The organism is Yersinia similis (assembly GCF_001053095.1).
GTDB lineage: Bacteria > Pseudomonadota > Gammaproteobacteria > Enterobacterales > Enterobacteriaceae > Yersinia > Yersinia similis.
Genome location: NZ_CGBP01000029.1, coordinates 1 through 56864, shown reverse-complemented (window position 1 = coordinate 56864; position 56864 = coordinate 1). Strand labels below are relative to the sequence as shown.

The window sequence follows — 56864 nt, the reverse complement described above, 5'->3', positions numbered from 1 at the left end:
AAGGCGGATTAAATCCGTACCAGTTTGCGGTGAATACACTGGGATGGGTGGATCCGCTGGGGTTGTGGAAAAAACGTAGAAATAATGGTCAGTTTGCGAAGAAACCGGGGCGTAAAAAAAACAAATCTTGTAATTCAGCACATGGAAATAGCCATGATACTGATAAACCAGCAGAAGGGTATACTTTGCGTGATCGTGATTCCGGTGATGTTACGAAATATGGTGAAACAACTCAAGGTGAGAAGAGATACTCTCAGAAGTATTTAGATGAAAATAATGTTGATATGTTCTTCGAAGCCAGTGGTTCTAAGAAAGATATGCATGCTTGGCAACATGATAATATATTAGAATATAAAGATAATAATGGTGGTCTACGTCCATCATTGAATAAATCGGATTATTAAATTATGAAATTATGGGTATCGTCAGAGGCTGATATAGATGTTGCTGAGTTATATAGAGAGACTAGGATTTTCATAGAGAAGCAAGTTAATAGCAATCTTGATGAAATTACGTTCGATCATGATTATGACAAATGGGCTTTTATTGTCATGATTCGTGATAGTAAAAACTGGGCAGATGAAGTTGCTAAACGTCATATTAAGCGTAAAGTTTTAGAGTTTAGATTGAAGATAGACCACAATGAATTTTTAAATGGTAATTTCTCTCAACGAGCCAATTTATTTTTGGATGCCTTACAGCGTTCTATTGATAAGATGGAGGATTTAGGTATTTCACTTGAAGATAGAAATAAACTATATGGTATTTTAGCAAGTATAAAAAATGAATTGTGATTGATTTTGTTAACCAATTAGAACTATTTAAATTAAATTTTCCAGTTGGTTAACATCAGTTTTCGTTGATTTTTTATATTTCACAGTGTGAAAACTGATTTATTAAAAGTGTGATTGTTTAATTGGTGGAGGCAGGAAAATCGCTATCGCGGTTTATACCCTCACGGAGGATGATGCAGTATTAACGATTGAAGCCTGGCGGATGACGGCCTATTTTGAGCAAAAATGTAAAGAATCGGTGCTGGGTTGGCAGCAGCCTGGACGTCACACATTAAAAACCGAATTAGATGAAGCTCACGTTTATTTCTACCAGAATGACCCGAACGGTATGCCGATCCGCCTGCAGGATAGCGAAGGCGAAGTGGTATGGGAAGCACAGTTCACCCCGTTCGGGCAACTGAGTGTCACGGGTACCAGCCAACTGCGCCAGCCGCTGCGCATGCAGGGCCAATATTACGACACGGAAAGCGGTTTACATTATAACCGCTACCGTTATTATGATCCGGCCTGCGGTGTCTTTATCAGCCAGGACCCAATAGGGCTAAAAGGCGGATTAAATCCGTACCAGTTTGCGGTGAATACACTGGGATGGGTGGATCCACTGGGGTTGAATGGATGGAATATTGATGGAGTTCGGACAACTTCAATCCTTCAAGGAGGGCCTTTTAATGAAAAATATTATAAAGATAGTAAGACAGGTCTTTGGTGGTCAAAAGATACCCATGGGCATGGTGGCTCAGCGTTTAAAGTATATGAAGAGACGTCAACATCTTTAGAATGGATTGCAGATGCTGATCAAAATGGTGATTATCTAAATAGCTTTTCAAAATAGTAGATCACCAAAAGGGAACTCAGTCCGAGTTGAGCGATCTGAGCAATCGCCAAACCAATCAAAAAAACCTACTGGACTGAGTTATGTCGATCATAGCACCTATCCCGCGTCCTGAACGACGTTTGATGCAGAAAGCTATTCATAAAACGCGTGATAAAGATTACGCAAGAAGACTCACTGCCATGCTAATGCTTCATCGGGGCGATACTGTCTCTCATACCGCCAGAACGCTTTGTGCTGCTCGCTCTTCTGTCGGACGATGGATTAACTGGTTTACTTTATTCGGTTCCGAAGGACTACAAAGCCTTCCTCCCGGACGCCCCAGACAATGGCCCGTTGAACAGATTATCCCGACACTCATTCTGTTGGTGCAACAACCCCCACAACACTTTGGATGGTTACGTTCACGCCGGAGCACAACACTTTTATTCATTGAAATTAAAAATCTTTTTAGTATTAGCATATCAATCAGCACTGTATATCGTTGTTTATGTCAGGCCGGTATTGTCTGGCGCAGAGCGGCACCAACGTTAAAATTTAAGGATCCACACTATGCTGAAAAAGTCGCTGCAATACAGACTGCACTGGAGAAAAACGATGTGGCAAATCCGGTATTTTATGAAGATGAAGTGGATATCGATCTCAACCCTAAAATCGGTACTGACTGGTGTATGAAAGGCCAGCCAAAACGGATCGCCACACCGGGGCAGAATCAAAAACACTATCTTTCAGGAACAGTCAATGCGATGACAGGTAAGGTCGATTACGTTAGTGGGGCAAGCAAAAACTCTATCTTATTTATCAATATGTTGGAAAAGCTGAGGCAAACCTATCGGCGAGCTGAAACCATTACATTAATCCTGGATAATTATGTCATACACAAAAGCCGTAAAGTAGAAGACTGGTTACAGGAAAACCCGAAGTTTAAGCTGTTGTTTTTACCGACATATTCACCATGGTTAAATAAAATAGAGTTGCTTTGGTTATCACTGCACGAAACCCTTACTCGCAACCATCAATGTCGTTATATGTGGCAATTACTAATAAAAGTGAAGCAATTTATGGCGGTGGCTTCACCTTTCCCCGGAAACCAGCCTGGCGAAGCCAGGGTGTAGCGGTATTATGAAAAGCTATTTAGGAAGTTGAGGCGTGAAAATAGTATTGTCTATAATAAACTATATCAGGAAAAAATAGAAATGCTTTACTTTCTAATAGAAAAAAAGGTGGGTGTTTTAATGGATTCGATAAAAAGAAAATCAACTGATGAAATAATTCAAGCGCTAAAGTTTATTTTATGACAGAGGTTTTTTTATGAAACTATTATATCGCGTATTTATAGATTTATTGTTTGTTGCTTTAGCTATGCTGTTTTTCGCGTTCTTCATATATATGTCTGGTAAAGTACCTGAATTTTTCATGATGTACGTAGTCTATGGTGGTTTTTGTTTGTCATTTTATTTTTCATATCGTTTGAGAAAAATTTTCATGACTTAATTTTAACGTTGCCCATACATAAATGATATTTACTTGAATGCATGGGCGCGAAAATTGATTGGTTTAATAAACTCTGTCACTCCATATACTATAACCTGATGTGCCTGCTATTTTATGTTGCCAGGATATTGACTCATATATAAACGAGATTTTTTCAAACGGTATTGCACCATGATTATTTATTACATGAGGGTAATTTGAACTGATATCTATTATCGTAGCTTTAGTTAATTTTATCTCATAAAATATTTCCAAAGCACCAGATTGATTTAATCTATAAATTGAAAATGATGGGGTTAATATTTCATTGTTGGATATGGCTATAGCCATTAGTGGTGATGATTTGTCAATTGGTTTGATAAATTCAACAGGATGATGTGTACAATGTTGCTCTCTTGTTATGGCGTGATTTAAGGATAGTATCTGAATTTCATCGTCATGACCATTCTGATGTCGATTTCCAATCGAGTCAAATGAACTGCATCCAGCAGAGATTAATCCTTGTTCACTTCCTGTTAATTTTAAATAGGTATTAAAACTCATAAAATATCCTTATAGACTCAGTTGTTTGGCTTAATTTTATAAAGAGTGGTGTTCTTTTTTATAAAATACGAATTCAGTATTTTATATTAACTTGATATGTTTATTTTTTTTAATGTAAACAACTCAAAAATGAAATTTTAAGATATTTCTTGCTTGCATGGCTGTCATACTACATGTGCGTTGGTTGGGGCCAATAACCCGAATCACTTACTACAATCATCTCGCTTACCGCTTTCCTGAAAATCGAATTATCTAAATAGCTTTTCAAAATAGTAGATCACCAAAAGGGAACTCAGTCCGAGTTGAGCGATCTGAGCAATCGCCAAACCAATCAAAAAAACCTACTGGACTGAGTTATGTCGATCATAGCACCTATCCCGCGTCCTGAACGACGTTTGATGCAGAAAGCTATTCATAAAACGCGTGATAAAGATTACGCAAGAAGACTCACTGCCATGCTAATGCTTCATCGGGGCGATACTGTCTCTCATACCGCCAGAACGCTTTGTGCTGCTCGCTCTTCTGTCAGTCGATGGATTAATTGGTTCACATTATTTTGCATCGAAGGTCTGAAAAGCCTTCCAGCCGGACGCCCCAGACAATGGCCCGTTGAACAGATTATCCCGACACTCATTCTGTTGGTGCAACAACCCCCACAACACTTTTATCCATTGAAATTAAAAACTTTTTAGTATTAGCATATCAATTAGCACTGTATATCGTTGTTTATGTCAGGCCGGTATTGTCTGGCGCAGAGCGGCACCAACGTTAAAATTTAAGGATCCACACTATGCTGAAAAAGTCGCTGCAATACAGACTGCACTGGAGAAAAACGATGTGGCAAATCCGGTATTTTATGAAGATGAAGTGGATATCGATCTCAACCCTAAAATCGGTACTGACTGGTGTATGAAAGGCCAGCCAAAACGGATCGCCACACCGGGGCAGAATCAAAAAACCATCAATGTCGTTATATGTGGTAATTACGAATAAAAGTGAAGCAATTTATGGCGGTGGCTTCACATTTCCTCGGAAGCCAGGGTGTAGCGGTATTATGAAAAGCTATTTAGTGTAAATATAATCATTTCACGCTAACACTGGCGAGTAACTCTATAACCTTCTTAATATATCAGATGAAAATAATGGCGCTATCAAGTTGTTTATTTTTAATAATAGTAGCGAGGGAGTGGGGGGTTATAAGCTAAGTGATGGTTTATATTGAGAGTCATCATCTAATGATTATTAGCTTAGTAAGCTTAACAGTTTTCGCTAATTTTCTATAGAAGACTGAATGGATTTTATTATTTTTAGGTTGATGTGATATTAGTTATTTACTGACTTAGCGTGCCTGAAAATATAACTCCCCCGCTTATCAGACATTCCGTTTGAGACTATTCTCAACAGAGCCTTATAGATTGCACTCCGCAAACAATTACGCAATACTTAGGTTCCAAATAATGGATATTCAAAAATATTGAGCACATGCCTCAAATATTAGGATATCAGTACCATGAGTGACAAGGGAACATGCCGTTTTTCTACCTGCAAATACGCAAAAATCATCTTACTTTGAAAAATCTGGATAGCCAGAAAGTTGTCTCCGGCATAGCTAATTTTAGTACCGAGCGGCTGCTGATTGGCGAGTTCTTTATTGCTGAGGCCTGCCTATATCCTCTGGTGTCACAAGTCTTACCTGGGTTTATTAACCAGTTAAAGCGGCGCTATTTACGCACTCATATTCTGATTCATGCACAAGAGATGCTGGAAGGAGGGGTCAGCCAGGTAGAGCAGCGGATTATGCGGGAGTTTACCGTTCCGAGCTTCCCCAAGGGATACCATTCTTTATATGCGGGTCCACAGGCACTGAGTGATGATGCCGTGAAGCGTATCATTTTGATGGGTTCAGAAGACCTTATTACCGCTGCTGACCTCAAAGTCTGACCGATTCATGGCCGCGATTTAACGGGTCACCCGATAGGCGGAACATTAAATCGTTGGCGGGTAATCCCCTCTTGCCAGACATGGTCTGCGATAAGCGCGCCCTTTGTCATCGCCCCGTAAATTAGGCCCATGCAGGGGTTTAATCCCCTGACGGCGCAATGTACCGTCAGGTTCAGCGCCTTAATACCAGAGATACCAGGCTAATAGCGAGACAACGATGATGCAGATGATATTTAACCAAAAACCAACCTTCACCATCTCTGGTTGCCTGATAAAACCCGTGCCATAAACAATAGCATTTGGTGGCGTGGCGACCGGCAGCATAAATGCGCAGGAAGCACCGATACCAATAATCATGGTCAGCAGAAGCGGTGGCATACCTAAAGCCTCAGAGACGGTGGCAAACACCGGTACTAGCAAAGCCGCGCTGGCTGTATTACTGGTAAGTTCGGTTAGGAAGATGATAAAAGCCGCTACTGCCAGAATAATAATAAACCAGTGATAGGCACCAAAAATGGAGACAATGCCTTGTGCCATAACGGCACTGGCACCGGAATCGCGCAGAATAACACTTAGCGTCAAGCCCCCACCAAACAGCAGCAATACCCCCCATCCGGTGTTTTGCTGAATTTGACGCCAACTGGCGACGCCGCTAATGCCAATCAGGACGACTGCACTCAGTGCGACCAGCGTATCAAACTGTTTCACCCCACCGAGCATTTGGCTCAATTGACTACTGAAAATCCAGCCAATGACCGTCATACCGAAAATACCTATCGTGATTCTACGTGCGGCCGTCCAGGGTAGTTGCTCCAGTTCGATATCAAAATGATGCTTAAGATTAGGCCGCAGAATGACGTACAGCGTCACCACCATTAGCGGCATCAGAATGATCATCGCGGGAGTGCCATATTTCATCCAACCGACAAAATCTAGCCCCAACTGTGCCGCTGCAATGGCATTAGGCGGGCTCCCCACCAAGGTACCCAATCCACCGATACTGGCGCTATAGGCAATACCCAGCAGAATAAAGACATAGGTATTACGTTCTCGTTCCAGGTTCAGGTTACCGATGACACCTAATGCCAGCGGCAGCATCATTGCCGTCGTCGCGGTATTACTAATCCACATGGATACTAATGCCGTGGCACCAAACAGCATCAGCACCGCAACCATCAATTGCCCTTTTGCTGCAAGTAGCAGGCGGTTAGCAATCAGTTTATCCAGGCCTTGAATATGCAGTGCCGTTGCCAGAGCAAAGCCACCAAAGAATAGAAAGATGATAGGGTTAGCGAAGGATCTCAACCCCGTGTTAACGTCCATTAGCCCCGTACCCACGGCGATCAGGGGAACCAACAGTGCGGTGATCGTGACGTGAAGTGCTTCGGTCAGCCAGAGGATGCCAATAAAGGCCAAGATGGCCAGGCCGCGATTGGCGTTAGCGTCGAAAGGTAGAACATTAAGTAGAAGAATAAATAGCAGAATATCAGTAATCAGAATCGCTAAATTGCGCCTGGAGATTGAGGGCGGTGCAGCAGTCGATAAAGGTGCGTCAGCCATAACAAAGTATCCTCATTTTTTATCGTTAGATCACGTGAACCTCATGGGGTTATATCGTTGCGCATGTTATCTTTTGGTATGATAAGTGAGCAATTCGTTATGGCTTAGTAAAAAATGTTAATTTTGAGAGTTGTACCCAATTAAGAGTTGTTATTAATTAAGAATTGCTCTCAATTAAGTCTCATTAAATGGAGGTTGGTGTGGGATAGGCTATTTCTCTGGTCTTATCGAAGACTGTCGGATAACCAGCTCGCCTTCAACCTTCATTTTCAACGACAGCAAGGGTTGTTGCTGAGTGATGTTGAGTAAGGTATGCAGCGCCATTTCGCCCATTTCACCGTAAGGTAAGTCTACTGAGCTTAATTCTGGCGACAGTTCAGAGGAAATACTTTGATTATCATAGCCCACGACCGCGATATCATCGGGAATACGCAACCCTTGTGACAAAATCGCCTGATAACACCCGAGTGCTATATAGTCACTACTGCAGAAAATCGCTTCTGGTTTGGCAGTGAGTGCCAGCAATTCCAGTGTTTTTTTATACGCTTCCTTCAATGACCAGTTTGTCACCTGGATATAGCCTTCATCAGGGCAGATATCATGGTTGATGAGCGCTTGCCGGTAACCGCTAATACGGTCGTTGGCGGCATCCATCCACAGTTCGCCAGCCAGAATGGCAATCCGTTTATATCCCTGCTGCAATAAATGGCTGGTGGCCTTATAAGCGCCAATTTTATCTGCGGGTAAAATACAGGGAACATCGGGTAGCTCAGGGCAATAACCATTCAGCATCACCATTGGAATGGACAGATTATGAAACATCGGTGCTAACTGGCTGGTCATGCAAGAGGCGTAAATTACCCCCTGATAACCTCCCCGACGGATTTCCTCTTCAAGTGCTGCACAGTGCTCTGGTTCATTTTCCTGATCAAAAATCGCCAACAGTTTATTGTGTTGCCAGGCTGCCTGTTGAACAGCACTGATCGCTTCAATAAAAGGATCGTGGTTTATTAGCCCATTGATAATTAATGCTATTTTATCTCTGGCAATGGGCCGTTCCACGGCTTTATGGACATAGCCCATCTCCTGAGCAATACGCAGTACTTTTTCTCTGGTGTCATCTGCCAGTTTGATGCTGTAAGAACCGTTTAACACCAATGAAACTGTTGATTGTGATACTCCCGCTTTAGCCGCAATGTGGCTCATGGTCACTTTAGTTTTTTTATTCATATTTTACTCATACTGGCTATATTTCATCTTTTTTTATACTAACAGATTTTAGCTAGCAGGGCTGTGCATCAGGGCCTTGCCGGGCTGATATCTCCATTCATTCGATCCGTCTTCGGATGCCTCAGCCATGCTTTATAAAACAATTATAATATAACGTATTGATATTTATTAATTTGTATTTCTTGCTGAAAATAATTTCGTGATGTGTATCACTTTTGATGAGATGACTGTTTGAGATTAGTTTATTAGCTAATATATTAGCTAAAGATGCAGCCACTTATTAGATGAGAATAATTATGAGCAAATGGTCTGAAGAAAAATCATGGGAATGGCATAAACAGCAGGGATGGTTGCGTGGTTTTAACTATTTACCGCGTACCGCCGTCAACTGGACTGAAATGTGGCAACAGGATACGTTCGCTCCGGCCTGTATAACTCAAGAGCTGCAATGGGCTGCTGAGGCTGGCTACAACACACTGCGGACCAATTTGCCCTTTGTTGTTTGGCAGCACGATCCTGATGGATTAATGACTAGAATTGAACATTTTCTCGATATTTGCCAACGTGTTGGCATCAAAGTGATGTTAACCCTAATGGATGATTGTGGCTTTTCTGGTGACCATCCTTTTATCGGGCAACAAAAGCAACCTATTCCCGGTTTGCATAATAGTCAGGCTGCCGCCAGCCCTGGCCGCAATGTGGTCATGCAGCCTTATTTATGGGGACAGGTTGAACGGTATCTCAAAGATATTATTGGTCATTTCGCTCACGATGAACGGATCGTGATATGGGATCTCTACAACGAGCCAACCAACCGCATGATTTTCACCTTAGCGGGTGAAGACGCTTTTGATCCGGCGCTGGAAGAATATAGCCACCAGTTAATGGAAAAAGCATTTATATGGGCGCGGGAGGTCAACCCGACACAGCCACTCACGGTGGGTGCCTGGCATATTGCTAATATTCTGGATCTCAATGCGCCTATTTATCAGCATCCGACGGATCTACGCGCCTTGGAATTATCGGATATCATCTCCTTCCATGCCTATGTACCGTTAGATTTAATGAACAAAGCTATTGGCCTTTTGAAAGAATATAAGCGCCCAATGCTGTGTACCGAATGGTTGGCACGTCATGCCGAATCGAAAATGCATGAACAGTTACCTTTGTTTAACGCTGAAGGTATTGGCTGTTATCAATGGGGGTTAGTCAAAGGCGCGACTCAAACTCATATTCCATGGCCTGAAATTAAACGTACCGATAATGATTATGCGTCCCGCTGGTTCCATGATGTTTTTAATGAGGAGGGTACCGCTTATGACCCCTCTGAAATGGAACTGCTAAAGGCGTTAGCTCTGAAAAATACATAAATATAGCCTGCTCTGCCATAGCAACCTCAGTGACATATCGGGCTGTGGCGGGCATTAAAAATTTATCTGTACCTTACATAATATATACCCAAGTGACTTCGAGATGCAGGTAGGCGGCAACCGAGTAAATTCCCAGGAGCTTAGAGAACTAAGTGACTGGGATGAGCCTGGACAGCCAGCACCTCTGTAGCTTGAAGGACGAAGGGGATAAAAGGCTAAAAATAAATATGAACAATTCAGGCATGAAAATCCCAATGAAAGAGCTGGCGTCTTATTTTGGGTATGGGATGGGGCAGTGTTTCAGTTTTGGGTTGGTTGGGACTTTTATTCTCTTTTTCTATACTGACATTATGGGGATTTCGCCGGTAGCGGCCAGTATGATCTTTTTAATTGCCAGGGTATGGGATGCTATACATGACCCATTAATTGCCGGTGTAATGGATACTATTAATATGCGGCGCGGGAAATTCCGTCCATATTTGTTGTTTACTCCCTTCTTGATTTTCCTCGTTACTGTCGCTGCATTTTATAATATCGAAGCCAGCTTGATGACTAAAACGATATACGCAGGTGTGACTTGTATCCTGTGGGGGACGCTGTATGCCCTTTCTGATATCCCATTTTGGTCAATGAGCACTGTGATGACGGATGAACCGCAAGAGCGAGCTAAAACAGCGACCTGCGCGATGTTGGGTGTGAATGCGGGTATCGGTGCTACGATGATTTTATTCCCTTATATCAGCGGGTTATTTGCTGAGAATAGTGCTGATCGTGGTTATTTTGCGGGTGTTGTTATCCTCATGATTTTGGGGGTGATACTCATGTTGAATGGGTTCTTTAATACAAAAGAACGCGTCAACGTCACGGTGACGGAAAAGGTCACCCTAAAGCAGACATTTATTGTGGTCTGGCAAAATAAGCCGCTATTTTTTATTCTTAGCGCCTTTTTCATGAATGTGTTTTCTAACATCGTGAATACTTTTTATATTTTCTTTTTCACTTATAACATGGGGGATGCTGAGCTGGTTTCTGTTATCGGCTTAATTACGTTCACCTGTGCTTTAGCTTGTCTGGGAACGCCACTTTTAACCCGACGTTTTAAGAAGCGAGATTTATTCATTGCATTATGTGTGTTGGAAATAATCGCTCGCATTGGTTTTTGGTTCACCGGTTATAATAATGTCGTGTCAGTCATGGTATGGCTAACCGTGATCACTGCCATCTTCATGATGACGAATCCACTTATTTCCGCGATGATTGCCGATACCGTAGAGTATTCCTACTATCACACCGGTAAGCGTTGCGCGGCCATCACGTTTTCTGGGCAGACTTTTGTCGGTAAATTGTCGGTCGCTGTTGCTGGCGGTGTCTCTGGCCTGATCCTGTCAATATTGGGATATATGCCTAATGTGGCCCAATCGACATGGACATTGAATGGCCTATTTTTCTGTATTTCTCTGTTGCCCGCCGTGGGTGCCGTGGTGCGTATCCTCATTATGCGTAAATATAAATTTACCGAAGATGAACATGCAATTCTTCGTGAAGAACTGAAACAAGGGAAATTTCACTCTTCAGTGGGCAAATAAAGCGATTCTTAGCAGGGCGTGAACGGATAAAGCCTGCCAGAACAGATTGCTATGGTGTGGGATGGCCTTAACATAATCGGGTTATAGGGGCTTGCGCAATGTCTTAATTTTGCGCAAAGCTCCTTAATTATGGATGGGTGATGAACGGGCGGAATATGAGATAACGCCGTACTATCAGAACAACACTGAGTAGTTCACGCCAAAAGTACGGCCTCGGCCTTTGTAGCTGTATAAGTTGGGTGAACCGTAGGTTGGGCTATACAGAATCGGTGCGCGCTGGCCCCAAACGGTGGTGTACTCTTTGTCCAGCAGGTTTTCGATACTGAAGCTGAGTTTTCCCACGGGTAGGGCGTAGCTACTGAGAAAATCGATGGTGTTGTAACCGTCTATTTTGTTTCCCTTGCTGTCGGAAACATCGAATGTCTGTTGGGATTGCACCCGCAGATTCCAATCGCCCGGTGCCCAGCCAACGTAGGCGGTGGCTTTTGAAGGGCTGGCAGCATCAATAGCCAGTTTCTGCCACTTACCGCTAACCTTGGTTTCAGATTTGATTAGGTTAAAGGTTGCACCGGCACTCCATTCGCTATTATCGAAGAAGTAATCTACTGCGCCTTCTACCCCATAGATTCGGCGCTGATCCGGCAATACATTGATGGTCATGTCTGTTTTGTTGATCGAGATAGTCTGATCCGAAAGCGAGTAATAACCCGCCATTTGGGTACGCAGGTTATCACCGGTATAACGCCAGCCCAGCTCATAGGAATCAACCTTGATGCCCTCTAGTTTGGAGTCATTCACGTTGACGCTGTTTTGCAACTGATAGTGGCCGTTAACCAGCGTGTAGGAGCCAGAACCGTAATATTTCGCCAGATCTGGGATCTCAAATCCTTGTGAGAAGTTGAACCAGGTCTGCTGACTTTCTGTCAGGTGCGCCAGTAAACCGGCATTGAATAGGAAGTTGTTGTAATCCGTTTTCCCGCCAGGCACGGGATCTGCAGAGGTCGCGGAGCCGCTGGCAATCGCTTGTTGCTGTACGTAACCCACGAAATCATCAACCTTGTTCTCTGTGTACTGGTAACGCACACCGCCGCTCAGAGTGAAAATCGGGTTGATGTCATAGCGGGTTTGTAAGAAGGGAGCCAGGTTGGTGGTGGTATAACTTGGGTAACGGCCAACGTTGTAGGCATTTTCTAACGTCATGCCGCCGGATTGCTGTGCCTTCGCCAGATTAAAGAACTGTTGATTGGCATTGAAACTTTCATGTTCCAAATCGATACCGTAAGTCAGTGTTAGGCTATCGATAGGTTCACTGTTCAATGTCAGTTTACTGCCGTAGAAATCGGTTTTTTGCTGTGATGCACCGATAGTGCTCACCTTGCCATCTTTCAGTGTTGGGAATGGGTAGAAGGTTAGTGATTCATCACGGTAATACACTTGCGCCACTAAATCCTGCCCCCAGAAATCCGTGTTGGAGTATTGCAAGTTGATGAGATGGCGTTCGGTACCCGGAATACGGTCTGAATTTAGCGCTGCGCTGTTGGAGGCCTGCCCGGTACCCGTTACTGCTGAGAAGTTTTGCCCCAGATACAAGCCGTGTTTGCCATCGGATTCGCTGTTGAAATACTGAGTGGTTAGCTGCAATTGCTGGTTTTCGTCGATATTGAGGGTTCCCGTGCCCATCACGTCCAGACGGTTAGAATATTGCAAGCCGGTCTGGGTGTTGTCGATCAAAACCTCATTGCCTTTGCCGTCGTACCACCCCCCATAACGTTGATAAGAGACAGAGAATCGGCCGAATGCGCGCTCAGTCCCCCCACTCATGGCGGCCGAGATGTTCTCATCGTGGTCGTTATGGCTGTTAAAGCCGGTTTTGCCGCCAATTTGCAACTCAACCTGTTTTCCTTCCTGGCCTTTTTTGGTCACGATATTGATCAAGCCCCCCGTGCTACCCCCGCCATAAAGTGACGTCGCACCGGAGATGACTTCAATGTGTGCAATATTAAACGGATCGATCGAATCGAGTTGGCGGCTGTCGCTACGTGAAGAGTTCAGCCGCACGCCGTCGATCATCACCATGATTGAGCGGCCACGCATGTTCATGCCGTAGTTGGTGCGGCCTTGGCTGCTGACGTCGATACCTGGGATTAATTGAGCCAAGATATCTTTTATTTCCTTACCACCCTGAACTTGCTGCTCAAGTTCCTGGCCTTCAATCACCCAAGTTGTTTGCGCCATTTCTGCCACGCTGCGGTGTGAGCGGTTGGCTGAAACCACAAGTTGATCCTCTGCCCATGCCGCTGGTGTGAGCATGACCAGCAGACACGGATTTAATACCCAGAGGTGTTTGCGTTTCATTGTGACTTTCTCCCATATTGGTCTATGGCGTTAAATTTCGCCTGTTATATTTTGACGCTTGGTGCCGTATTTAAATGTCGATGCAGTTGAGCACGGGATGTTCCGGGTGGGCAGGGACACCAGACTGTTGGCTGCGCCATTGGATCACCGCCGGGGTGGAGGTTAAATCGAACTGAGTACGCCCTAAAGCCCGGTTGAGAATATGTGCTGATCGCCAAGCCATCAGGCTGAGCTGAGGTTCGGCAATGCCGTGGCTATGCATACCGGCATTCACGGCGAACAAGCAGTTTTCACGCGGGCCTTGCCAGTCGAGGACAAAATCTGGAGCCACTTGGTACTGGCAATCGGCGGTGGTTTGCAGGCGATCAGCCAGTGGATCGAGAAACGCTGGGCGATCCTGCTGGTAACCGGTGGCGAAGATTACCACATCGGTATCAAAAGTCTCTGTGCCTTGATCGAGATGGTGATGGGTGAGTAATTGATAACTGTTGCCTCGTGTATGCATATTGGTCAGTGAGCGGCTGGGGAGCAGGCGCGCCCACGGTTTTTCACGTAACACTTCAAATTGGTGGTACATAGCACGGTAAATAGCCAGTAGCGATTCACTGGTAATGCCGTCAGAGGTCATTCGCTGTTCTGCCAGCATATGCTGTTTGGCGCTGTCGTTCAGGGTGTAGAAACTCTCAACGTATTCCGGCATGAAGTACTCATTGGCAAAAGCGGCTTCATCCAGTGCGTTGTAGTTGTTACGGCGTGAAATCCAGTTCAGTTGCTTTGGCTGCCCCCATGCAGCGAGAAAGATGTTCAGGAACAGGTCAGCCCCGCTCTGGCCGCCGCCCACAATGGTGACGCGTTTACCGGTCAGATCTGGATTACGCAGTGCCATTTCGCTGGCATGGAAGCAGCGGTCATTTTGCTCGGTCACACAGTCTGGCAGTTTGATGCGTTTGCCAATCCCCAGGCAAACGTGGCGCGCGTGGTAGACATTACTTGGGGTGGTCACGACAAAATGGCGCTGCTGGTCGTCAAAATCTACGCTCTGAATATCTTGGCTAAACTCGAGCGAACTCATGCCACTGGCGGCCCAGCTAAGGTAGTCCGCAAACTCCTCACGGGAAACGGTCCGGTGCTCGGTGGTCAGAAAACGGTAGAATTTCTTATGCTGCACCAGATAGTTAAGAAAGCTGTAAGTGTTAGTCGGGGAGACCGCGCTGACCAAGTCTTTCAGGAAGCAGGTCTGCATATGGCAGTCCGGCACCATCATGCCAGGGTGCCAGGAAAAGTGTGGTTTACGTTCGAGAAATTTACTGTTAAAGCCAGAAACTTCACTGCCAAGTGCGGCAATACTGAGGTTAAATGGGCCGATGCCAATGCCGATGAAATCCAGAGGCTGATTCATTGGGCTAGCTCCTTGGTGACCAAATAAAGAGGGTTATCCAGATCCTGCAAATAATCAGGCAACATGCGGCTGCCGCCGTCCTGTTCTGAGTAGGTGAGTTTTACTGGGTTGAGGACCACACGGATAATCTGTGGTTTAAATAAATTGAATAAGGTAAAGCGGTCTGCCAGGTCTGGATGCTGCGCCATGTAGTGCCCCAGCACCTGTGCCAACAGTTGATAGAAGCGATATTCGCTCAGGTTGCAAGCCTGCATCAACGGTGAAATAAAGCGTAATACGGTGACAAAATGGCCGGTTTGCAGATCGTGGATGAGGTAGTCGGCAGATAAGCGCACAGTCACGTCTTTAACCACGTTAGGCAGTGAGGCTGCTTGCGGAAAATCTTTATCGACCAGACGCATATCGCCCTGGAAATCTTTCAATAGGATGCGCTGTGGTACATGGTCTTTCATTACCAGAGTGATGTTCTGGCCGTGGGCAATTAGCGCCACGCCGTAGCAACACATCAGGTGGTACATTGGCACCACTACCACGCGGAACATCTGCTCCAGCCAGGCTTCAGCATTTAACCCCGAACGTGCAATATAGGCCGCGATCAGCGGATGACCCTGATTGTTGGTTTCCATCAGCGTCGCCATCAAAATGGCATGTTCACCCTCTCGCAAATAGCAGGACGGATTCTCTCGCCAAATCACACCGAACATTTCCTGGCAGCGATAAGGCGCATTGGCGAGTGTGGCGTAGGTCTGGTGCAGCATATAACCTGCGGCGGGTTCACCGAGGATCTCAGCCCCGCTTTCATGCAGTGTGCGGTCTTGTGCGAAGACTTGCTGCAACCAGCGCGAAGCCGCCGGGCCTGCGCTGATGTATTTGCCTGGGATGCCACGATAACAAGAGGTATTGTAAATGGTGAGTGGCAGTTTGATATCAAATGGCACACGGCGGCTGACATTGGTTAATGTGCGTAACGATTGTTGCGCCAGATAGTGATCGCCAAATTCACCCAGTTCGATCAGTTCACCTTCGGCCAGTTGTGGCAGGAAGTGCAAGGCAATTTTTTGCTGCCATTGCCACGGATGTAAAGGCACCGGGACCCAATCATCATTCAATTGGCACTCGCGCCAGCGGCGATCAAAGCGTTGACGTTCGGCGGGGTCCATGGCGCTGTTGAGCAAGTTTTCTAACGGGTATTCGGCATCCACGCACCAGATAAAGCTGCCACGTTTGGCTGCGACCCAATGCAGACGAAATTGGCCCTGATATTCGGGGGCATATTGCTGCAGGGCGGTTAGACCCCAGCCGCGGCGGCCTTTGTTGAAGATAAATTTCGGGTGACCAGCCAGCAGGCATTGCAGGGCATCATCATTAAGGGCGATCAACGCTTCCGCACTCATACCGTGGCGAGCAGAGAGTAACTGCATGTCACCACGCAGTGTGGCGTACAAGTCTTCAAGGTGCTCCGCGACCTGCGAATCGTCCATCTTCAGCACCAGCGCCAGTTGGCGCAGCATATGGTCAGCGGCGAGCGGTACACCCTCACAGCGCAGCGTGGCAGGATCAATATGTAACCAACCCCAGATACCCCGCTTGCCGTTAAAGGTGTAAACCGCGCCGGGCAAGGTGATGCGCCATGTTTCACCGTGTAATTCAGCACGCAGAGTGCGCTCATATTCGAGTTCGCTAAGGATTTTAGCGATCATGTGGCGATTAACCTGCTGCCAGTTAGCATAATCGGTGGTGATCATCGTGTACCCTCCCGGAAGAAATCGGCGCGTTGATTCATGATCAGACGCGAACGTTTATGCGGGAAATCAAACTCTTTTAAGGTGTGGTAGCCAGCGGCGGGTAGGTGGTGGAACAAACGCTGGTTATCAATACGCGGTTCTGCCACTACGCGCGTGGTGCGCGATTCGTCCAGATACAGATAATGCGTTAGACCACGTAACCAACTGTGTATATATTGCGCACCGCGCCAGTTCTCTTCACCGACCAGCATATGCAACCCGCGGTCAAAAGGTTGCCAACGGTAGTGGCGGCCAATGCGGTCTTCCGCCGCCCAGTACACTTCGAAATAACCGAATGGTTGATCATCGAAACATCCCAGCAGCGGGTAGCAATAGGGGGAGTCTAATTGGCGTTGCAGATAAGCTGCCTGCACGTCAAGTGGGCCGCTCATTTCCCAAAAAGCATCCACGCGCGGTGCGTTCATCCAACGGGTGAACTGGGGGGCATCGTGATCGACTTCCGGTAACCGGAAACTCAGGGTACGTTTGATGTTGGGATCGAAGCGGCGATAGACTTCTCCGTCTGGGCGGGGCGGGCGTTGCGGATACCAGAGATGTCGCTCGGTATCATATTGCATCTGGCCCGCAGCCCGGTTGCGTTCTGCACCCAGCCACAGTGGTAACTGATAAAATATCTCCCGTGCCACATAGTCGCTGCTGGTCAAGGCAAACAGAGCCAGCGCCTGCGGTGCATCGCGCCACTCGACATATGGCAAGGCGATACCCGTCAACAGCGGTGCGGCGATGAACAGTTGATCCAGTGCTTGCACCAACCAACCTTGCGGTAACGGCCCAGGCAAGTGCAGTACGGCACTGCCGTCAAGCCCGAGAGCAAGAGGCAGCGCCTTTCCCAGATGTTCACAGTAAAAACTGCCACCGGAGTGTATTAACTTAGCGTGTGGCTCCATTGATCACCCCCTGGTGCAGAGGGTTAACGAAATCGAAGTAGATCACTGCCGGATCAACGATGGTGTTTTCGTTGTGATCGTGTAGATAGCAGAAGAAATTACCTTTGCAGTTCCAATGTGGGCTATCAAGTACGTAATCCAAACATAAGGTGTTTTTGGCGCAAGCCCGCAGGGCGCTGAGTGCGTCACGAACACGAACCATCAAATTTTCCTCGTTGTCGAAACCTGCGGCAGCCAAAGCAGCCGTTACCGCCAGGCTGGAGTTCACCAGCAGGTAATACGGGAAATAACGTAATAATTGCTGTTCGCTAAAGCTATTTTCCGCTTCGGCTTCGCCAATCTCCGCCAACCATGGCATCGCGCTCTGGGTAAAGCCGCTCCCTTGGCAGTCGCGGTACAACATACCGACTGGCAGGTCTTGCTGCATCTCCACCAGAATATTTTGCTGATGCGCTAACAACACCAGCCCGTAGTCAGCTTCGGTGCTGAACAGTGGCAATAATATGTGCTGGCAGTAAGCATCCAGCCAGCAGAAAGCGGCCTGTTGCAATGGCAGATTCAGACGGGCAGCCAAACGACGCACAGCACTGGCCAGCAGGCTGTCCCCCCCATCGGGCGCGGCTTGTGTCAAGGTGACCAACACATTGGTCTGGCTATCGGGTTGGCTGAATAGCAGGTTGTCGCGTAGTACTAACAGACTCTCTTCTTGAAGAGTGAAATCGGCTGAACGCAAACCGGCCCAACCGTCCTCCTGCATCACACGGAAAGCCGGGTAGCGCGCTTGCAGCTCTTGCCAGCGGGGCGTTTGAGCCAAACGTGCCAAGCGCATACCGCGTTTGGCTTCTTTTACCGACAGTGTTCGTACTGAGTTGGTCAGGCGCACACTGAGTGAGAACTTGACCATGTCGTGGTTTGACGGGCTGTACAGTGAACGTGAAGAACTGGTGGGTAGCCAGCGTTCACCGGCTTCGCCCAGATCATGCAACGCGTTTTGTTGTAATAATTGCTGGCACCAGTCTTGTTTCAATAGGTGATCGGCTTGCCAGGGGTGCATGGGGAGCAGCCAAACGTCATCGGTAAAATGCGCGAGTAATTGTGGGGCGCTTTCGCTGGCAAAGCGTTGCAGCCGTTGTTGTAGCGTTAGCTTGAGGCTATCGCCGCACAGGTAGCGTTTATCGACCGCAAACCAGCGTAGTGGAAAGCGGGAGGCAAAATCGGGCAGATAACGCTGGGCCTGTTTTTTATCAAAGGGTTGATGGGATTTCGGTGCCGGGTGAAAGGCATGGCCGGCCAGTAATCCTTGTTCTGCCTGGGCAAAATTAAGTGGTTTATCGCGTAATGACGGCCAGTCCAGACGAATATTAATCGCCTGCTGGGTATTATCATGACTTTCCCGCACCCTTTGGTGGAAACGTGCTACCACATCATCAGACAGCTCACCTTTTACCGTTGGTTTCTCCAGCAGAAGCGTCACCAACTGTTCGAACCCGAGTTTTACCGGGGTATCATCATCCTGCCTATCATTATCCTGCTGATGTAGATAGGCAGGGAATAGATAGTGATGATGTTGTGTTGGGGAGATATGGCATAAGGCAATGTGGATAGCGTGTGAAGAGGAAAGAGGAATGTGGAGTTGTGGGTACTGTTGGTTGTTCGTTGCCGGAACGATCTGCCAGTCCTGGGTTTCACGAATCAGCGCGTTGAGAAAACATTGAGCAGCCACATCGGTTGCTAAGGTTTCTACTTGGATAGTCATGATGTCATGTCGCTTATTAATTCACTGAGAACGATCCTTATATCAATAATGGTTATCATTATCAATTGGTATATGATACGATTTTTCAATAAATTTCCCTCAAAAAACCACACCTTTATTAACGGTTAATTTACTTTTAATGCGCATATCCTCAGAGTCTGACGCTCGCTCAAGCGGGTTTACATCTTCTACTCATTGGCCCTTAGCGTGCTGCGTCGGGTTACTGGGTATCGGGCAAAACGGTTTATTAGTGGTGTTGCCGGTATTGGTAAGCCGCACTCACCTGTCATTGTCGGTGTGGGCGGGTCTATTGACACTCGGCTCCATGCTATTTTTAGTGGGATCGGCGTGGTGGGGCCGGCAAGCCGAGATCCGTGGCTGCAAATTTGTTGTCATCATGGCACTGGCAGGCTACTTGCTTAGTTTTGTTTTGTTGGCGCTGGCAGTGTGGGGATTATCCGTAGGGGGGTTATCAGAAATGGCCGGTCTGGGCTGGCTAATCGTGGCTCGTATTATTTATGGCCTAACCGTCTCTGGTATGGTGCCCGCTAGCCAGACCTGGGCATTACAGCGTGCCGGTTATGAGCAACGGATGGCGGCGCTGGCGACCATCAGTTCGGGGCTGAGTTGTGGCCGCCTGCTAGGCCCATTGTGTGCTGCCCTCGCGCTCTCAATACACCCGATGGCCCCCCTGTGGCTGATGGCGATAGCACCACTGATCGCACTGCTGGTGGTGTATCGCCAATACAATGACCCGCCGTTACCCCCAGTGGTACATCAACAGAATCGGTTACGCTTCAATATGTTGCCTTATTTGTTGTGCGCGCTGTTGCTTGCGGCAACCGTCAGTCTGATGCAACTTGGCCTGGCACCTCACTTAAGTCGATTGTTTAGCCATTCGGCCACCACGGTGAGCCACCACGTGGCAATTTTGCTCAGCATGGCCGCCGGTTGTACGTTGCTGGCACAGTTTTTGGTGGTGCGACCACAACGTTTTACGCCACCTCAGTTGCTGCTAGTAGCAGCCTTGCTCATGGTGCTTGGCTTAGGGCTGATGTGTGTACAGCCGCTGGCATTATTCTACGTAGGTTGTGCGCTGGCTTCTTTCGGCGCCGCGATGGCGACACCGGGTTATCAACTGATGTTGAACGACCGGTTGTCTACAGGAAAAGGTTCCGGCGTGATCGCTACCAGTCATACATTGGGCTATGGCATGAGCGCATTGATGGTGCCGGTAGTTGCAAAATTTTACGGTGAGTCACAGTTGATGGTCGCGGCGCTAATGATGGCCGTTTTGTTGGGGAGCATTAGTGGCTGGTTGTGGCATCAGCATCGAACAACCGCCCATTCTGTGGGAGAGTAACTGGCGCTGCCTGGGAGGCCAGAACAATCTTTTAATCCAAACAATCTGTTAATTCATATTCTGTACAATATATTGATATGCCCACAATGGCCCTGACAAAAACCTCATGAAGAGTGCCTTCTAAAACATAAACTGACAACTTATGTTGCCAGTTTATGTTCGACTTACTGTGTCTTTATCTTTCTTCCAATGGATAACGCTGAGAACATCACTGCCCAAGCACTTTTAGACCATCCCGATAGATGCCTTGTAAATCATACCAGTATATAACGGCTTCGACCTCTTCAGAACCATACTCCCACACTGCCGCAACGTGTTTCGTCATATAACAATTCTTCAGACTACTCTGCGTACCTGATTAAAATCCGGTCGTCATATCTTTACCAAATAACTTTGCTAATTTAAAAAATTTACTCTCATCTTTATAATCTTTGGAGTTAATTAGGGTCCTTACTTCTTTAAATAAAGGTAGTGATTTCACATCGTCTTTACTCTTTAAGCCTAATATTTTTTGCAGTGACTCTGGTTCATTAAATTGTTTTCTTAATTCATCAATATCTTTGAATTTAATGGGTTCTTCTTTTCCAGAGAAGTAAATATTCATTGGTTCTTCTTTGGTTTTTTTTGTCAAGTAGGATAATGATTGGAAAACGAGTTTAAGATATTTTCGGGTTGCCTTTAATGTAGGGTCTTTATACATTTTCTCTTCAATTTCTTTATATTTAGACGCGTATGAATCTAATTCTTCTCCTGTAAAAATAATATCGTGAGCCTGTTTGACATAGGTTTCTTCATTTTCTAATGCTCGGCGTAATTTTTGGCAAGACTCTGTGCCATTGTTTTTATCATGTCCAGATTTTTTTACTAACTCATCAATGTCTTCTTCTAACTCGTTAATGTTTTTTCCTGACTTGTTAATATTTTTTTCTAAATATTTAATTTTCCTATGTTTAGGAACCATATGTTTATTTGTGTCTATATCTTTATATAATATATCAGTTATTTTCTCTTGCTCATTATGACCTTCAATGGGAAGACTCAGAAGATTGGATTTTGCGCCGGCGTTTTTATGCAGGTAAACAAATTCACCGCTGGTGCCTGCTCCTGAGGTTGTAATACCATCGGCATCAATTAAATACGCCAAATGCATGGCATTGTAATCAGGGATGGCGCCGGGACCACAGAAAATAAAAACTTTGTTTTTATAATCTTCACTATTTATTTTATTAATAATGTAATTTAAAATAGTGTTTGTCTTGTTATGGGCATATATATATATCACATTTTTAATATCACTGGATTTATCTAAATTTTCACTTTTCACAACGCCAACATAGGGGGATTTTTTTTGATGGTTAATATCATTAGCATTTATCGCAGCGTTAAAAATTTTTTCATATATTGCATTTCTAACATCTTCCATTTTACTATTTTCGTCACCGAATTGATTTAAGGTGGAAAGTGCGCCTGCTAATGTGTTTTTACCCCCCAGGCTGATATGAGATATCTTCTCACCCCGGCCCCCTAAGACCTTAGCCAAAACCGCATTTTTCATATTTAGATTATGATTAGTATTTTCCAAATCTAAGAGTATTGCATGATTTTGTTGATCTAATCGTTGATTATCTGAAATTCCATGGTTTTTCGCTGCTTTTTGTAATGCAGGGTCCATATCAGAAAGAACTGTAATTTTATATTCATCCTTCAGGCTCTTTATAAGTGTATTGGCTGTCATACGTTGTAATTGATTAATGTTATTACCTTCTTTATAATCGTTTACTTTTTCAATTGTTGGCGTTAATTCTCCATAATATTTTACTAGAAAGTTATTTTCTTCTTTTATTTTATTTTTTTCTTCTTCAGTAATGTTATCTTTAGAGAGCATAATATTTACTTTTCTATATAATGGCTGCAACGCTATGCGTGTAATAATTTTAGCATCATTTGAACTTCCGTCTTCATTAAGGTAACCGTAAACAGGTTTTTCTGATTCAATTATTTTTACCCTGATTTCTCTATCGAGTATATTTTTTGCAAGATTGTTCAATCCCTCTGGGCGATCTTTATCCTCCCACTTAGGCGGGACATAAAATACGACTAACTTGTATTCATCTAGAGTGCCCTGAGCAAGGGCGTACTTCACGATATCCAGCGTACGGCCAGTATGCCCACCACCAGTAGGAGAATACCCTACCACTAATACTTTCGTCTTCTGACTATCTTCAGTTGTACTGCTACTTGGTCCATCATCAGTTTTTAGGCATTTTTTGGGTGTGTTATATTCATATGAACTGTTGCTTTCTGTAGTATCAGAACCTTTATTTTTTTTGGGTTTTTCACATGTTTTTAGCATATAGATCTCCTGGGTATTTTAGAAATACTTGGTTAGGTTATTGTGATGTTTTTAGGTGCTTATAATAAATAAACGTAAATGTTGTTTTATCTGATCTATATGGAACCTCTCTATATTAGATAAGCCATGGATACAATTTTAATTATCTGTTGTGAAATTAAAAATATAATGAATTAAGGTAATTTTTTTACTGATTATTTACTTTGTTAAAATATAGTTATAAAACTAGCCTCTATCATTTTTCCCATTAAGGGGGCTTAATTCCATGCCTATTGAATCTCAGATTTTAGGCAAGCCAGCCGGATATACTCCTGTAGCCCCGTTATTTGCTGGTCGGCGATGGCGATCCGGTACCGGAGATCGAAATAATGCCGTTTAGCGGCGTCAGTAAATCGGGGTTGGGCAGCATCAACCACGCTGGAGGTTCGGGTGGCCCCATTTCTAACGGGCACGGAACCGATTGAGTTGAACTGCAAGCGCCGAGAGCCAGTGGCAACAGCATTGCGCAAATCTTCAATGGTCGTTTTTGCATGGGCGAGTTCCTCTGTATGCTGTTTATCCAGTGCGGCAACGTGTTGTTGTTGGCGCTTTTGTACGGCAAGGACGGTATTAGCCGTGGTCAGAGCTTGCTGACTTTGTCGAGCTGAGTTCTTCCAATCAGTGGCAAGTCGATGGTAATGGCGCGTGCTCAGTACTGAACCGATCAATGCCAGTAGTAAAAGTAATCCAGTAAATAAGATGGCTCGATTCGGCATGGCTTGACCTCCGGTTGATCCGAGTAACGGGTGATGTTCATATCTATGTCCTATATGAGAACTATGATTGGCATAAATAAATGAGTCGAAAATAAGTCTGTTTTTTTTGGACATGGTCCGTATTACATTGGTCTGGGTATTTAAAATAAATAATTTATTATGGGTAATGCTGTCGGGATAACTCAAAATGCGGCCCATCCTTAAGTGAGATCCAATCTCCTCCCCAGATAATAGGAATATTAAGATTTTGTGCGGCTTGCTTAACGGTATTCGCGAGCTCAGCAAAATTTGACCAGTTACTCCATGGGATCATGCCATTGATTAACGGTGCCAAGTCAACAGCATGGCCGGTTAAATGCCGGCTGTTTAGCGTTTGACTGTGTCCACTATTAACCATTTTTTTTTGGCTTTCTGCTGTTCTAAGGCCTTCAATAACGATGAAGTCTGTGTGAGTTAGGTATAAGGTTAAGTGAACTACTTTCACCAAATCAGGATGTACACCATTTAAGTGTTTTTCGCTTCTTTCGCTGAATTTAAATAGGTTATTTGTGCTCATTTTTATCTCCATGGCTAAAAAACTTTCTCCATAGATAATGTATCCCTGAGCTTCCCATGGTTCCGAACAAACCTGATATAGCAAATGTGATATAAAGGCTGACACCACTCTCAAAACTGAGGAAGCCACCAAGGAATCCAGAAAAATTGGAAATAACTATCTGACTTAATACTTCTTTACTGTCCCATTCTTTATTTTTTTCTTTTATATCAATAATGTACCTAACAAGCCCTCCCCAGGCTGCTAATAATCCTATAATTAGCCATATAATAATGACCTCAAGGCTTGGGGTGTCTAATTCCATATGCTCTCCCTTTGGTTGTAGTGGCTCTTTTATTTCACTTTTTTATCTGTTTTTTATTGATCCCTCGCCCCCACCCTGTATATATATGTTAACTATGGCGGGTGTGGAATGAATAATAACTTAATTAGGCGAGTCTTACGTGTTTGTGATCTTATATTGCGCAATAAACAACGTGTATAAAATATAAATTGCATAAAAGGCAAATTGCATTGTTAGCAATGTACTTTCTTAGGAATTTTTTGCACAATTAATATCGATGTGTGAGTGTGTTTCAATATTTTAATAGAATGTGTCCTTTTACATTTTGTGGCGGTAGCGTTGTTTTTACATGCTCATCAGATCAATGACAGTTTGATTCTTGATTTTTCACTATGTATTTTATTACTAATCAATGAGGTTATTATGTCTACAAGTGCATCGCAGATTTCTGTTGAATATCCAATTCCTACTTATCGTTTTATTGTATCCATCGGTGATGAGCAAATCCCATTTAATAGTGTATCAGGTCTGGATATAACCTATGACACGATTGAATATCGAGATGGTGTGGGTAACTGGTTTAAAATGCCAGGGCAGCGTCAGTTGATTAATATCACCTTGCGAAAAGGTGTTTTCCCTGGAAAAACAGAGTTGTTTGACTGGATTAATTCAATTCAACTTAATCAGGTAGAGAAAAAAGATATTACGATCAGCCTGACTAATGATGCAGGTACAGAGTTACTCATGACCTGGAGCGTCTCTAATGCTTTCCCTACCTCACTGACCTCGCCTTCATTTGATGCCACCAGCAATGATGTTGCTGTTCAAGAAGTGACGCTAGCGGCGGATCGGGTAACGATTCAATCTGTTTAATTTATTGATACTTATTTTACTCTGATAAAGGAATTATTATGACGACGAGTACCAGTTATCCTGGTGTTTATATCGAAGAGCTAAATAGCCTGGCTCTTTCCATTTCAAATAGTGCCACTGCTGTGCCAGTTTTTGCTGTAGGAGAAAATAGTAATATTGTTGACGAAGGTGAAGCAACCCGAATTAACTCATGGATGGATTATCTTAATCTCGCTGGTGATTTTAATCATAGCGATAAATTAGCTATTTCTTTACGTGCTTATTTTACTAATGGTGGCGGCTATTGTTATCTCATCAAAACCAGTGATCTAGAGGCGGTCATTCCAACCTTAGATGATGTGACATTATTGGTTGCCGCTGGTGAGAATATTCAAGTAGCAGTGGATACGTTATGTCAGCCCGGCAAAGGGTTGTTTGCCATTCTTGATGGCCCTAAAACGGCTTTGACAATAAATGGAGTCGAAGATGCTCAGAGTAAATATACCGCGACTCCATTTGCGGCAGTTTATTACCCTTGGCTAACCGCTGACTGGGCTGATGCTGATATTCCGCCAAGTGCTGTTATGGCGGGGGTATATGCCGCAGTGGATCTGTCCCGAGGTGTGTGGAAAGCACCGGCTAATATCGCGTTGAAAGGTGGTTTGGAACCGAAGTTTCTGGTTACTGATGACTTGCAAGGGGTCTATAACTCGAATCGGGCTTTCAACATGATCCGAAACTTTACAAACACGGGCACCACAGTTTGGGGGGCAAGAACGCTGGAGGATAAAGACAACTGGCGCTATATCCCGGTTCGCCGTTTGTTTAATACTGCAGAGAGAGATATCAGACGGGCCATGAGCTTTGCCGTTTTTGAGCCGAATAGCCAGCCGACCTGGGAGCGGGTACGTGCGGCGGTCAGCAATTATCTCTATGATCTGTGGCGTCAAGGGGCCTTAGCCGGAAACAGTGAAGAAGAGGCGTATTTTGTGCAGATTGGTCTAGGTGTCACCATGACCGCTGATCAGATTAATGAAGGAAAGATGATCATTAAAATCGGCATGGCGGCAGTTCGGCCAGCGGAATTTATTATTCTTCAGTTTACCCAAGATGTTGAACAGCGTTAATTCACTGATTATGAGGAATTACCATGCCTGCTATTTCAAGAACAACACCGGGTGTTTATATTGAAGAAGATGCTTCATTGGCATTCTCTGTTAATAATAGTGCCACGGCCGTACCTGTTTTTATTGGTGAGTTTACTCCTAAATCGGTAGATACCACGACGGTTTGTACCCGTATTAATAATTGGCTTGAGTTTACCTCGGCTTATTCTCTGGCTCCTGCAACTGAAGTTGTAATTAAATCCACTGAATCAGTTCTCCTGACAGCAGATTCTGAAACAGTCCCTAAGTCTAGAGCCAAATCGAAAAGTAAAGTAGCCGACGTCACTGAAAATAAGTGGGAGTACCGTATTGAAGACGTCAAGTTTTCTCCCGCAGTTGAAGCATTGCAGCTCTATTTTCAAAATGGCGGTGGAGCCTGTTATATCTACCCAATAAAAAATGCTGATGATGCTCTGGCAATGGCGGCTATCCCTGATGTTATTGAGCAAAAAGGGGACATTACCTTATTAGTCTGCCCGGAAAGTAAAATTACCTATAAAACAATGGTTTATAACGCATTAAAAACACTGTTAAGTCAAAAGGTCGGCTACTTCCTGATCGCGGATAGTAATGATGGTGATTCGGTGGCGAATGTGAGTCAAATTCCTCAGGCTGCCGTTTACTATCCTCAACTGGAAACTAACCTGAGACCCTCTGTGTTACCTGATGATGAAAATATTATTGTCAGTGGTTATGAGAATGAAGAGGGTAAGGATCAGTTTAAGACCTTGGCAGCACTGCGGGAGGAAAACCCAACGCTGGCTGGAGATATTGATGACAAGATGCAGCTAGAGCAGCAGCGTATGGTTATTATTCCTCCGAGTGCGGTTATCGCCGGCGTTTATTGCCAGACTGATAGTAGCCGAGGAGTGTGGAAGGCACCGGCCAACGTTGTGCTCAATGGCATTGGGGGCCTGCTCGATAAGGTTGATGATCAACGTCAGGGAGATATGAACGCCAGAGGGATTAACGTTATTCGTTTCTTTAGCGGCCGGGGCTTCGTTGTTTGGGGCGCACGTACCTCTGTTGGCGACTCGGGAGATATTAACTGGCGTTATATTCCGGTTCGTCGGTTATTCAGCTCGGCTGAACGGGATATTCGTCAGGCACTGCGAAGCGCGCTGTTTGAAACCAATAATCAGCCTACCTGGATACGAGCCAAAGCGGCTGTTGATAACTATCTTTATGCCCTTTGGCAGCGAGGGGCATTGATGGGCGATCGCCCTGAAGAGGCTTATTTTGTCCAGATTGGTCAGGGTCTCACCATGTCTGATGATGATATCAAACAGGGCAAAATGATCATGACGATCGGACTGGCAGCAGTACGGCCGGCTGAGTTTATTATTCTGCAATTTACGCAAGATGTTGCTCAATAATCTCCATGAGAAAAATATCAGGCACCGTAATTTTATGGTGCCTATCTAACCACTGATGGAGGACATGATGATGGAGAGAACACAGCCGGGTGTCACCTTGACCGACAGTATAATATCCACCCGTCAGGGCGTGATAGCCACAGCTGTTCCCGTATTTATTGGTTATACCGACTATACCGCAAAAGAAAAAACTGAAACGGTCGCGATTCGTGTTGATAGTCTGGCGGATTATATCCAGACATTTGGCGACCAAAGTCTTATGGCATTTGCTGTCAGACACTATTTTGATAATGGGGGCGAGCAAGCTTTTATTTTACCACTGGCAGGGAATATGCCATCCGATGTAATGACCGAATCTGAAGCAGATAACCTTATATCAGCATTACAGGACGTTTCAGTTAGTGCAACTATTGCGGGTGAACCGCGGATTACGTTGATTTTGGCACCAGATATATCCCGCCTTAATGACAGCCTTATTACGAGCAACTTAACGCATCAAAATTTGTGGTCTGCCGGTTGGGCCGCATTGCTGGAGCTCAGTCAGGCCAAACCTAACTTATTTGTGCTGTTGGATGCACCTGATGATGTTGCTCTCGCCCGGCACTGTTTACAGAGGTTGTCGTCAACGTATCGCCAATGGGGGGCGGCATATTGGCCAAGAGTGGAAACAACTTACCGCAATACTTCTGTTGAAGGGGCTGAAGCGCAACGGATTGTGTTGTCACCCACGGCGGCTATTGCGGCAGTCATACAGTGTACTGATAACAATGTCGGGGTGTGGAAAGCGCCCGCGAATGTGGTATTGACTCAGGTGATTAGACCGGTTAAGTCACACTTGCAAAGTGATGAGTTGTTTAACGCCAGCGAAAGCTCTCTCAACCTGGTGCGTAGTTTCCCAGGGAAAGGTATTCGTATTTGGGGATGCCGTACCCTGGAAAACAGTGACAATACACCATGGCGTTACTTGCAGACTCGCCGCTTGGTTTCTTATGTCGCCGCTAATTTAGCTCAACTGACCCGCATGTATACCTTCGAACCGAATAATGAGCTGACATGGATGAAATGCAAAGGGCAAAGCTGCAACTGGTTACGGCAATTATGGTTACAGGGGGGGCTTTATGGCACACAGGAAGATGAGGCGTTTAATGTCCTGCTGGGGTTAAACGAAACGATGACGGAGGAGGATGTTCGTGCTGGGAAAATGATCATGAAAATAGAGTTGGCGGTGCTATTCCCGGCTGAGTTTATTGAGATTAATTTGGTATTTGATACCCGCACGGGTGCCCTTTTATCTTAAAAGAGGAGAGATCACGATGAGCGATTACAACACACCGGCAGTATCTCACCGTTTTATGGCCAGTTTTGTCTTTAACGGTATTCCCAATCCACTGGATATTCGCTTCCAGCGCATATCCGGCCTTAGCCGGGAGTTACAGGTTACTCAGTACAGTGAGGGTGGCGAAAATGCCCGCAACACCTATTTCGCTGAAAAGATCCAGCATGGCACCCTCAGACTTGAACGTGGCGTAATGACGGTATCTCCCCTGACCATGATGTTCGATCGGGTTTTGCGCGGGGAAAATGTTATCTATGCCGATGTGGTGATTATGTTACTGAATGAGAATTTGCTGCCGCTGTCCACTTGGACGCTAAGTAATGCGCTGCCGGTAAGCTGGCAAACCAGTGATTTTGACGCCAGCAGTAATGCCATATTGGTGAACACACTTGAATTGCGCTATCAGGATATGCGCTGGCTGGGAGTCAAGGTATGACAGTGGAAATCAGAGAGTTAGTTATTCAGGCCCGAGTGGCGCCTGCCACCCCTAATAACCCTGCTGAGCAGCAAACACGTTCTTTGGTGCAGGAGAGTCTGGATGAGGCAGCTTGGGTGGATAGGATTAAGCGTGAAGTGCTGGCGGCACTGCGCGATGGGGAAGGGTGGCGTCCATGAGTCTGATTGAACGTGGTTTGGCGAAACTGACCATCGATGCTTATCAGGATCGGGAAGGGAAAAAATGGGCGGGGACATTACAGGCTATGTATAACCCGACAACCTTGCAGTTGAACTATCTAACGGACTATTTGCAATCTCAGGCCATTAATAACGAGAAACAGAGCAGTACTTATGTACAAGCAAAACCTGCAGGGTTATCACTTGAGCTGATTTTTGATGCAACCATGCCAGGCAATAAAACGCCAATAGAAACACAACTCACGCAGTTAAAACAGCTCTGTTGCGTGGATGCCACCAGTAAAGAAACCCAATTTCTACATATTAAATGGGGGAAAATGCGCTGGGAAAATCGGGGTTACTTTGCTGGAAGAACCAAAGAACTGTCAGTGAGCTATACCCTGTTTGATCGCGATGCAACACCATTACGGGCGAGAGTTTTCCTGACGTTAGTCGCCGATGAAAGTTTGATATTGCAGGAAACTGAACAAAATCTGAAATCACCGGCGAAAATTGCACTACGGGTTCAGGATGGAGTCTCTTTGGCACTGATTGCCGCCAGCGTGCCATTAACCTTGGCAGGGGGTGCCGATTATCTGATGCTCGCCCAGCAAAACGGGTTGGATAACCTAAATGGTTTCATCCCTGGCGACATTTTGCAGGCTGCCAGAGGGGAGGATTTATGAGCTATAAAATCAACATCATCGCCGATGGTAAGGTGCTGGCCTTACTGGCCACCGTCGATGTAGATACCTATCATCGTGTTAATAGCATTGCCTCGACGACCATCAAGCTAAGCGTACCGGATCGATCATTATCCTCTTTCCATCAGGCTGATGTTCAGAGGGAATTGGCTCATTGTCAGGTGGGGAAAAACCTGACAATGGAGCTATGTGAGGGGAGCCAAAAATCGGTGCTGTTTAACGGCGTTATTACTCGCCAGTCTCTACGGGTCAGAAATAAACAATTGTTGCTGACTCTGGTTATCAAACATCGGCTACAACTGATGGTGGATACCCAGCACTCACAGCGCTTCAGCGACAAAAGTGAAAAAGCCATCTTAAGTAGTCTGTTGAATCAGGCGGGCGTGAAAGCCAGTTTTGGGCGCATCCCCGCGCTGGATCAACAACATGAACAGATGGTGCAGTTTCGCTGTTCTGATTGGTATTTTCTGTTGTGCCGCCTTTCGGCAATGGGGATATGGCTATTGCCAACGACGGAAGGCGTCAGCTTAGTACAAGCTGAAACACTGAATACGAGACCGGTGCATATCTTAAAAAACCGGGGAGATGGGAATCAAGACATTGTAGTTAAAGATGCTTACTGGCAGTTTGACAATCAGCGAAATCCAGCCTCATTAGAAATCAGTGGTTGGGATATCAGTAAGCAACAGCCACAATCAGGTGGTCGCTACGGTAGCATCGCGACAGGTAAAGGCGCACTTTCTGTTGACCGTTTAGCCTCGCTGAATAAAGAAAGTTGGGATATTCGCTACAGTAGTCCACTCACAACGCTGGAGAGTGGTTATTTGGCTCAGGGGTTATTACTCAATCAGCGTATTTCTGGGGTAACCGGGGCATTCTTACTGAACGGCAGTGGGCGTTATCAATTGGGGGACAGCATTCAATTATTGGGTTTTGGTTCTCAAGTTGATGGCACCGCAATCATTACTGGCGTTCGCCAGCGTTTTAACCGACAAGTTGATTGGGAAACAACGCTGGAAATAGGGTTGCAGCCGGAAAGTTTACCTATGGTGCCTGAAGCGTCGGGGCTACATATTGCGACTGTGGGAAAATATCAGCAGGACGGTGTGGGGCTAAATCGTATCCCAATTATTCTATCAACGTTAAATCGTCCAAATGAATATTTGTGGGCCAGACTCGGGAAGCCCTATGCCAGCCATGAAAGTGGTTTTTGTTTTTATCCAGAGCCAGGTGATGAAGTCATTATTGGATTTTTTGAAAATGACCCGCGCTATCCCGTTATTTTAGGCGCGATGCATAATCCTAAAAATAGAGCGCCTTTTGAGCCGACTCAAGATAATAGAGAAAAAACACTGATTGTTAAAAATGGTGATATAGAACAACAGTTACTTATTGATAGCAAAAATAAAACTATCACAATAAATGCAGGGAGCAACAAAATGACCCTGCAACAGGATAAAGATATTTCGCTGGTAGCCAGGCAGTCAATTAATGCCACTGCGGATAAATCTCTAACCCTATCCGGAAAAAATAGTGTGGAAATTAAAGGCGCTAAAATTAATCTTACCCAGTAAAGGTGATAAATGGAAAACCAAATACTGACACAACTCTATGGTCGAGGTTGGGCTTTTCCACCGCTGTTTTCCTTGGAAAAGGGCGCAGTGATGGCTGAAGGTGCGGAGGATGTTCGGCAAAGTTTGCAAATTCTCTTCAGCACCGAGCCAGGAGAGCGCCTGATGCGAGCAGATTATGGCTGTGGATTGAATGATTTTATGTTTGAAAATATCCGTAACGAATTGATAGCTGAAATTGAGTCACGTATACAAGACGGCATTTTACGTTACGAAACCAGGGCTGATATTACGGATATTCAGGTCAGTCAGTCTCTCAATAGAAGTAATACGTTACAGATGCGGGTTGCTTATCGTTTACGCGGTAGTGAAATTAACCAGAAAATTCAAGGCTCGCTTGCTTTGGCTGAGGGGAAAACTGCGGAGGTGGCATGAGTGAAGCTATTGTGATTGACGGGGATTTGTTGATGTTTGAGCCTATGTTTGGCGCTCGTTCGGTAACGGTTATCAGCCCAGGGAAAATAAGGGGTACTGGCCATGCGCAGATAAATGGGAAAAAAACTTGCATTTTAGGTGATGAAAAAAATGTGCGAATTCCAGCAACTTATACAACTAATACCCACGTAATTCCAGGCTCGGGTACGGTTACCATCAGTTCATTGGACAGCAGCCAACAGGTTCGACACTGTACCAGCGGTGCGCCCTTGATTGTCAAAGGGCAACAATTTACCGCAACATTTTTAGTGGAGGCTCCAGCAACGTCTCCCAATATCGAGCCAGATAATACCCTCGATTCGTCAGGAAAAGGGCGTTTTATTACTCAACAAAATTTTGCCACTGTTAATTAAGTTAGCAGCCTAAATCAACAGCATTAAAAATGGAGTGAATAGTGGTTTATTCGCTGAGGGTGCTCTGTGCTCTAAAAACACAGGTGATATTATGGAATTAATTGAACTAAATCATAAATTGTCAGAGTTAGTGCCATATTCCAATTTCAAATTGGATAATAGAAATAGTTTTAAATTACTTGAAGCCATTAAAGAATATACTCATAACATCCCTTTTAATAATGATGGTGGATTTTGGGATGATTTTTTCTTTATGTGTGAAAATGAGCCAGAAAAACTGGCTAAATTATATCTGGCGGAAACTGATAGTGATGGGGAATTACTGCCCCACCAAGCCTTTATATTGGCTATTTTGCAAATTCTGGAAACGCCTAGGGCATTATTAAATATCTTACCTGGGGCACACCGAAGTCTGTATTATCGGGATCTATTAGGTTTATCCTCCCGTCAGGCACAACCCGATCAGGTCGCCCTGTCTATTGCATTAAATCCAACAGTGACTGAAAAATTGCTGGTGAAAGAGACCTTATTTGAGGCGGGTCAAGATGCGCTAGGTAATCCATTACACTATGCACTGGATGCCAGCTTGCTGGCCAACCGCGGTTATATCAGTGATCTGCGTTGGTTACGGCAAGATGAATCTGAACAATGGTTCATCGCGGCCCCGTTAGATGTTCAAGATCAAGTTGAATTACCGGCTACGGGTATCCGATTATTCAGTGAAACTGTAGGGGAGCGGCCTGTCGTTAATGGCTGTTTGATCCAGGCCGCACTGCTGGCAATGGCCGAAGGCGAAAGAGTTATTACTCTGGCCTTTGCGCAACCCGTTACCGCTTCGCAATTTGCCTCGGTAGAAATCAGTAGCGGTGATCGGTGGCTGGCATTAACGCCGGTGGTGACGTCGCCTAAGGTAACATTCACGCTTTCCGATCAGGAACCGGCAATCAGTGCTCCTGATAATCTTGATGGTCTCATTTTTGAGCAACCGGTCCTGCGGTTACAAGTGGCGAAAGGCCAGCAATTGCCAAAGGTGGTAACCGTCAGCGTTGAGCAGCGCCCGGTAGAGGGCGTTGATAGCCTACCCGAAGTAAAAACAGCGACAGCTGCGAATATCCTTTTTGACTTATATTATTTAACGCCGTTTGGTTACAGCCTGAGCGCTGAACCGGCGCAGGAAGATCCCTCTCTTTATTTAGGTTTCGCTGATATAGAACCCGGCCAGACACTCTCGTTGTATTGGAAGTTAAAAAGCCCAATGCAACCTAAGGTTGACTGGTATTACCTCAATCAAAGTAACCAGTGGGCCGCTTTAAATGCCTGGGTAGACGATGGTACTCAAAATCTGTATCAGGATGGAGGTTGGAGCCTGGTTCTACCTGCAGATGCGGCCAATCAGGCGAGCCAAATGCCAACTGACCGTTATTGGCTAAAAGGGGTGGTTAGTGTGCCTGCTCAAGAAGGCAGTTGGAGAAACTACCCGCTATTACAAGGTGTTATCTATAACGCGATGACGGCAACGCTGATCAATGCCACGACCATCAGCGATAGCCATTTTTTACCCGCTTTATCTGCCGAGTCTATCCAACGAACTGTTGAACCTATTCCGGAGGTGTCCTCTGTGGTTCAGCCTTGGGCATCATGGGGTGGGCGGATGGCGGAATCTCATGGTGAGTTCTTTGACCGTGAGGCCCAACGTCTCTCGCACCGTAACCGAGCGCTGACTTGGGGCAATATGGCCACCCTGTTAAAAGCGCGTTATATCAGCATTTTTGACGTTAAATACCCCACTCATGATGAATTAACCCAGGTGTCAGCGTCAGAGCAACAACAACTGACGGTGATCCCGGCTAACCATTATAGCGATAGCGATGACGCTTTACGTCCGGTGCTTAACCCCGCTCGGCTAGCGGAAATGGCCGACTGGTTGGAACAGCGGGACTCGCTTTGGGCCTCTATTACCGTTACTAATCCGAGTTATATCGATGTGTATATCAATTATCAGGTGATTTTCACCTCGGGCGTTAACCCAGATTTTGGCTATCGCCAGCTACGGCAAAGCCTGAGTGAAACATACATGCCCTGGAGTAGCAGCGAGCAGCGAGCGGTGATTATGAACAATAACATTGGCTACTTTCAACTGCTGGCAACGATCCAGCAACACCCACTGGTTGAGCGAGTCACTCATCTGACCTTACAACGGGAAGATACGATTATTAGCCCCAGTGAGACGGCATCGGTGAATGCAGAAGATAACGAGGTGCTGGTTCTGGTCTGGAAAGACGATGACATAGCGCAACGCCGAGGGAAAAACCATGAGTAATCAGGATCCACTGTTTCACCTCGTTAAAGAGGATATTCATTTCGACACATTAGTGAGTCAGGCTCATCAGGTGGTGGAAGAGCACGCAGGGAAGTTGTGGACGGATACCACAGAGCATGACCCTGGGGTGACAATGCTTGAGGGGTTCAGTTACGGGGCCTCTGATCTAGCCTACCGTCATACACTGCCGCTACAAGATTTACTCACACCAGAATCTACCCGACAGCAAGGTGGGGGGGTTTTCCCCGCAGAGTTTGGCCCACACCGTGCGCTAACCTGTGGCCCGATCACCGCTGATGATTACCGAAGGGCACTGCTGGATTTACACAGTAGTGATTGGCCGGCAGAAACAGCCCATGATGACGGCGATTTTTTATTCCGGAATGTGCAATTAGTACGTGAACCGGAAGACCAGCGTTACACCTATTGGTATGACGCGGAGAAAAGAGAATACAGCTTTGCCAGCACTGATGATGCGGAAAAGCTCACCCTACGGGGTAATTACTGGTTGTATCTGGAGCCTACTCGCCAAACTCAACTTAATCTTGCTACAGCGAAAGAGCAGCTCAGCGAATTTTTGGCGGAAAACCGCAATATTGGTGAGTCGGTCAGTCACATTATCTGGTTGAAGCCGGTTGATTTTCCACTTTTACTGGATATTGAACTGGATGATGATATTCAGAATATCCCCAGTGTATTTGCCAATGTATATACCAAGGTAGAACAGTATCTGATGCCCAGAGCATTGCGTTACAGCCCGGAATCGCTGCAACAACAGGGTATGAGCAACGATGATATTTTTGAAGGGCCGCAGTTGAAACATGGCTGGATCCCTGAATTACCGGCAGGCCAGGATTATACCGAAGGCGTCACCCTTAATTTGAGCCAGCTAGTTAATAGGTTGCTGGACATTGACGGCGTCAAAAATGTTAGCCGCATGATGCTGGGTAGCAGTGACGATAATGCTCAAATCACGCCTGTTGCGAATGAAGCCTGGTCATGGCAAATGAGCGCTGGGTATTATCCACAACTGTGGGGAGTGGACCCGATTAACCAATTGGTACAACCTGAGGGGCCTCTGCAGGTGATGGTTAAAGGGGGGATCAACGTTACGGCCACTAAACAGGAGATTATTGACAACCTGCCCCATGTACCTGTTATCCAAAATCTACCGGTTATCTTAGGTTATGGTCAACACCGTGATGTGGGTAGCTATTATCCGGTCAGTGATACGTTGCCGCCGAACTACGGTTTACAACAGTCATTGTCGACGCTGCCTGAGTCAGAACGCTTACGGGCACTGCATCAATTTATGCTGCCGTTTGAGCAATTACTGGCGAATGGTTGCCAACAGTTAGCTATGTTGCCACAACTACTGGCTTTTCAACGTACAGGTACCCGGGTATGGGGGGAACAGTGGCCCTTTAAAGCGGGCTCCGTGAATGATGAAGCTCATCAAACTTATGCCATAAACTTAAAAAACTGGATGAAGGGAGTTGCGCAAGATACTGAACAGGAACTGAATATTATCAATTATCTGTTAGGTTATTTTGCTACGCAACGAGCGCCAAATACCTTTACCATCAATGCCGATGATTTCCTTGCCGTGCAACAAGGCTACCTGGCGCAGCAGACGGTATTAACCTACCATCGCGATAATATTCGTGTTGACCAGGTGTCACCGTTACAAAAACGTATTGCTGCCCGCATGGGATTGGGCAAGAAATTATTTCATTTACAGCCCAATTTAAGCGAGTTGCCTTTCTATCTGATTGAACACCGCGCATTGTTACCTATCAAACCCAACGCAGAGTTTGATGGTGAACAACAGCCATCTTCGGTGCGGATCGAAGATGGAGATAATGGTCAACACTCTCTGGTGATAACCCAAACAGGTATTAACGATAAGTTGACGCAAGGGCAAGTCGTCAATCTGGTGTTGTATGAGGGGGATGCGGACGACAATAAGTTCATTTTACGTGGGCAAATGATTGTTAAGATCCAGGGTGATAGTTTCTGGCTGGATACCAATAACAGTACACAATTGCAAAACAACTTAGAGCGGGTATTAGCGGTGGCGAATGCTGGCAGGTTGGCTTGGCAAAATAGCCCAGTGTGGTTAGAGGATATGAGCTACCGCTTAGCCTATGCCAGTGATCAGGAGCAACTGCCGAATAATCAGCGGCGGTTAACCCGAACCCCGCAGACCCCCTTCCCGAGCCTGATTAGGGTAGGAAGTGAAATAACGTTAACCAACAACCTTGGCCTGGGCAATAGGGTGCGGGAAGCCACGCCGCAGCTTTACGCCAAGGTGATCAGCTTTGATCGTATTCAAGGTACGCTGGTGGTTGAACGTCAGGATAATTCCACTTTAGATTTCCCCAGTCTTAAAGATGATTGGCGTTACCATTGGCATTTCTCTGGTGATGAATATGGGCGTACTGACCGATTCTCATTTGTCATTAGCGCGGTGATGAATAGTGACTTAATTGAATCACCCAACGTGGACCCGTATAAATTAGAGAAGTGGGTTAAAGATACTATTATCACTGAATTACCCGCCCATATTTCTATGATCATCCATTGGATGGGGCACAATCAGTTTTTAAACTTCGGCAGTACTTATCAACGTTGGCAGAATAATGGTACCCCATTGGGTGATACCTCTTATTCTATTCTGGAAAGTCTAACGTTAGGGAAAATGCCCTCTGGTACAACGGGTATTGGTACTATGCGTATTGCTACCGAGGCTCAGCGCACCGACGTTGTTGGTAGCGAGGAGAACCAGTGGAATGAAAACATGATAATTCAGAATGAATTGTACTATATACCACAAGAACGTGATGAATAGCCCATCCTATTAATTAAATTCTATTAAACTTATTTATGGAGTTAAGCATGAAAGATACGAATATTTTAAGCACTGACCAAGAACAGAAAGTATTAAAGAGGGGAGCAGCGATAGAGATAACAACGGATCATTTAAAAGAAAGGTTTAAAGAGGGCAGTATTCCCCTGCAAACAGATTTTAACCAATTAATTGATATTGCGGATGTGGGGCGTAAAGCGGTTGGTTTGGCCCCCAGGGAAGAAGGAGACCCAGGCCCCGGCCCCGGCGTCGGGCTACAATTGGACAGTACAGAGCGTTTGTCAGTAAGGCTAAAAACTATCAGCGGGTTAGCGGTGGATAGTAGTGGCTTATCGGCTAAACCCGGCAGAGGGATGGAAGTCACCACTGAGGGTATCCGTATAACAGAGGAATTCGCTTTCCAAAAAGGAATGATTCTGATGTTTTCAGGCAGTATCGTTCCAATAGGTTGGTTGTTTTGTGATGGTACCAATAATACACCGGATTTGAGGGACCGATTTATTGCCGGGAGCACTACAATCAACGCCGAAGATAGCGGTGGCAGCACTGATAAATTATCCGGTGAGAGGGCAAGTAAACAATATGAAATATTGACAACTAAAGTAAAAACAGGTGTTGACGCGACGGTGATGCCAATGGCTTTAAATACCAAACAATTACCTGAGCATTCTCATTATGATGGAATGAGATATTACCAAAATCTAGGTTTCTCAAATTATTATAGCCAAACTATGGAAAATAAAGAAAGAAGCATGCTTAAGAATACCATCGATAATGTGATTTCATATGACAAAAATAATGGAGGAGATGTTATGGCTTATCTATTTGAGACGTCAACATCCGGTAAGGGTGAGGAGCATACTCATAATATTTCCATCGTAGAACCAGCTCATGGCCATTCAGTGAATATGGTGCCGCCTTATTATCTTTTGGCTTTTATTATGAAAGCATGATTTGACTGTTAGTTAATAGCAATGAGCGTAGAAAGACTCATTGCTACATATTTATAAAAACTCATATGTGAGGTAAGCTTACTCAATGAATCAATCTAAGCTTCCAATGAAATCTCTAGTACATAAAAATAAAATAGTCATTGAAACTTTTAGCATTAGTAGTGATAAGTTAATTTCACAAATTTCTCATTTATTCCATGAGAAACTAAGTGAGATTATTAAAGGGCAAGTCCACAAGCTTACATTAAATAGGAAAGCTGATTTATTCCTCGGTTGTATTACTCTGGACCTGGGGGACATCAAAAGTAACGTATTTGAAACCCAACTGGCGGATAAATTAGCCATAGCATTAGAAAAAGAATTATCAGCCTATTATGACGCTAAACCTACGTTTTCATCCGATAAAGTCAGCCTGCAACCCGGGGGGTTATTCGGGAGCCATAATGTAAAAAATAGAACATCCGTTCAATCTGAACAGCAGTCCTTAGCGGATCCCTTTCCTGGGCCAGTGCGAGGGCAGGCATTGATAGCTGCGGTTGATCACTATTTACAACAAGGTGACTGGCCAGCGGCATTAAATCCGCGCTCCCCCATGGATACCGGCAACAGCAGGTCGATGACGCAGGATCTCTGGCACCACATCCATCGCCAACCACCGCAGTGGTTACCCATGCTGGCAAAACACTGCTTAAAACCGTTGGGACAGCGGCGTTTGGCGATGATTCTTCCACCGGCGGCACAGCAGGCACTATGCTGTTTACTGGCCGAAGATAGCCTGGGGTCAATCGCTATGGCAGCGCAACTCAGCCATGAATCAATAGTTACGTCAGCACAATTAATTACTGCGGCGGAGCACTATTTTAGCAACCAAAGTGCAGTGGCAAAGGATAACCCTGAAGCTATATCGACTCAGCCAAAATGGCTGCCACAAAAAACGCCATCAGCCGTGTCAGGTTTAACCCATGGAGTAGAAATAGATATCTCAGATTCTAGCCTTGTCACTACGCTAAGATCAGGAGAGGTTTTGGCGGTTAGCAATGCGGGCTGTTTGATTTTTTGGCCACTGCTATCAACATTTTTTAGCGTTTTTGATTTGTTAGAAAAGCAGGTGTTTATTCATCAGCAAGCACAGATAGAGGCGGTATGTTTGCTTGATTGGCTCATCTGGGGGGATGACGAAATATCTGACGGGCGACTGTCCTTGAATAAAGTGATTTGTGGCTTACCCATTCATTTCGATACGGCATGGCGTACACCGGCGGCGGAACAAAAAGTCTTGATCAGAGAATGGTTAGAAAAAATCCGACAGCAGCTTCCCGCCTGGAAACGAATGGGGGCCAAAGATATTCGTACTCTATTTCTCCAGCGCCCAGGCGAAATTATTTGGCTTGATGGTGCGGTGGCGATTGGGGTTAACCCAGAAGCTTATGATGCGTTGATCAATACCTGGCCGTGGCCGATGAATATGGCCTGTTTTAACTGGCTGCAACAACCATTGAGTATTCAATGGCTATAACGTATTCCACTTAATATTCCTAGCCGAGTAAATATATGACACTCTCTTCAGACTTTCAGCCTGTCTTTAATCAGCATAACGAGTGCCAATTATCGCTGCTATTTCGCGAACTGGAACGCATAGATCTTGCTTTGCAGGATTATTGTTATCGCCTCGACAAACCGCGACACGATTTGTTTAATGAGTTTTTGTTAAGCGAAGAAGAGGTAACCGCGCGAATTAACCAACCCATTGGCAAACCTCATTGGGCGGCAGTCACGCAGACGGTAAAGATCCCCCTGGGAAATAAACATTCAGCGGTGGCAGAAGGTTTAACTAGCCTGATTAACCGCTTTAAACTCACTGACTTTGAGCGAGACACCTTGTTATTGGGTTTATTACCTCATTTTGATAAGCGCTATTATGGGCTGTTTTCTTTGATTCAAGGGGAACAACAAAGTCAGCTACCCAGTTTTTCATTGGCATTAGACTTATTTTGTTATTCAGAAATGGAGAAGCGGGCGCAGCAAGCCAGCTTCTTACACCGGGCACCTTTGATCGGTTGTCAGCTAATATCGATTGATAGCAATAAAAAAAACCTGGCATGGAGCCAAACCACTTTTATTGCCGATAGTGGTGTTTACCATTTTTTACTTGGGCATCATTATCTGGCTCCGGCATTAACACAGTGTGCTGAATGGTCAGCGCCATCGGCACTGCCCTTTTATCCTGCAAGCTTAAAACAATCGCTGGAAGCGGTGTTATTAACTGAGGGTATTGAACCTCGTCCGGTTGTATTCCTGCGAGGAATGATGGGGAGTGCCAGGGCTTATACTGTCGCTAATATCTTTGCATCAGAAAATCGACAGACTCTGTTGGTTGATATGGGGAAATGTACTGAGAACGATGACAATGCAATATTAGTACGGTTAAAACACCTGCTGCGGGAAGCCAGGATGTGGGGAGCGGGTATGGTAATACGCAACCTGGGCGCATTGATGGAGACGAATACCTCACTACTTGAGTCCTTATCCGAATTATTGAACCAGCCGGGATTAAGGGTAGTTTGCTTGGTTGAACCGTATTCTCCACCACTATGGCTAAAAAAAACGCCAACATTGCAAATAAAAATGCCGATCTTTACTCATGAGGAAAAAATTCAACTGTTAATTACCCAGTTGCCAGATAACCGTTCAGCAGATATTGATCCCATCATGCTAAGCCAGCGTTATAACTTTAATCCGGAAAGTTTACCGCTTATTTTGCAGGAGGCAGAACTCTATCAGCAACAACGTAACTCTGCGGATATATTGCAACAATATGATATTCAAAAGGCATTAAATTTACGTACCCAGCAGAACTTTGGTCAGTTAGCGCAAAGAATTACGCCGAAGCGTACATTAAGCGATCTCTTGGTATCAGATAATATCATGCAACAATTACACGAGATCTTCACCGCAATTAAATATCGGGAAAAAGTATTAGCGAGCGGTTTTAAAGATAAGGTTAGCTACGGCATAGGGATCAGTGCGCTATTCTACGGTGATTCAGGAACGGGGAAAACCATGGCAGCGGAAGTGCTCGCCAATACCATTGGTGTGGATTTAATCAAAGTCGATCTCTCAACGGTAATTAATAAATATGTGGGCGAAACTGAAAAAAATCTCTCCCGTATCTTCGATTTGGCGGAGTTGGACGCCGGCGTTTTATTTTTTGATGAAGCAGATGCATTATTCGGTAAACGCAGCGAAACTAAAGATGCTCAGGATAGACACGCTAATATTGAAGTGTCTTATCTGTTACAGCGCCTGGAAAGCTATCCTGGTCTGGTTATTTTATCTACCAATAATCGCAATCATTTAGACAGCGCTTTTAATCGTCGCTTTACCTTTATTACACGTTTCACTTATCCGGATGAGGCATTACGACATAAAATGTGGCAAAAAATATGGCCAAAAAACATTAAGGTTTCCTCTGATGTGGATTTTAGTCAATTAGCTCAGAGAGCGAATATAACTGGAGCTAATATCCGGAATATCGCCTTGTTGGCCTCATTTTTTTCCGGAGAAAATGAAAATCAAGAAGTTAGTCATATTAATATCGAGGCTGCCTTAATGCGTGAGTTAGCCAAAACAGGCCGACTCGCCATTTAATGTTTTAGTGAAAAGTTAGCGAGAAATTAAAATAGAACCATTTTAAACATTCAGTAGTTATAACTAACTTAGAGGATTTAGCATGTCGAAATATAAAACAATAGTCGAAGTGAATAAAGCCATGGAGACTATGTTGCGTGAGTATCTGAATAACGAAGTCGCTATTCGTTTTGATTTACCGGATGTTGATGCCGCACAGTCTGACGCTGTGGTAAGTGTATTTCTTTATGATATACACGAAGATCTACAACTTCGCTCCGCTGAGTCTCGCGGGTTTAATGCCGAAGCGGGGCGGTTATTACCCGGTTGGGTCAATATCAAGTGCAATTATCTGATTACGTATTGGGAGTCTACCGGGCCGGCTACAGATGCCAGTAGCCCGGATAGTCAGCCAGACAATCAGGCAATATTGGTCATGTCTCAGGTACTGGATGCGTTAATTAACAACCGCCAATTGACAGGTATTCCTGGAGCCTACACGCAGGTTATTCCACCCAAAGAAAACCTGAACAGTTTGGGGAACTTCTGGCAGTCATTAGGTAATCGGCCACGTCTTTCGCTTAATTATTGCATTACCGTGCCGATTAGCCTGAGTGATAAAAAAGATGAAGTGACACCGATCAAGTCATTATCTGCCAACATCGAGCAAAAATCCCGCATATAGTTATGTAATTTTATTTTTGGTTACGTCGTGATGAACAGGAAGTTAGAGTTCGGAAACGATCTGCCTTTATCAATCGTCTCTTTAATATGGGGGCGATCTTAACCTAAATATTTTTTCACTGAACAAAATTATCCAATTAAATGATTTTCAATAAGTCAGTATTCTTGTTGGTTGTCATTGTAGTGATGCAGTCGTTGTTTTTATTAAAGGTATTGGTATTAGAATTAAAAATTAGAACGAGACAGATTAGAGTGGATGTGACACGATTATATTATGTTCGTATGATAATCATTGGAATAAGATGATATCACAATGTTAATAGCTTAATTAATGATCGTTAATCTGAATTTTTCTATAGGATGGTATTTTTACATTTAATATTGGCTATTTTTAATGTACTTTTCACTTAAGGTAATAATTAATATAAATAAAATGACCTTGCTTGTTTTAAACAAGTTGCAGTGAAAGGTTTTTACTATTAACGGACTACCTACAGCAGCCATAAACAATGTGTAATAATATGGAGGTAATAGTGTTTATTTCAAAGGAATTATTGAATTTCATTACGGTTGCAAATGTTAAGTCGTTAGGTAAAGCTTCTGAGTTGCTATTTGTTACGCGGTCTCCCATTTGCAGAAGTTTGAAAAAATTAGAACATACTCTGGGTGTTAAGTTGTTTATTAGAAAAGGGCAAGGTCTTATCTTAACAGAAGATGGCATTATCTTATATAATAAGGTTTTCACGCTATACTGTCAGCTTGATGAATTACAGAATTTATACAGGCGAGAGCGATTATCTTTAATCGAATATAATTGATATTATCATTTATTTTACAAGAATTAATCTATGGGCGTTAAGATAGCGTTTCTAACGCTCAGTGCAGTTGCTATCGAGGAACATATATATGAACTCAATGGGAGTATTCACTAATTCCTTGCAATTAAGATTGGCGTCATATTTTATCTCCAAAAACGACAATAAACTATCCTCATTAATAATCTATATTGATTTATTATATATACCTTAAACTATTGAGTATTATCGGGAAATAAAAATTGGTTTGCGAAAACCATCAGTTTTATCTATTGGGATACGATGGCTAATAGCTACCAATGATTTCCCAGGCTTGCTCCACAAATAGACAGTTGTGCATCGAGTAGGAAACCGCAAGAGTTAGCATCAAAAGTGAATGCGGCTAAGCCCGGCTCTAATAATGAGGAGGGGCCTGACTGGGTAACCGGCGGGTCTACTCACCTCAAACTCCCTCAATAGACACCCCTAGGCTATATTTGACCGTTACATTATAATTTGGTCTGGTATTGTAACTTTGATACCCAGTGCATGTAACTTCTGGCGAAAGTCTTCGCTTAGTCCCGCATCTGAAATAACGTGACTGATTAAATGTGTCGGCCCAAGGGGGTGAGGATTGATCTGGCCAAACTTCGTACTATCGGTGAGTACGATATTGGTAGCCCCTTTATTCAACGCACAATTGACCACATCGGCACGTAACATGTCACGTCCGGTAAATCCGGTCTCAGACCTGAAACCATCAATACCTATAAACGCTTTGCTAAAATGAACATGTTCTAACACCAAGCGCGTTAATGAGCCTACCATGCTTTCGCTACGTTTCTGGAGGATGCCTCCAAGTAAAATGACTTCACATTGGGAATTGCGAAGTAAATTTGCGATATAAGAACTGACAGTGACTATCGTTAGATTTTTCTTTTCGCCTAATAATCTGGCGAGGATCGCATTCGTACTACCACTTTCGATAAAAATGGTTTCTCCATCATCAACGATTGAGGCCGCATACTCTGCAAGGCATTTTTTTTGATGAAAATTACTCATCATCCGAGTCTCAACATTGTCTGTATCAATAGCGACAGCAAAGCCATGTACACGTCGCAAATAATCTCTCTGCTCAAGATGATTAAGATCCTGACGAACCGTAACAACTGAAACTCCAGTCAATTTAGCCAGTTCCGCAACAGTGACTTTTCCTTTTTCAATGACGTTTTGTAGTATCAATTGTTGTCTTGCGTTCATATTTTCCCTGTCAATATGCTCAAAATGTTAAAATTAAGATCCAAAAACTCACAAGAACACACCTCTAACTTTTCGAATTCATTATCCATAAGAAACAAAAAAAAGGAAATAAGAAATTACAATTCAATTCTTTAGAAATAAATTTAATTTTCGATCGAAAGATAATATGCATTTTATCCATTAATGTAATAAGGGTATGTTTTATTTCCAAGAAAATATGTCCAAGGGATGGGCGTAATGAATGAACTGGGAAAATCTGAGTAATTGCTAATTAATGGAATGGTTATCATTGCAGTAGTCATTAAGTGCCTATCAGACACTATCTGAAGCAATGCTGGCAAAATGGAAAAATAAAATCAAAAGATGAAGAAAAAATGGCGCAACAAGAAATATTGCCACGCCATTATCACTAATTACAGAGTATGTTCAGTACGGGTAATAATATCGTCCTGCGTATCCGGAGACAAGGCGGTAAAGAAAGCGGAATAACCTGCGACTCGGACGACCAGGTCACGATATTGGTCAGGATGTTTTTTCGCCTCTATCAGTGTCTCTCGCGACACGATATTGTATTGAATATGCCAGCCTTTATGTACCTCAAAGAAGGTCCGCAGCAATATCATCAGCTTCTGACGATCACTGGCATTCTCCAGAGTGGATGGGTTGAGTTTCTGGTTTAGCAGTACCCCACCAAGAATCGAACCAGTAGGCAGTTTACTCACAGAACTGATTACGGCCGTTGGCCCAAGGTGATCTGTACCAGAGGCTGGGCTTGCCCCTTCCGCCAGCGGGGTTTTTGCTTTTCGTCCATCCGGTGTTGCCATCGTCTGGGCGCCAAACGGCACATTAGCTGAGATGGATGACGTCCCTGCATAGTAGTTACCACCAATCGGGCCACGGCCATAGCGCGGATTATGGTATTTTTTAATCTCATCAATATAGGTCTGATAGGCGCGCACCAGTAGATTATCAACGGTATCATCGTCATTACCATACTTTGGTGCGCCATTCACCAAACGTTGACGCAATTGCTCATTTGTGAGTCCTTCAAAGTCATCTGACAGGGCTTTCGCTAACTCCTGTTGTCCAATCGTTCCTTGTTCAAAGACCAGTTTTTTCACAGAAGCCAGACTGTTACCCAGATTCGCGATCCCCACTTGCAGGCCGGATACCCAGTCGTATTTTGCTCCACCCTGTTTGATACTCTTTGCCCGTTCGATGCAGTCATCAACCAGCGCCGAGCAAAGAATATCATGGGCATTTTCTTCCAGAACGGTATCCACGACATACTCAATTTCGATGGATTTCCGAGTGTAGTAGCGAATTTGAGTATCCCACGCTTTCATGACTTCATCGAAGTGGTTGAAGTTGCCTTGTGAGAGCGCTTTTTCCTGAGGCAAGAAGACCTTCCCACTGGTAGCATCACGCCCCCCCTCCATGGCTGCAAGCATCACCCGTGCAAAGTTGATAAAGCTCATTCCTGTGCAGCGATAACCCCATTTGCCGCCAACAGCGGTTTCGATACAACCAATAGCTGCATACTGATAAGCATCTTCCGGTTCAATGCCCAGTTTAATAAATTCCGGGATCACGATTTCATCATTATTAAATGCTGGCATCCCAAAGCCACAGCGGATCACCTGAACACAGGCATCCAGGAAATCGTCGCTTATTCCGGCATGATAACGAACGCTCAGATTGGGCTGGGTGGAACGAAGGCGGCCACAGGACTCGAGAATAACGTATGAGAGTGGGTTCACGGCATCAACGGCTTCACCATTCACCAGATTTTGGCCACCAATGGTGACGTTCTGATATAGCGGACTACCCGCAGAGGCTTTGGAATGGGAACCTGAACGAATTTTATTCACTTCAAGCAATTTTAGCCAACAGCAATGCAGCATCTCAATCGCCTGCTCACGGCTGATATTTTGCTCAAGCTCTACATCGCGGCGATACAGTGGGTAGAGATACTGATCCATTCGTCCAAAGGATACAGAGTGGCCGTTGGATTCAATCTGGAGGATAAGCTGAATGAAGTAACACAATTGCAGCGCTTGCCAAAAGGTCTTCGGCGGTTCGTGAGCAATAATATCGCAGTTTTCGGCAATGGCGAGCAACTCGGCACAGCGTTCAGTGCGAGTCTCTTCCTTCGCCATTTTTCGGGCCAGATCGGCAAAACGTTTGATATGGTTGCTGACGGCTTCCAGTGTAATATCAATCGCCTTCAGGAACTGCTCACCATGCAAATCGTTTAATACAGTGAGGTTTATGCGGGAACGGCGCTCAGCTACCTTTTCACGCAGGCCATCTATTCCTTTTTCCAATACCAGCGGGAAGTTCACTGCCAGATGTGCATCTCCGGAGGTCATGTTCCCTTCGGCTTTAATAATACCGGTGGCCAGCAACTCTTTTTGCTCGTTGGTAAACATACCGTAGCAGCGATCCTGTACGGTCTGGCCACGCCACCATGGGCAAACCTCATGTAACACCCGTTTGTTTTCTTCACTGACTGAGAAACCCGCTCCTGAACGATCCGCCAGGTCATCGATCTCTTTTTCAATCCACGAGACGCTATATTCAGGGAAGATGGGCGCTGCGCGAACTTCACTGGCTTGGTTGCCTACGAGCAACTCATCATGTTTGATCCAAATCGTACGATTTGCCAGGTGGTAAGCTAATGCCAGAGCACGCCGAACCGGCATCGGCTTGTCCATGTTTTCCTGATATATCTGGGTGTAATGCTGCGCTCGTTCTGTGCAGACTGGCGGTTTGACAATATGTATCAGGATATTTTTATGGGCATTGATACGGGCACTTAAAGTATCGAGTTTCAGGGTAGTCATCATCTTATCCTCTTAAAGTAGCCCTCAGGCCTTTTTGTTGCGCGTATGACTGAGCAAAGGCCAGTAACTCCGGGCAGTCCAGCGGCTTATCTGGTGCGAAATAGGGTTGGTTCAACAACCGGTACTTATTCATGCCGAGTGTGTGATAGGGCAGAAAATGGATTTCGCTGACACCAAGCTCATCTGCTGTAAGGTCAACAATTTTTTTGATAGATTCCTCATCAGCATTGAATCCTTGAATAAGGGGAACACGAATAATCATTTTCTTACCCGCCGCGGCAACCCTGCGCAGGTTATCCAGTACTCGCTTGGCAGATCCCCCCGTCCAGTCACTGAATTTTTTTTCATCGACATGTTTCAGGTCGGCAAGGAACAGATCGATATAAGGCAGAGAAGGTTCAATATACCGCCATGGAACATGCAGACAGGTTTCCACCGCAGTGTGGATGCCCTCTGCATGGCTTTTACAGAACAACTGTTCCGCCAGTGTTGGATTCATAAATGGTTCCCCACCCGAGAGAGTTATGCCTCCCGAGCTGCGATCGTAAAACGCTTTATCGCGTCTGACCGTTGCCATAATGTCCTCAACCTCTTTTTCCTCTCCACTGACGGTTAACGCCTGAGTTGGGCAGCAATCTTTCAGAATAGTAATGTGCTCTGGCTGTATTTTTTCCCTGAAAATCAACAGGTCATTCAGTGTTCGTTCTATCACTTCGGGTACGGCTCTTTGACAAAGCTCACATCCATCGAGACAAAATCTCGCATCGAACAGGAGATCTTGATGGCGTGAACGACTCTCTGGGTTTTGGCACCAGCGGCAACCCAAGGAACATCCTTTTAGAAACACCACCGTGCGGATGCCGGGGCCATCATGTGTGGAATAACGCTGGATGTTAAAAATCATAAAATCGCCCTTTCATTTCGTATGAAGATTAAATGACTTTCGAAAGAAAGTAACTTTGACTTCAATCAATAAAAAGAGGCTGTTTATCGATATACTGAAAAAAATTTGCTAACCATCACAATTTTCCTCAGGAGCAAGTAATGGAACTTTATCTCGATACCTCTGATGTCGCTGCGGTAAAACGTCTGGCGCGCGTATTTCCACTGGCAGGGGTGACAACTAATCCCAGTATTGTTGCCAGCGGTAAAAGACCTGTGGATGTGGTATTGCCGGAACTCAGAGAAGCATTAGGTGGGAAGGGGCGTCTTTTTGCTCAAGTTATGGCCCCTCGTGCAGAACAAATGGTAGAGGAAGCGAAAAAGCTCCGTAAAATAATTAATGATCTTGTGGTAAAAGTACCCGTTACTGCAGAAGGGCTGGCAGCCATCAAGTTACTAAAAGCGGAAGGCATCCCAACACTGGGTACTGCTGTATATGGTGCGGCTCAAGGTTTATTGTCTGCACTTGCCGGTGCTGAGTATGTGGCTCCCTACGTGAACCGGGTTGATGCTCAGGGGGGGGACGGTATTCAGACCGTTAAGGATTTACAACAGTTGCTCACCCTTCATGCACCAGGAGCGAAAGTGCTGGCGGCTAGTTTCAAAACTCCACGTCAGGCATTGGAATGTCTCATGGCTGGATGTGAGTCGATCACTTTGCCGCTTGACGTGGCAGAACAGATTATTTCTGCCCCGGCAGTAGCTGCTGCTGTAGAGAAATTTGAGAAAGACTGGTTAACCGCATTCGGTGGTCTGTAAAAATAAAATGTAATAAGGCGCTACAAAACAGCGCCTCAGACGGCTGACAAAACTCAATAACGTGATCCTGAACAGTGAGGATATACGCACCCTGTCGGCACATTTGCTTTATCACGTAAAAGTCCTCTCTGCTCAGCATGCTGATGTCCTTTCTGGTGTAATAACCTCAAGGAAACAACAGGTTGGGTGGATCGGACAATCCAAATGGTGAATTGGGGGTGCGGATGTTTTCTTGGACTGTTTTAGTCTGTGTTCCCGAGCCTTCGCCGGTACATTCTGTGGGTGAATAACCGGTCTGCCCTGCAACTTTTGTGGCAGCGCCAGGCATGGGGGCAGTTAGCGGTGATGAGCGTGTATTGGGCACGCACTTTTATGGCCTGTGCTAAAAAGGGGGCTGTTGCATCGTGATATCCGCCATCCTATTTCCTTGAGCTGTAAGCCATACTCTATAGCCAGCCGTTTTCTTCGCTGTAAATGGGTTCGGTGTATGATGGAATCGTTTTCATAAAAATATAACCTATTGATTTAATGTTACAAAAATTTGAATGGGTTTATGTTATTTTTAAAATATCCTTGGGTTCAATTCTCTTGGATAAGATATCTTTATTTATTGCTATCGTTATCTCTGCCAAAACACCATCATTAATATCATTTTTATTGATTTTACTCACGGCGAGGACTGCATTCTCACCATTTGCTTCATTAAATATTTCATCATTACTATTTATTAATCTATTGATTTTTCTAAGTGAATATTCAGCCCGTTCTTCTATTTCTCTATTGAACTCTTCCGGGAAATAAAGTTGACTAATAAATGAATATTTATCCATCTCCTGAGGAGATGCTTTTGGTGGCTTGATGGCAAAATGAATATGAACAGCACGCCCGGCATAAAACCCAGGGCAGATACTGGTGAACCTAACAAGTCCATTACTATCAGTTACCTGTGAGCCTCTTAAAAAACTTTTATCATCGGTCATGTTGATACTCGCAACTTCTCCACTTGGTGCTTCTTTATCAGGGTCAACATAGCTCCATCCAGAATAATGCCCCCGAGCATTACAGTGCCATATATCAACGTAATAATATTCTAATGGGCGGCATGAATTTGAATCGATAACTGTTATTTTAAGGAGTAAAGGCACACCATTTTCATTTTCTGCTATGTTCCTTCTTATTGGCATATTGCTTTTAATATATGGGCCAGCCATTTGTTCAACAGATAAAGTACATGTTCCAGGTTGAGGCTTGGCATCTTTCTCTAATGTAACGTTCGGAGCAGAGAATGCACTAGTCACTACACCGGTAGCAACGACAGCAATCGATTTTTGTAAAAATGATCTGCGCTCCTCGCGATTAACTTGTGGCATTATTTTGTTTTTCATATCATAAAACTCCATTGATTTATATATTTCAGTTAACATTTACGTGTCAGAAATATCTAAGATATCCCTTCGGTTATCTTCAGGTTGAGTAACTCAGAACGAACATAATTAAATGAACATGTTCTTGAATTTATTTATAATTGTTTCTTCTTTATCTATTTTTATAAAGCCACTGATAACTTTCTAGTTTAAGTATTAGTGTTGAATTTATAATAGGGAAGGGACGTTTCGACAAAATGATCTATTGCTTAAAGGTAGGCTCTCTGATTATGCATGGCCTGAGAGCGGCTTTAATGCGCAACAAATCTTCGCTTTGTGGAGGGGGGAGGGCCGCCGAACGATCAAGGAGAAGCGTGCGGCGTTGGATAAGCCCTCGTCAATCGACTAACGCGATTGTCTGAAAATCCATTCGCGTATGAGGGAAATGGTATAGGCAATTCGCCAGGTATTGCGATGCCCACTGGCACCTTCGGTGGATTGCCGCTCAGGAATAACCGTACCTTCACGAAATGCCAAATAATCAATAGGGCTTTTTTCTGTATCTATTGTTTTTGGGGATGAAAAGGCTGTATTTCAGCTTGTTACCTGTTTTTTCATCATAAAACTCCAGCTGTTGAAAATCATCAACGATCAAGTTTTCCACATATTGAGTTGTCAACGCTTTTTCGCTAGCGGGAAGCGTATCACCACTGGCGGTATGAACTGACGGAAGGCGCAGTACAGTGGCCTGAGCTGTCCGGTAAACCGTATCATAGGCAGGAATATCGCCCGCATTAGCGGGGCCACCTTTTCCACTGGCAGATTCGTTACTGTTGTTTTTACTATTTGGTTGCACCTATTAAGCCAGCGTTGCATCCTTGCCACTCATTGATGCTGTTGCTGGTTGGCATGGCGGTAATGTTGAACAGGCTCTATACTCATTATTTTCGGACACTAAAATTTGCAGAGTCTAACTATATTTGAATGATTTCGATTTCGATTGCGGCTGACAATATTTTTCTTTTGAATTGATCAATTAAAACCATATCTACGCACCAAAATCACAATATTTTTTGAGTGGGAATTGTTTATTTACGATGAGAGTCCAACTCACGTTCTGTATTATATTCAATTGCTAAAAGACAAACTGACTGAGTTTGGAAAATTCATTAATGATATAGATCTCAGATAAGAAATTCACAAGGAGCTAGAGGAAAATAATCGAAAGAAGACTCTTTGCCGAACATTTGGTAAAAAAATGAGGGGAGATTGGACATTATATTAAATGCTACAGAAGTTCTACTTGCAGAAACAAGTGCACTTCTGTAGCATTTTCCTTTATTATTTTTGGTTTTTCCCTGGTATTGACTGGACTATTGTTGTCACCTGACTCAAGTAGCTAGGTTTTTACATCAACTTACTCTATTCATTATACGGGGACTGGTATGGGGCGGTAGTTGTACTAAGGTGCAATTTCCAATTGCACCTTAGTACAGTAAATGGAGAAAAGGAATGCATTCTGTTTTCAATAGGAGTAATGAGGTAATAGAAACACTTCGTGATTATATCGACAGAAAACTCACCATCTACGACAGTCCTAAATATACCTATATGGTGATCAATAAAAAAAATCCAGGCGATATTTTTATTGTCACTAGCTACCCAAATGAATGGGCTGAACTCTATACAACTAATAATTACCAGAATATAGATCCTGTTGTCCTGATAGCTTTCAGGCGGTTCTCTCCATTCTCTTGGGATGAAAATATCACGGTCCTTTCTGAGCTGAAATTATCAAAAATTTTCACACTCTCTAAGAAATATAACATTGTTAATGGTTTCACTTTTGTTCTGCACGATACAATGAATAATCTGGCGATGTTGTCACTCATTATGGACGATAGTGCTCTGAATGAAGTAGAAAGCAGAGTGTTGAATGATAGGGACAGGCTACAAATGCTCCTGATAGAAACCCATGAAAAGATGCTTACACTGAGTCAAAGAAATATGAATATCCAAGAACGTCAGGGGGTAGGTATGCCCGGTAAAGCCATTCTATCCCCACGAGAAAATGAAGTACTCTACTGGGCCAGCATGGGAAAAACCTATCAAGAGATTGCCATAATCACAAATATCACCCCCAGAACAGTAAAATATCACATAGGAAATGTGGTAAAAAAGTTGGGCGTAATTAATGCGAAGCAGGCAATCAGGCTTGGTGTTGAGCTGGAAATTATTAAGCCGATTCTGGCATAACGGGCAACGATATAGGCCATGTATTTAATACGGAACATGAATCCTGCAAACGCTGATTAACCTGTAAAAGCAGCCGTGCTTGATTGTCCCGATCTATCGGGAGATGCAGTAAGTATATCCTTTCTTTTTCGGTAATATGTGCTTCTTTAATCACCTCAACCTGCCAGCCTGATCGTTTAAGGATGGTCAACATCGCTCGGCTGACGATAGTGTAAATACCTGTGTATCCATTATGTCGGGAGTAATTAATAATCGATAAAAAGAATAAGTAGCTTATGGGGTAATGGCTCCCAAAAAGCAACTTGGCACGGGTTTTATCAACGAAGAAACGGCTCGATTCTATATAGCCCCTTTTAGGTAATACCACGTCATCGAAGAGTGCATTGAAAGTATGGGTGATCATATTAGGCAGGTGAAGTTCTATAAAACGGACACTGCAGATTAGTTGACCTTGGTAAATACCAAGGAGATAGCGCGTATCAGAATTATCATATTCATCAAACTCCATGCCGTTACTGCAATTCACCTCCCAGTTAAGACGATCCTTAAACGTCTTTTTCCTTAATTTATATAGGTCCTCAGACCGTATATCGGTCAACTCGTCGTATCTGACATCGAAAATTTCTAACATTATCTTTCCTGATATTTAACACTGCCAGTGTGCTATATGTTAAATTGAATTGTATTTCATCATCACAAAATAAGTTGTCACGCTAGGGAATAATTTTAGTGCTAATAGTTTTTGGAGTCTGTTAACTGGTGAACGAGTACGTCTACCTAATCTCAGAATCTACATTAACTTTACCATAACTTATGCCGTATAATTTAATCTATGTGAAGTGGAACACTAAATTTGGCTATCGATGTTACTTCTGTAAGCACACCCGTTTTAGTTCCACGTACTTTTTGAGATCTCCGTGTTTTCAGTCATCAGCCGGTATTCTTTCGGCGTCAAATTATTCAGGGATTCATGAGGTCGTTCGCTGTTGTATTCGTTCAGCCAGCGCTCTATGATTTCCCGCGCTTCATTCAGTGTCCTGAATGAGTGATCCACTACAACTTCATTCTGCGAACAATATAGCCTCCGTAGCTTGGGTGCTGACGTTGAGTTAAGGCGGTTTTTGGGCGCCCCGGTATGTAGATGTTAGCTTTGTGCGCCAACCAACTTTGAACTTACCGGGCAAGCGCCTTACTCTGATGTCATCCATGACAGACTGTCATCCCAATAAAAAACGCACCCAAGAGTGACGTTATCATCTCAATCTTGAACTGAAAAAATTGAAACGATGTTTGCTGGGTTAGGTGGACTGATATTTTAGGGTTGTGGCGTTGATTTCCTCAATTTTTGCATGCCACGCGGCTCCCAGTAGGAACGCCAATTCCAGTGACTGTGTTCGGTTAAGTCGAGGGTCACACAGAGTCAAATAACGGTATGCTAAATCGCCATCATCAATGTGCTGTAGCCCACCGGTACACTCTGTTACTTCCTCACCAGTCATTTCTATATGTAGACCACCGCTTTGTATCCCTTCGTCCTGTAACAGCATAAGAAAACGTTGAGTTTCCTCTACGATGTGGACAAAGCTACGGGTTTTATATCCAAAGCGGGTGCTACGAGTATTACCGTGCATGGGATCCACCGCCCAAATAATAGGGTGGCCACTCGCTTTTACTGCTCGCAGCAATGGTGGGAGTTTTTCGTTAACCTTATCGACCCCCATCCGGGTAATCAATACGATTTTCCCCGGCTGTTTGTGAGGGTCAAGGGTTGCTAGTAGTGCTAGCAACCGTTCCGTTGTCATGTTTGGCCCGCATTTGATACCGACAGGATTGGCGATCCCACGCAAGTATTCAATATGCGCACCGTTAGGATCGCCAGTGCGCTCTCCAAGCCACAGCATATGCGCTGAACAGTTGTACCAAGCGCCATCTTGTGTATCTTTACGCGTCATTGCCTCTTCATAGTGTAATAGCAAAGCTTCATGACTGGTAAATAGTGGGCGGTGGGCATAATCTTCGCGCACATGAAGATGGTAGCTAGAGTACAGTTTTTGCTGCAGTAGGTGAAAGTCGTGCTCCGTGCTACCGATTTCAACAACGCCAGTAGGCGCAGGGGAGAATAATTTCTCAGGGTAGTCAGGAAATGTTGGTTGGTTCATCGCCCGTAACAGGTTCATCGTGGCGGCCGCATGGTGGTAGGCACGGAGCATACGCTGCGGATCAGGGGTACGTCCTTGACGTGAAAAATCTGCTCCGTTAACGATTTCACCACGAAAACTGGGTAGAGTCACTTCGTCACGTGTCTCTTCCTGTTGGCTGCGCGGTTTGGCAAACTGCCCGGCAATACGCCCCACTTTCAGCACTGGTAGTGCGGTGGCATCATGGATCAGGCCAGCCATCTGTGCCATCGTCAGGCTGTGATCGCGGATATTTGTAGTCTGGCAGCCATCGAAAGACTCTGCGCAATCTCCACCCTGAAGTAGAAAAGCTTTTCCCTCCGCGACCAGTGCCATCTGCTGGCGGAACTGGCGGATCTCTGTGGCCAGTACTAACGGCGGGCTTAACCGCAATAGCTGCTCGTAGTACTGGAGGGAACGCTCATCCGGATATTCCGGTAGCTGGCTGGCAGGAAAATCACGCCATGAGGTAGGATGCCAGCCTTGTGAGATTGATTGTGGGGGGGTTATTCCCTCAACCTGAATCGGTACCCTTCGATATTCCTCAGATGTTCCCGCTAGTACATCAATATCTCGTTTAAGTAACATACTCACCTCTTTCAAAAAGTTAATCAAAGAGGGCTGTAATGGTCTAATCATTCCGGACACTTTGTTAGAGATATAATGAGCAACACTAACGAGGT

The 56864-nt window shown here is 44.7% G+C and carries 44 protein-coding genes and 5 pseudogenes; 29 read left to right on the top strand and 20 right to left on the bottom strand.

What is annotated here, in order from left to right:
- From AC971_RS23390 to AC971_RS23380, 5 genes and pseudogenes are all read left to right on the top strand, one after another.
- Positions 1-267 (top strand): annotated as a pseudogene (locus tag AC971_RS23390) (RHS repeat domain-containing protein); the annotation flags it as partial.
- A 140-nt stretch (positions 268-407) separates the two neighbouring features.
- On the top strand, positions 408-794 hold the full coding sequence (locus AC971_RS24445; protein ID WP_144236050.1) for an Imm44 family immunity protein: 387 nt from the start codon (positions 408-410) through the stop codon (positions 792-794).
- A 283-nt stretch (positions 795-1077) separates the two neighbouring features.
- Positions 1078-1626 (top strand): annotated as a pseudogene (locus AC971_RS25275) (RHS repeat-associated core domain-containing protein); the annotation flags it as partial.
- Positions 1627-1709: 83 nt separating this feature from the next.
- Positions 1710-2741 carry an IS630 family transposase gene (locus tag AC971_RS17535; RefSeq protein WP_048677770.1) on the top strand — a complete coding sequence of 344 codons (1032 nt, stop codon included), beginning with the start codon at positions 1710-1712 and terminating at the stop codon, positions 2739-2741.
- A gap of 196 nt (positions 2742-2937) precedes the next feature.
- Positions 2938-3120 (top strand): hypothetical protein, encoded by a 183-nt coding sequence (locus AC971_RS23380; RefSeq protein WP_071825429.1) that lies wholly within the window; start codon positions 2938-2940, stop codon positions 3118-3120.
- Positions 3121-3255: 135 nt separating this feature from the next.
- Here AC971_RS23380 and tssD read toward each other — a convergent pair.
- Positions 3256-3663 (bottom strand): annotated as a pseudogene (gene tssD, locus AC971_RS17530) (type VI secretion system tube protein TssD); the annotation flags it as partial.
- Between the two features lie 356 nt (positions 3664-4019).
- Here tssD and AC971_RS25270 point away from each other — a divergent pair.
- Positions 4020-4620: pseudogene (locus AC971_RS25270) on the top strand (helix-turn-helix domain-containing protein); the annotation flags it as partial.
- Positions 4621-5190: 570 nt separating this feature from the next.
- Positions 5191-5604 (top strand): YjaA family stress response protein, encoded by a 414-nt coding sequence (locus tag AC971_RS17520; protein ID WP_025381296.1) that lies wholly within the window; start codon positions 5191-5193, stop codon positions 5602-5604.
- Positions 5605-5784: 180 nt separating this feature from the next.
- Here AC971_RS17520 and AC971_RS17515 read toward each other — a convergent pair whose 3' ends face one another.
- Positions 5785-7164, bottom strand: a complete 1380-nt coding sequence (locus AC971_RS17515; protein WP_025381295.1) for an SLC13 family permease — start codon at positions 7162-7164, stop codon at positions 5785-5787.
- Positions 7165-7374: 210 nt separating this feature from the next.
- On the bottom strand, positions 7375-8394 hold the full coding sequence (locus AC971_RS17510; protein WP_025381294.1) for a LacI family DNA-binding transcriptional regulator: 1020 nt from the start codon (positions 8392-8394) through the stop codon (positions 7375-7377).
- Between the two features lie 296 nt (positions 8395-8690).
- Between AC971_RS17510 and AC971_RS17505 the strand changes: the two genes are divergently transcribed.
- Positions 8691-9764: a cellulase family glycosylhydrolase gene (locus AC971_RS17505; protein WP_025381293.1), complete on the top strand. Its 1074-nt coding sequence runs from the start codon at positions 8691-8693 to the stop codon at positions 9762-9764.
- Positions 9765-9925: 161 nt separating this feature from the next.
- Positions 9926-11350 carry an MFS transporter gene (locus AC971_RS17500; protein ID WP_025381292.1) on the top strand — a complete coding sequence of 475 codons (1425 nt, stop codon included), beginning with the start codon at positions 9926-9928 and terminating at the stop codon, positions 11348-11350.
- A gap of 174 nt (positions 11351-11524) precedes the next feature.
- Here the strand turns inward: AC971_RS17500 and AC971_RS17495 are convergent, their stop codons facing one another.
- The 5 genes from AC971_RS17495 to AC971_RS17475 form a co-directional block, all read right to left on the bottom strand.
- The gene (locus AC971_RS17495) at positions 11525-13705 is read right to left on the bottom strand and encodes a TonB-dependent siderophore receptor (protein ID WP_025381291.1); all 2181 of its coding nucleotides are present in this window, start codon (positions 13703-13705) and stop codon (positions 11525-11527) included.
- Positions 13706-13775: 70 nt separating this feature from the next.
- Positions 13776-15104, bottom strand: coding sequence for a lysine N(6)-hydroxylase/L-ornithine N(5)-oxygenase family protein (locus tag AC971_RS17490; RefSeq protein WP_025381290.1), 1329 nt, complete (start codon positions 15102-15104; stop codon positions 13776-13778).
- Entirely contained in the window at positions 15101-16849 is a 1749-nt protein-coding gene (gene iucC / locus AC971_RS17485; RefSeq protein ID WP_025381289.1) for an IucA/IucC family protein, read from the bottom strand. The genes AC971_RS17490 and iucC overlap by 4 nt, the downstream gene beginning before the upstream one ends.
- Complete coding sequence (locus AC971_RS17480; RefSeq protein WP_025381288.1) at positions 16846-17796, bottom strand: GNAT family N-acetyltransferase; 951 nt, start codon at positions 17794-17796, stop codon at positions 16846-16848. Before AC971_RS17480 ends, iucC begins: the two co-directional genes overlap by 4 nt.
- Positions 17780-19552: an IucA/IucC family protein gene (locus AC971_RS17475; RefSeq protein WP_025381287.1), complete on the bottom strand. Its 1773-nt coding sequence runs from the start codon at positions 19550-19552 to the stop codon at positions 17780-17782. The genes AC971_RS17480 and AC971_RS17475 overlap by 17 nt, the downstream gene beginning before the upstream one ends.
- 139 nt (positions 19553-19691) lie before the next feature.
- Here AC971_RS17475 and AC971_RS17470 point away from each other — a divergent pair, with 139 nt between their 5' ends.
- Positions 19692-20915 carry an MFS transporter gene (locus tag AC971_RS17470; protein WP_025381286.1) on the top strand — a complete coding sequence of 408 codons (1224 nt, stop codon included), beginning with the start codon at positions 19692-19694 and terminating at the stop codon, positions 20913-20915.
- Positions 20916-21273: 358 nt separating this feature from the next.
- Here the strand turns inward: AC971_RS17470 and AC971_RS17465 are convergent, their stop codons facing one another.
- The 4 genes from AC971_RS17465 to AC971_RS17450 form a co-directional block, all read right to left on the bottom strand.
- Positions 21274-23268 (bottom strand): hypothetical protein, encoded by a 1995-nt coding sequence (locus tag AC971_RS17465; RefSeq protein WP_025381285.1) that lies wholly within the window; start codon positions 23266-23268, stop codon positions 21274-21276.
- 269 nt (positions 23269-23537) lie between these two features.
- Positions 23538-24023, bottom strand: a complete 486-nt coding sequence (locus AC971_RS24435; protein WP_025381284.1) for a lysis protein — start codon at positions 24021-24023, stop codon at positions 23538-23540.
- A gap of 157 nt (positions 24024-24180) precedes the next feature.
- Entirely contained in the window at positions 24181-24579 is a 399-nt protein-coding gene (locus AC971_RS17455) for a M15 family metallopeptidase (RefSeq protein ID WP_025381283.1), read from the bottom strand.
- Entirely contained in the window at positions 24566-24883 is a 318-nt protein-coding gene (locus AC971_RS17450; RefSeq protein ID WP_025381282.1) for a phage holin family protein, read from the bottom strand. The genes AC971_RS17455 and AC971_RS17450 overlap by 14 nt, the downstream gene beginning before the upstream one ends.
- A gap of 402 nt (positions 24884-25285) precedes the next feature.
- On the opposite strand from AC971_RS17450, the gene AC971_RS17445 reads away from it, so the two are divergent.
- From AC971_RS17445 to AC971_RS25805, 17 genes are all read left to right on the top strand, one after another.
- The gene (locus AC971_RS17445; protein ID WP_025381281.1) at positions 25286-25735 is read left to right on the top strand and encodes a phage tail protein; all 450 of its coding nucleotides are present in this window, start codon (positions 25286-25288) and stop codon (positions 25733-25735) included.
- Between the two features lie 38 nt (positions 25736-25773).
- Positions 25774-26841 (top strand): phage tail sheath family protein, encoded by a 1068-nt coding sequence (locus AC971_RS17440; RefSeq protein WP_025381280.1) that lies wholly within the window; start codon positions 25774-25776, stop codon positions 26839-26841.
- Between the two features lie 23 nt (positions 26842-26864).
- On the top strand, positions 26865-28256 hold the full coding sequence (locus AC971_RS17435; RefSeq protein WP_025381279.1) for a phage tail sheath family protein: 1392 nt from the start codon (positions 26865-26867) through the stop codon (positions 28254-28256).
- A gap of 67 nt (positions 28257-28323) precedes the next feature.
- Positions 28324-29553 carry a phage tail sheath C-terminal domain-containing protein gene (locus AC971_RS17430; RefSeq protein ID WP_081761308.1) on the top strand — a complete coding sequence of 410 codons (1230 nt, stop codon included), beginning with the start codon at positions 28324-28326 and terminating at the stop codon, positions 29551-29553.
- Positions 29554-29569: 16 nt separating this feature from the next.
- A complete protein-coding gene (locus AC971_RS17425; protein ID WP_025381277.1) occupies positions 29570-30028 on the top strand; it encodes a phage tail protein in 459 nt (152 codons plus the stop codon).
- Positions 30025-30207, top strand: a complete 183-nt coding sequence (locus AC971_RS17420; RefSeq protein WP_025381276.1) for a DUF5908 family protein — start codon at positions 30025-30027, stop codon at positions 30205-30207. The genes AC971_RS17425 and AC971_RS17420 overlap by 4 nt, the downstream gene beginning before the upstream one ends.
- Positions 30204-30893, top strand: a complete 690-nt coding sequence (locus AC971_RS17415; protein ID WP_025381275.1) for a CIS tube protein — start codon at positions 30204-30206, stop codon at positions 30891-30893. The genes AC971_RS17420 and AC971_RS17415 overlap by 4 nt, the downstream gene beginning before the upstream one ends.
- Positions 30890-32485, top strand: coding sequence for a phage baseplate assembly protein V (locus tag AC971_RS17410; RefSeq protein ID WP_025381274.1), 1596 nt, complete (start codon positions 30890-30892; stop codon positions 32483-32485). The genes AC971_RS17415 and AC971_RS17410 overlap by 4 nt, the downstream gene beginning before the upstream one ends.
- A 9-nt stretch (positions 32486-32494) precedes the next feature.
- Positions 32495-32917, top strand: a complete 423-nt coding sequence (locus tag AC971_RS17405; protein WP_025381273.1) for a GPW/gp25 family protein — start codon at positions 32495-32497, stop codon at positions 32915-32917.
- Entirely contained in the window at positions 32914-33330 is a 417-nt protein-coding gene (locus AC971_RS17400; RefSeq protein WP_025381272.1) for a hypothetical protein, read from the top strand. Before AC971_RS17405 ends, AC971_RS17400 begins: the two co-directional genes overlap by 4 nt.
- A gap of 91 nt (positions 33331-33421) precedes the next feature.
- Positions 33422-35650 (top strand): baseplate J/gp47 family protein, encoded by a 2229-nt coding sequence (locus AC971_RS17395; RefSeq protein WP_025381271.1) that lies wholly within the window; start codon positions 33422-33424, stop codon positions 35648-35650.
- Positions 35643-38501, top strand: coding sequence for a hypothetical protein (locus AC971_RS17390; protein ID WP_025381270.1), 2859 nt, complete (start codon positions 35643-35645; stop codon positions 38499-38501). The genes AC971_RS17395 and AC971_RS17390 overlap by 8 nt, the downstream gene beginning before the upstream one ends.
- A 47-nt stretch (positions 38502-38548) precedes the next feature.
- Positions 38549-39472, top strand: coding sequence for a tail fiber protein (locus AC971_RS17385; protein WP_025381269.1), 924 nt, complete (start codon positions 38549-38551; stop codon positions 39470-39472).
- 85 nt (positions 39473-39557) lie between these two features.
- Positions 39558-40988 carry a contractile injection system tape measure protein gene (locus AC971_RS17380; RefSeq protein WP_025381268.1) on the top strand — a complete coding sequence of 477 codons (1431 nt, stop codon included), beginning with the start codon at positions 39558-39560 and terminating at the stop codon, positions 40986-40988.
- Between the two features lie 35 nt (positions 40989-41023).
- Positions 41024-43120: an ATP-binding protein gene (locus tag AC971_RS17375; RefSeq protein ID WP_025381267.1), complete on the top strand. Its 2097-nt coding sequence runs from the start codon at positions 41024-41026 to the stop codon at positions 43118-43120.
- Between the two features lie 82 nt (positions 43121-43202).
- On the top strand, positions 43203-43784 hold the full coding sequence (locus tag AC971_RS17370) for a Pvc16 family protein (protein ID WP_025381266.1): 582 nt from the start codon (positions 43203-43205) through the stop codon (positions 43782-43784).
- Between the two features lie 508 nt (positions 43785-44292).
- The gene (locus AC971_RS25805) at positions 44293-44601 is read left to right on the top strand and encodes a LysR family transcriptional regulator (protein ID WP_038401997.1); all 309 of its coding nucleotides are present in this window, start codon (positions 44293-44295) and stop codon (positions 44599-44601) included.
- Positions 44602-45081: 480 nt separating this feature from the next.
- Here AC971_RS25805 and AC971_RS17360 read toward each other — a convergent pair whose 3' ends face one another.
- From AC971_RS17360 to AC971_RS17350, 3 genes are all read right to left on the bottom strand, one after another.
- Positions 45082-45837 carry a DeoR/GlpR family DNA-binding transcription regulator gene (locus AC971_RS17360; protein WP_025381264.1) on the bottom strand — a complete coding sequence of 252 codons (756 nt, stop codon included), beginning with the start codon at positions 45835-45837 and terminating at the stop codon, positions 45082-45084.
- A gap of 413 nt (positions 45838-46250) precedes the next feature.
- Positions 46251-48683, bottom strand: coding sequence for a formate C-acetyltransferase/glycerol dehydratase family glycyl radical enzyme (locus AC971_RS17355; RefSeq protein ID WP_025381263.1), 2433 nt, complete (start codon positions 48681-48683; stop codon positions 46251-46253).
- Positions 48684-48687: 4 nt separating this feature from the next.
- Positions 48688-49587: a glycyl-radical enzyme activating protein gene (locus AC971_RS17350; RefSeq protein WP_025381262.1), complete on the bottom strand. Its 900-nt coding sequence runs from the start codon at positions 49585-49587 to the stop codon at positions 48688-48690.
- 140 nt (positions 49588-49727) lie between these two features.
- On the opposite strand from AC971_RS17350, the gene fsa reads away from it, so the two are divergent.
- Positions 49728-50384, top strand: a complete 657-nt coding sequence (gene fsa, locus AC971_RS17345) for a fructose-6-phosphate aldolase (RefSeq protein ID WP_025381261.1) — start codon at positions 49728-49730, stop codon at positions 50382-50384.
- A gap of 551 nt (positions 50385-50935) precedes the next feature.
- On the opposite strand, the gene AC971_RS17340 is transcribed toward fsa, so the two are convergent.
- On the bottom strand, positions 50936-51769 hold the full coding sequence (locus tag AC971_RS17340) for an intradiol ring-cleavage dioxygenase (protein ID WP_025381260.1): 834 nt from the start codon (positions 51767-51769) through the stop codon (positions 50936-50938).
- A gap of 384 nt (positions 51770-52153) precedes the next feature.
- A pseudogene (locus AC971_RS17335) lies at positions 52154-52640 on the bottom strand (hypothetical protein); the annotation flags it as partial.
- A 620-nt stretch (positions 52641-53260) separates the two neighbouring features.
- Between AC971_RS17335 and AC971_RS17330 the strand changes: the two are divergent.
- Complete coding sequence (locus AC971_RS17330) at positions 53261-54004, top strand: helix-turn-helix transcriptional regulator (RefSeq protein ID WP_025381258.1); 744 nt, start codon at positions 53261-53263, stop codon at positions 54002-54004.
- On the opposite strand, the gene AC971_RS17325 is transcribed toward AC971_RS17330, so the two are convergent.
- The 3 genes from AC971_RS17325 to AC971_RS17320 all read right to left on the bottom strand — a co-directional run bounded on the left by AC971_RS17325 (position 53985) and on the right by AC971_RS17320 (position 56769).
- The gene (locus AC971_RS17325) at positions 53985-54635 is read right to left on the bottom strand and encodes an acyl-homoserine-lactone synthase (protein WP_025381257.1); all 651 of its coding nucleotides are present in this window, start codon (positions 54633-54635) and stop codon (positions 53985-53987) included. The two genes, AC971_RS17330 and AC971_RS17325, sit on opposite strands and share 20 nt — an antisense overlap.
- Positions 54636-54893: 258 nt before the next feature.
- On the bottom strand, positions 54894-55058 hold the full coding sequence (locus AC971_RS23360) for an integrase core domain-containing protein (RefSeq protein ID WP_080985291.1): 165 nt from the start codon (positions 55056-55058) through the stop codon (positions 54894-54896).
- A 244-nt stretch (positions 55059-55302) separates the two neighbouring features.
- A complete protein-coding gene (locus AC971_RS17320) occupies positions 55303-56769 on the bottom strand; it encodes a 3-deoxy-7-phosphoheptulonate synthase (RefSeq protein WP_025381256.1) in 1467 nt (488 codons plus the stop codon).
- Positions 56770-56864: the final 95 nt, after the last annotated feature.

Bases quoted from the DNA above. Each gene is read 5' to 3' on its own strand.
- AC971_RS17535 (WP_048677770.1), top strand. From the start codon at position 1,710: ATGTCGATCATAGCACCTATCCCGCGTCCTGAACGACGTTTGATGCAG.
- AC971_RS17440 (WP_025381280.1), top strand. From the start codon at position 25,774: ATGACGACGAGTACCAGTTATCCTGGTGTTTATATCGAAGAGCTAAAT.
- AC971_RS17375 (WP_025381267.1), top strand. From the start codon at position 41,024: ATGACACTCTCTTCAGACTTTCAGCCTGTCTTTAATCAGCATAACGAG.
- AC971_RS17510 (WP_025381294.1), bottom strand. From the start codon at position 8,394: ATGAATAAAAAAACTAAAGTGACCATGAGCCACATTGCGGCTAAAGCG.
- AC971_RS17455 (WP_025381283.1), bottom strand. From the start codon at position 24,579: ATGAGCACAAATAACCTATTTAAATTCAGCGAAAGAAGCGAAAAACAC.
- AC971_RS17425 (WP_025381277.1), top strand. From the start codon at position 29,570: ATGAGCGATTACAACACACCGGCAGTATCTCACCGTTTTATGGCCAGT.
- AC971_RS17500 (WP_025381292.1), top strand. From the start codon at position 9,926: ATGAGCCTGGACAGCCAGCACCTCTGTAGCTTGAAGGACGAAGGGGAT.
- AC971_RS17400 (WP_025381272.1), top strand. From the start codon at position 32,914: ATGAGTGAAGCTATTGTGATTGACGGGGATTTGTTGATGTTTGAGCCT.
- iucC (WP_025381289.1), bottom strand. From the start codon at position 16,849: ATGATCACCACCGATTATGCTAACTGGCAGCAGGTTAATCGCCACATG.
- AC971_RS17515 (WP_025381295.1), bottom strand. From the start codon at position 7,164: ATGGCTGACGCACCTTTATCGACTGCTGCACCGCCCTCAATCTCCAGG.
- AC971_RS17350 (WP_025381262.1), bottom strand. From the start codon at position 49,587: ATGATTTTTAACATCCAGCGTTATTCCACACATGATGGCCCCGGCATC.
- AC971_RS17435 (WP_025381279.1), top strand. From the start codon at position 26,865: ATGCCTGCTATTTCAAGAACAACACCGGGTGTTTATATTGAAGAAGAT.
- AC971_RS17385 (WP_025381269.1), top strand. From the start codon at position 38,549: ATGAAAGATACGAATATTTTAAGCACTGACCAAGAACAGAAAGTATTA.
- AC971_RS17330 (WP_025381258.1), top strand. From the start codon at position 53,261: ATGCATTCTGTTTTCAATAGGAGTAATGAGGTAATAGAAACACTTCGT.
- AC971_RS24435 (WP_025381284.1), bottom strand. From the start codon at position 24,023: ATGCCGAATCGAGCCATCTTATTTACTGGATTACTTTTACTACTGGCA.
- AC971_RS17495 (WP_025381291.1), bottom strand. From the start codon at position 13,705: ATGAAACGCAAACACCTCTGGGTATTAAATCCGTGTCTGCTGGTCATG.
- AC971_RS17395 (WP_025381271.1), top strand. From the start codon at position 33,422: ATGGAATTAATTGAACTAAATCATAAATTGTCAGAGTTAGTGCCATAT.
- AC971_RS17390 (WP_025381270.1), top strand. From the start codon at position 35,643: ATGAGTAATCAGGATCCACTGTTTCACCTCGTTAAAGAGGATATTCAT.
- AC971_RS17415 (WP_025381275.1), top strand. From the start codon at position 30,204: ATGAGTCTGATTGAACGTGGTTTGGCGAAACTGACCATCGATGCTTAT.
- AC971_RS17360 (WP_025381264.1), bottom strand. From the start codon at position 45,837: ATGAACGCAAGACAACAATTGATACTACAAAACGTCATTGAAAAAGGA.
- AC971_RS23380 (WP_071825429.1), top strand. From the start codon at position 2,938: ATGAAACTATTATATCGCGTATTTATAGATTTATTGTTTGTTGCTTTA.
- AC971_RS17405 (WP_025381273.1), top strand. From the start codon at position 32,495: ATGGAAAACCAAATACTGACACAACTCTATGGTCGAGGTTGGGCTTTT.
- AC971_RS17490 (WP_025381290.1), bottom strand. From the start codon at position 15,104: ATGAATCAGCCTCTGGATTTCATCGGCATTGGCATCGGCCCATTTAAC.
- AC971_RS17420 (WP_025381276.1), top strand. From the start codon at position 30,025: ATGACAGTGGAAATCAGAGAGTTAGTTATTCAGGCCCGAGTGGCGCCT.
- fsa (WP_025381261.1), top strand. From the start codon at position 49,728: ATGGAACTTTATCTCGATACCTCTGATGTCGCTGCGGTAAAACGTCTG.
- AC971_RS17505 (WP_025381293.1), top strand. From the start codon at position 8,691: ATGAGCAAATGGTCTGAAGAAAAATCATGGGAATGGCATAAACAGCAG.
- AC971_RS17520 (WP_025381296.1), top strand. From the start codon at position 5,191: ATGCCGTTTTTCTACCTGCAAATACGCAAAAATCATCTTACTTTGAAA.
- AC971_RS17480 (WP_025381288.1), bottom strand. From the start codon at position 17,796: ATGGAGCCACACGCTAAGTTAATACACTCCGGTGGCAGTTTTTACTGT.
- AC971_RS17445 (WP_025381281.1), top strand. From the start codon at position 25,286: ATGTCTACAAGTGCATCGCAGATTTCTGTTGAATATCCAATTCCTACT.
- AC971_RS25805 (WP_038401997.1), top strand. From the start codon at position 44,293: ATGTGTAATAATATGGAGGTAATAGTGTTTATTTCAAAGGAATTATTG.
- AC971_RS17430 (WP_081761308.1), top strand. From the start codon at position 28,324: ATGATGGAGAGAACACAGCCGGGTGTCACCTTGACCGACAGTATAATA.
- AC971_RS17325 (WP_025381257.1), bottom strand. From the start codon at position 54,635: ATGTTAGAAATTTTCGATGTCAGATACGACGAGTTGACCGATATACGG.
- AC971_RS17465 (WP_025381285.1), bottom strand. From the start codon at position 23,268: ATGCTAAAAACATGTGAAAAACCCAAAAAAAATAAAGGTTCTGATACT.
- AC971_RS17475 (WP_025381287.1), bottom strand. From the start codon at position 19,552: ATGACTATCCAAGTAGAAACCTTAGCAACCGATGTGGCTGCTCAATGT.
- AC971_RS17410 (WP_025381274.1), top strand. From the start codon at position 30,890: ATGAGCTATAAAATCAACATCATCGCCGATGGTAAGGTGCTGGCCTTA.
- AC971_RS17355 (WP_025381263.1), bottom strand. From the start codon at position 48,683: ATGACTACCCTGAAACTCGATACTTTAAGTGCCCGTATCAATGCCCAT.
- AC971_RS17470 (WP_025381286.1), top strand. From the start codon at position 19,692: ATGCGCATATCCTCAGAGTCTGACGCTCGCTCAAGCGGGTTTACATCT.
- AC971_RS24445 (WP_144236050.1), top strand. From the start codon at position 408: ATGAAATTATGGGTATCGTCAGAGGCTGATATAGATGTTGCTGAGTTA.
- AC971_RS17450 (WP_025381282.1), bottom strand. From the start codon at position 24,883: ATGGAATTAGACACCCCAAGCCTTGAGGTCATTATTATATGGCTAATT.
- AC971_RS17340 (WP_025381260.1), bottom strand. From the start codon at position 51,769: ATGAAAAACAAAATAATGCCACAAGTTAATCGCGAGGAGCGCAGATCA.
- AC971_RS17380 (WP_025381268.1), top strand. From the start codon at position 39,558: ATGAATCAATCTAAGCTTCCAATGAAATCTCTAGTACATAAAAATAAA.
- AC971_RS17320 (WP_025381256.1), bottom strand. From the start codon at position 56,769: ATGTTACTTAAACGAGATATTGATGTACTAGCGGGAACATCTGAGGAA.
- AC971_RS17370 (WP_025381266.1), top strand. From the start codon at position 43,203: ATGTCGAAATATAAAACAATAGTCGAAGTGAATAAAGCCATGGAGACT.